The 55,144-nt window shown below is 69.9% G+C and carries 56 protein-coding genes and 5 pseudogenes (1 of these 61 cut by a window edge); 41 read left to right on the top strand and 20 right to left on the bottom strand.

Features of this window, described 5'->3' with window-relative positions; translation table 11 throughout:
* Positions 1-686, bottom strand: partial view of a xanthine dehydrogenase family protein molybdopterin-binding subunit gene (locus tag FPZ47_RS05780; protein WP_144956031.1) — the 5' portion only. It extends 1,654 nt beyond the left edge of the window; only the first 686 of its 2,340 coding nucleotides appear in the window; it begins with the start codon at positions 684-686; its stop codon lies off the left edge, out of view.
* A 59-nt stretch (positions 687-745) separates the two neighbouring features.
* Here FPZ47_RS05780 and FPZ47_RS05775 point away from each other — a divergent pair, with 59 nt between their 5' ends.
* The 5 genes and pseudogenes from FPZ47_RS05775 to FPZ47_RS05755 form a co-directional block, all read left to right on the top strand.
* The gene (locus FPZ47_RS05775) at positions 746-1,315 is read left to right on the top strand and encodes a nucleotidyltransferase family protein (protein WP_144956028.1); all 570 of its coding nucleotides are present in this window, start codon (positions 746-748) and stop codon (positions 1,313-1,315) included.
* 204 nt (positions 1,316-1,519) lie between these two features.
* Complete coding sequence (locus FPZ47_RS05770) at positions 1,520-1,756, top strand: FeoA family protein (RefSeq protein ID WP_144956025.1); 237 nt, start codon at positions 1,520-1,522, stop codon at positions 1,754-1,756.
* Complete coding sequence (gene feoB, locus FPZ47_RS05765; RefSeq protein ID WP_144956022.1) at positions 1,753-3,666, top strand: ferrous iron transporter B; 1,914 nt, start codon at positions 1,753-1,755, stop codon at positions 3,664-3,666. Before FPZ47_RS05770 ends, feoB begins: the two co-directional genes overlap by 4 nt.
* Entirely contained in the window at positions 3,663-4,232 is a 570-nt protein-coding gene (locus FPZ47_RS05760) for a NifU family protein (protein WP_144956021.1), read from the top strand. The genes feoB and FPZ47_RS05760 overlap by 4 nt, the downstream gene beginning before the upstream one ends.
* A 213-nt stretch (positions 4,233-4,445) precedes the next feature.
* A pseudogene (locus FPZ47_RS05755) lies at positions 4,446-4,697 on the top strand (nitroreductase family protein); the annotation flags it as partial.
* Between the two features lie 264 nt (positions 4,698-4,961).
* Here the strand turns inward: FPZ47_RS05755 and FPZ47_RS05750 are convergent.
* The gene (locus FPZ47_RS05750) at positions 4,962-6,587 is read right to left on the bottom strand and encodes a PE family protein (protein WP_145039345.1); all 1,626 of its coding nucleotides are present in this window, start codon (positions 6,585-6,587) and stop codon (positions 4,962-4,964) included.
* A gap of 218 nt (positions 6,588-6,805) precedes the next feature.
* Here FPZ47_RS05750 and FPZ47_RS05745 point away from each other — a divergent pair, with 218 nt between their 5' ends.
* The 6 genes from FPZ47_RS05745 to FPZ47_RS05720 all read left to right on the top strand — a co-directional run bounded on the left by FPZ47_RS05745 (position 6,806) and on the right by FPZ47_RS05720 (position 9,184).
* Positions 6,806-7,105, top strand: coding sequence for a transposase (locus FPZ47_RS05745; RefSeq protein ID WP_144950380.1), 300 nt, complete (start codon positions 6,806-6,808; stop codon positions 7,103-7,105).
* 2 nt (positions 7,106-7,107) lie between these two features.
* Positions 7,108-7,416, top strand: a complete 309-nt coding sequence (locus FPZ47_RS05740) for a plasmid mobilization protein (protein ID WP_144950382.1) — start codon at positions 7,108-7,110, stop codon at positions 7,414-7,416.
* A gap of 328 nt (positions 7,417-7,744) precedes the next feature.
* Positions 7,745-7,999, top strand: coding sequence for a hypothetical protein (locus FPZ47_RS05735; RefSeq protein WP_144950384.1), 255 nt, complete (start codon positions 7,745-7,747; stop codon positions 7,997-7,999).
* Position 8,000: 1 nt separating this feature from the next.
* The gene (locus FPZ47_RS05730) at positions 8,001-8,261 is read left to right on the top strand and encodes a ribbon-helix-helix domain-containing protein (RefSeq protein WP_144950386.1); all 261 of its coding nucleotides are present in this window, start codon (positions 8,001-8,003) and stop codon (positions 8,259-8,261) included.
* A 433-nt stretch (positions 8,262-8,694) separates the two neighbouring features.
* The gene (locus tag FPZ47_RS05725; RefSeq protein WP_144950388.1) at positions 8,695-8,931 is read left to right on the top strand and encodes a hypothetical protein; all 237 of its coding nucleotides are present in this window, start codon (positions 8,695-8,697) and stop codon (positions 8,929-8,931) included.
* A 10-nt stretch (positions 8,932-8,941) separates the two neighbouring features.
* The gene (locus FPZ47_RS05720) at positions 8,942-9,184 is read left to right on the top strand and encodes a hypothetical protein (RefSeq protein WP_144950390.1); all 243 of its coding nucleotides are present in this window, start codon (positions 8,942-8,944) and stop codon (positions 9,182-9,184) included.
* Positions 9,185-9,703: 519 nt separating this feature from the next.
* Here FPZ47_RS05720 and FPZ47_RS05715 read toward each other — a convergent pair.
* Positions 9,704-10,522: a hypothetical protein gene (locus FPZ47_RS05715; protein ID WP_144950392.1), complete on the bottom strand. Its 819-nt coding sequence runs from the start codon at positions 10,520-10,522 to the stop codon at positions 9,704-9,706.
* A gap of 316 nt (positions 10,523-10,838) precedes the next feature.
* On the opposite strand from FPZ47_RS05715, the pseudogene FPZ47_RS05705 reads away from it, so the two are divergent.
* Positions 10,839-11,315 (top strand): annotated as a pseudogene (locus FPZ47_RS05705) (helix-turn-helix transcriptional regulator); the annotation flags it as partial.
* The gene (locus FPZ47_RS05700; RefSeq protein ID WP_144950396.1) at positions 11,311-11,646 is read left to right on the top strand and encodes a PIN domain nuclease; all 336 of its coding nucleotides are present in this window, start codon (positions 11,311-11,313) and stop codon (positions 11,644-11,646) included. The pseudogene FPZ47_RS05705 and the gene FPZ47_RS05700, both read left to right, overlap by 5 nt.
* Here the strand turns inward: FPZ47_RS05700 and FPZ47_RS05695 are convergent.
* Complete coding sequence (locus FPZ47_RS05695; RefSeq protein WP_144950398.1) at positions 11,643-12,959, bottom strand: cytochrome P450; 1,317 nt, start codon at positions 12,957-12,959, stop codon at positions 11,643-11,645. The two genes, FPZ47_RS05700 and FPZ47_RS05695, sit on opposite strands and share 4 nt — an antisense overlap.
* A 277-nt stretch (positions 12,960-13,236) precedes the next feature.
* On the opposite strand from FPZ47_RS05695, the gene dnaK reads away from it, so the two are divergent.
* Genes dnaK through FPZ47_RS05675 form a run of 4 tightly spaced genes read left to right on the top strand, consistent with a single transcriptional unit; the run spans position 13,237 to position 17,354 of the window.
* Positions 13,237-15,096: a molecular chaperone DnaK gene (gene dnaK, locus FPZ47_RS05690; protein ID WP_144950400.1), complete on the top strand. Its 1,860-nt coding sequence runs from the start codon at positions 13,237-13,239 to the stop codon at positions 15,094-15,096.
* Positions 15,093-15,731, top strand: a complete 639-nt coding sequence (gene grpE / locus FPZ47_RS05685) for a nucleotide exchange factor GrpE (protein ID WP_144950402.1) — start codon at positions 15,093-15,095, stop codon at positions 15,729-15,731. Before dnaK ends, grpE begins: the two co-directional genes overlap by 4 nt.
* 46 nt (positions 15,732-15,777) lie before the next feature.
* Positions 15,778-16,956 carry a molecular chaperone DnaJ gene (gene dnaJ / locus FPZ47_RS05680; RefSeq protein WP_144950403.1) on the top strand — a complete coding sequence of 393 codons (1,179 nt, stop codon included), beginning with the start codon at positions 15,778-15,780 and terminating at the stop codon, positions 16,954-16,956.
* A complete protein-coding gene (locus tag FPZ47_RS05675) occupies positions 16,956-17,354 on the top strand; it encodes a heat shock protein transcriptional repressor HspR (protein WP_168209371.1) in 399 nt (132 codons plus the stop codon). Before dnaJ ends, FPZ47_RS05675 begins: the two co-directional genes overlap by 1 nt.
* On the opposite strand, the gene FPZ47_RS05670 is transcribed toward FPZ47_RS05675, so the two are convergent.
* Together FPZ47_RS05670 and FPZ47_RS05665 are read right to left on the bottom strand one after the other, a co-directional pair.
* The gene (locus FPZ47_RS05670; protein ID WP_144950405.1) at positions 17,351-18,241 is read right to left on the bottom strand and encodes an aldose 1-epimerase; all 891 of its coding nucleotides are present in this window, start codon (positions 18,239-18,241) and stop codon (positions 17,351-17,353) included. The two genes, FPZ47_RS05675 and FPZ47_RS05670, sit on opposite strands and share 4 nt — an antisense overlap.
* 21 nt (positions 18,242-18,262) lie before the next feature.
* Positions 18,263-19,429 carry an FAD-binding oxidoreductase gene (locus FPZ47_RS05665; protein ID WP_144950406.1) on the bottom strand — a complete coding sequence of 389 codons (1,167 nt, stop codon included), beginning with the start codon at positions 19,427-19,429 and terminating at the stop codon, positions 18,263-18,265.
* Positions 19,430-19,563: 134 nt separating this feature from the next.
* Here FPZ47_RS05665 and clpB point away from each other — a divergent pair, with 134 nt between their 5' ends.
* The 6 genes from clpB to FPZ47_RS05635 all read left to right on the top strand — a co-directional run bounded on the left by clpB (position 19,564) and on the right by FPZ47_RS05635 (position 26,002).
* Positions 19,564-22,110, top strand: a complete 2,547-nt coding sequence (clpB, locus tag FPZ47_RS05660; protein WP_144950408.1) for an ATP-dependent chaperone ClpB — start codon at positions 19,564-19,566, stop codon at positions 22,108-22,110.
* A 93-nt stretch (positions 22,111-22,203) separates the two neighbouring features.
* A complete protein-coding gene (gene ttfA, locus FPZ47_RS05655; RefSeq protein ID WP_144950410.1) occupies positions 22,204-23,073 on the top strand; it encodes a trehalose monomycolate transport factor TtfA in 870 nt (289 codons plus the stop codon).
* 52 nt (positions 23,074-23,125) lie between these two features.
* The gene (locus tag FPZ47_RS05650) at positions 23,126-23,899 is read left to right on the top strand and encodes an SDR family NAD(P)-dependent oxidoreductase (RefSeq protein ID WP_144950412.1); all 774 of its coding nucleotides are present in this window, start codon (positions 23,126-23,128) and stop codon (positions 23,897-23,899) included.
* Entirely contained in the window at positions 23,886-24,437 is a 552-nt protein-coding gene (pyrE, locus tag FPZ47_RS05645) for an orotate phosphoribosyltransferase (protein WP_144950421.1), read from the top strand. The genes FPZ47_RS05650 and pyrE overlap by 14 nt, the downstream gene beginning before the upstream one ends.
* A gap of 3 nt (positions 24,438-24,440) precedes the next feature.
* On the top strand, positions 24,441-25,361 hold the full coding sequence (locus tag FPZ47_RS05640; protein ID WP_144950423.1) for a hypothetical protein: 921 nt from the start codon (positions 24,441-24,443) through the stop codon (positions 25,359-25,361).
* Positions 25,358-26,002 carry a TrmH family RNA methyltransferase gene (locus FPZ47_RS05635; RefSeq protein ID WP_144950425.1) on the top strand — a complete coding sequence of 215 codons (645 nt, stop codon included), beginning with the start codon at positions 25,358-25,360 and terminating at the stop codon, positions 26,000-26,002. Before FPZ47_RS05640 ends, FPZ47_RS05635 begins: the two co-directional genes overlap by 4 nt.
* A 16-nt stretch (positions 26,003-26,018) precedes the next feature.
* Here the strand turns inward: FPZ47_RS05635 and FPZ47_RS05630 are convergent, their stop codons facing one another.
* Entirely contained in the window at positions 26,019-26,978 is a 960-nt protein-coding gene (locus FPZ47_RS05630; protein WP_144950427.1) for a LysR family transcriptional regulator, read from the bottom strand.
* A gap of 24 nt (positions 26,979-27,002) precedes the next feature.
* On the opposite strand from FPZ47_RS05630, the gene FPZ47_RS05625 reads away from it, so the two are divergent.
* The 8 genes and pseudogenes from FPZ47_RS05625 (at position 27,003) to FPZ47_RS30410 (ending at position 35,713) form a co-directional block, all read left to right on the top strand.
* Positions 27,003-28,169 carry an XdhC family protein gene (locus tag FPZ47_RS05625; RefSeq protein WP_168209370.1) on the top strand — a complete coding sequence of 389 codons (1,167 nt, stop codon included), beginning with the start codon at positions 27,003-27,005 and terminating at the stop codon, positions 28,167-28,169.
* Positions 28,170-28,201: 32 nt separating this feature from the next.
* A complete protein-coding gene (locus FPZ47_RS05620; protein ID WP_144950429.1) occupies positions 28,202-29,083 on the top strand; it encodes an FAD binding domain-containing protein in 882 nt (293 codons plus the stop codon).
* 2 nt (positions 29,084-29,085) lie between these two features.
* Positions 29,086-29,583 carry a (2Fe-2S)-binding protein gene (locus tag FPZ47_RS05615; protein ID WP_144950431.1) on the top strand — a complete coding sequence of 166 codons (498 nt, stop codon included), beginning with the start codon at positions 29,086-29,088 and terminating at the stop codon, positions 29,581-29,583.
* On the top strand, positions 29,580-31,979 hold the full coding sequence (locus FPZ47_RS05610; protein ID WP_144950434.1) for an aerobic carbon-monoxide dehydrogenase large subunit: 2,400 nt from the start codon (positions 29,580-29,582) through the stop codon (positions 31,977-31,979). Before FPZ47_RS05615 ends, FPZ47_RS05610 begins: the two co-directional genes overlap by 4 nt.
* A 34-nt stretch (positions 31,980-32,013) precedes the next feature.
* Positions 32,014-32,757, top strand: a pseudogene (locus FPZ47_RS05605) (XdhC family protein); the annotation flags it as partial.
* A 173-nt stretch (positions 32,758-32,930) separates the two neighbouring features.
* On the top strand, positions 32,931-33,827 hold the full coding sequence (locus FPZ47_RS05600; RefSeq protein ID WP_144950438.1) for an AAA family ATPase: 897 nt from the start codon (positions 32,931-32,933) through the stop codon (positions 33,825-33,827).
* Positions 33,828-33,840: 13 nt separating this feature from the next.
* The gene (locus FPZ47_RS05595; protein WP_144950439.1) at positions 33,841-34,488 is read left to right on the top strand and encodes an SRPBCC family protein; all 648 of its coding nucleotides are present in this window, start codon (positions 33,841-33,843) and stop codon (positions 34,486-34,488) included.
* A 7-nt stretch (positions 34,489-34,495) separates the two neighbouring features.
* Entirely contained in the window at positions 34,496-35,713 is a 1,218-nt protein-coding gene (locus tag FPZ47_RS30410) for a vWA domain-containing protein (RefSeq protein ID WP_342781065.1), read from the top strand.
* Here FPZ47_RS30410 and eutC read toward each other — a convergent pair.
* Positions 35,697-36,419 (bottom strand): annotated as a pseudogene (gene eutC, locus FPZ47_RS05585) (ethanolamine ammonia-lyase subunit EutC); the annotation flags it as partial. The gene FPZ47_RS30410 and the pseudogene eutC sit on opposite strands and share 17 nt — an antisense overlap.
* Positions 36,416-37,825: an ethanolamine ammonia-lyase subunit EutB gene (locus FPZ47_RS05580; protein ID WP_144950443.1), complete on the bottom strand. Its 1,410-nt coding sequence runs from the start codon at positions 37,823-37,825 to the stop codon at positions 36,416-36,418. The pseudogene eutC and the gene FPZ47_RS05580, both read right to left, overlap by 4 nt.
* 48 nt (positions 37,826-37,873) lie before the next feature.
* Between FPZ47_RS05580 and FPZ47_RS05575 the strand changes: the two genes are divergently transcribed.
* On the top strand, positions 37,874-39,013 hold the full coding sequence (locus FPZ47_RS05575; protein ID WP_144950445.1) for a glycoside hydrolase family 76 protein: 1,140 nt from the start codon (positions 37,874-37,876) through the stop codon (positions 39,011-39,013).
* Positions 39,014-39,023: 10 nt separating this feature from the next.
* On the opposite strand, the gene FPZ47_RS05570 is transcribed toward FPZ47_RS05575, so the two are convergent.
* Positions 39,024-39,710: a VTT domain-containing protein gene (locus tag FPZ47_RS05570; RefSeq protein WP_144950447.1), complete on the bottom strand. Its 687-nt coding sequence runs from the start codon at positions 39,708-39,710 to the stop codon at positions 39,024-39,026.
* Between the two features lie 78 nt (positions 39,711-39,788).
* Positions 39,789-40,586: an Rv0361 family membrane protein gene (locus tag FPZ47_RS05565; protein WP_144950449.1), complete on the bottom strand. Its 798-nt coding sequence runs from the start codon at positions 40,584-40,586 to the stop codon at positions 39,789-39,791.
* A 108-nt stretch (positions 40,587-40,694) separates the two neighbouring features.
* On the opposite strand from FPZ47_RS05565, the gene FPZ47_RS05560 reads away from it, so the two are divergent.
* Entirely contained in the window at positions 40,695-41,108 is a 414-nt protein-coding gene (locus tag FPZ47_RS05560) for a DUF3151 domain-containing protein (protein WP_144950451.1), read from the top strand.
* A gap of 17 nt (positions 41,109-41,125) precedes the next feature.
* On the opposite strand, the gene FPZ47_RS05555 is transcribed toward FPZ47_RS05560, so the two are convergent.
* Complete coding sequence (locus FPZ47_RS05555) at positions 41,126-41,908, bottom strand: site-2 protease family protein (RefSeq protein WP_144950453.1); 783 nt, start codon at positions 41,906-41,908, stop codon at positions 41,126-41,128.
* Positions 41,909-41,917: 9 nt separating this feature from the next.
* Positions 41,918-42,562, bottom strand: coding sequence for a peptidase M50 (locus tag FPZ47_RS05550; RefSeq protein WP_425461759.1), 645 nt, complete (start codon positions 42,560-42,562; stop codon positions 41,918-41,920).
* Between the two features lie 158 nt (positions 42,563-42,720).
* Here FPZ47_RS05550 and ubiE point away from each other — a divergent pair, with 158 nt between their 5' ends.
* The 5 genes from ubiE (at position 42,721) to FPZ47_RS05525 (ending at position 47,357) form a co-directional block, all read left to right on the top strand.
* Positions 42,721-43,449 (top strand): bifunctional demethylmenaquinone methyltransferase/2-methoxy-6-polyprenyl-1,4-benzoquinol methylase UbiE, encoded by a 729-nt coding sequence (ubiE, locus tag FPZ47_RS05545; protein ID WP_210419838.1) that lies wholly within the window; start codon positions 42,721-42,723, stop codon positions 43,447-43,449.
* A 236-nt stretch (positions 43,450-43,685) separates the two neighbouring features.
* A complete protein-coding gene (locus tag FPZ47_RS05540; protein ID WP_144950460.1) occupies positions 43,686-44,984 on the top strand; it encodes an adenylosuccinate synthase in 1,299 nt (432 codons plus the stop codon).
* Complete coding sequence (locus FPZ47_RS05535; RefSeq protein WP_144950462.1) at positions 44,981-45,625, top strand: PaaI family thioesterase; 645 nt, start codon at positions 44,981-44,983, stop codon at positions 45,623-45,625. Before FPZ47_RS05540 ends, FPZ47_RS05535 begins: the two co-directional genes overlap by 4 nt.
* Positions 45,626-45,669: 44 nt before the next feature.
* Complete coding sequence (purT, locus tag FPZ47_RS05530; RefSeq protein WP_246133344.1) at positions 45,670-46,965, top strand: formate-dependent phosphoribosylglycinamide formyltransferase; 1,296 nt, start codon at positions 45,670-45,672, stop codon at positions 46,963-46,965.
* Positions 46,962-47,357 (top strand): rhodanese-like domain-containing protein, encoded by a 396-nt coding sequence (locus tag FPZ47_RS05525; RefSeq protein WP_144950464.1) that lies wholly within the window; start codon positions 46,962-46,964, stop codon positions 47,355-47,357. The genes purT and FPZ47_RS05525 overlap by 4 nt, the downstream gene beginning before the upstream one ends.
* Before the next feature lie 4 nt (positions 47,358-47,361).
* Here FPZ47_RS05525 and FPZ47_RS05520 read toward each other — a convergent pair whose 3' ends face one another.
* The 3 genes from FPZ47_RS05520 to FPZ47_RS05510 all read right to left on the bottom strand — a co-directional run bounded on the left by FPZ47_RS05520 (position 47,362) and on the right by FPZ47_RS05510 (position 49,466).
* Positions 47,362-48,747, bottom strand: coding sequence for an NAD(P)/FAD-dependent oxidoreductase (locus tag FPZ47_RS05520; protein WP_144950466.1), 1,386 nt, complete (start codon positions 48,745-48,747; stop codon positions 47,362-47,364).
* A gap of 150 nt (positions 48,748-48,897) precedes the next feature.
* Positions 48,898-49,284 carry a HicB family toxin-antitoxin system gene (locus FPZ47_RS05515; RefSeq protein WP_144950468.1) on the bottom strand — a complete coding sequence of 129 codons (387 nt, stop codon included), beginning with the start codon at positions 49,282-49,284 and terminating at the stop codon, positions 48,898-48,900.
* Complete coding sequence (locus FPZ47_RS05510; RefSeq protein WP_246133345.1) at positions 49,281-49,466, bottom strand: type II toxin-antitoxin system HicA family toxin; 186 nt, start codon at positions 49,464-49,466, stop codon at positions 49,281-49,283. The genes FPZ47_RS05515 and FPZ47_RS05510 overlap by 4 nt, the downstream gene beginning before the upstream one ends.
* A 360-nt stretch (positions 49,467-49,826) precedes the next feature.
* Here FPZ47_RS05510 and FPZ47_RS05505 point away from each other — a divergent pair.
* From FPZ47_RS05505 to FPZ47_RS05495, 3 genes and pseudogenes are all read left to right on the top strand, one after another.
* Positions 49,827-50,573 (top strand): annotated as a pseudogene (locus FPZ47_RS05505) (IS256 family transposase); the annotation flags it as partial.
* A gap of 77 nt (positions 50,574-50,650) precedes the next feature.
* Entirely contained in the window at positions 50,651-50,881 is a 231-nt protein-coding gene (locus tag FPZ47_RS05500; RefSeq protein ID WP_144950470.1) for a FitA-like ribbon-helix-helix domain-containing protein, read from the top strand.
* 10 nt (positions 50,882-50,891) lie between these two features.
* Positions 50,892-51,299, top strand: coding sequence for a type II toxin-antitoxin system VapC family toxin (locus FPZ47_RS05495; protein ID WP_144950472.1), 408 nt, complete (start codon positions 50,892-50,894; stop codon positions 51,297-51,299).
* Between the two features lie 131 nt (positions 51,300-51,430).
* Here the strand turns inward: FPZ47_RS05495 and FPZ47_RS05490 are convergent, their stop codons facing one another.
* Genes FPZ47_RS05490 through FPZ47_RS05475 form a run of 4 tightly spaced genes read right to left on the bottom strand, consistent with a single transcriptional unit; the run spans position 51,431 to position 55,030 of the window.
* Positions 51,431-52,024, bottom strand: coding sequence for a hypothetical protein (locus FPZ47_RS05490; protein ID WP_144950474.1), 594 nt, complete (start codon positions 52,022-52,024; stop codon positions 51,431-51,433).
* Complete coding sequence (locus tag FPZ47_RS05485; protein ID WP_144950476.1) at positions 52,024-52,671, bottom strand: TetR/AcrR family transcriptional regulator; 648 nt, start codon at positions 52,669-52,671, stop codon at positions 52,024-52,026. Before FPZ47_RS05485 ends, FPZ47_RS05490 begins: the two co-directional genes overlap by 1 nt.
* Complete coding sequence (locus tag FPZ47_RS05480) at positions 52,671-53,816, bottom strand: acyl-CoA dehydrogenase family protein (protein WP_144950478.1); 1,146 nt, start codon at positions 53,814-53,816, stop codon at positions 52,671-52,673. Before FPZ47_RS05480 ends, FPZ47_RS05485 begins: the two co-directional genes overlap by 1 nt.
* Before the next feature lie 14 nt (positions 53,817-53,830).
* A complete protein-coding gene (locus tag FPZ47_RS05475; RefSeq protein WP_144950480.1) occupies positions 53,831-55,030 on the bottom strand; it encodes an acyl-CoA dehydrogenase in 1,200 nt (399 codons plus the stop codon).
* Positions 55,031-55,144: the final 114 nt, after the last annotated feature.

Genomic DNA, 55,144 nt, shown 5'->3' with positions numbered 1-55,144 from the left:
TGCGGGGTCTGCGTGGAGGCCCACAGCGTCAGCTCCCGGGAAGCGGCCGACCACTCGGCGACCAGGCCGCGCGTCTCGATCGGCACCGGGGCATAGATCTGCTGATAGATGTTCTCCGCGGCGACGCAGGCCGCCGACGCGAAAAGCTCCTCGTCCGGCGGCGCCCCGCTCATCCCGCCCGCGACGTTGTCCGGGTAGGCGTCGTGCACGAGCACCTCGGAGGTCTGGGCCCGGGTCAGGTCGGTGATCGCGGGCAGTGGCTCGTAGTCGACGTCGACGAGTTCGAGCGCGTCCTCGGCGAGGTAGCGGTCCTCGGCGACGATCAGCGCGACCGGGTCGCCGACGAACTTCACCTCGCCGTGGGCCAGCGGCGGCCGCGGCGTGTCGGGAACGTCCTTGCCGGCCACGGCGTGCCACGCCTCGTGCACGTCCGGGTTGAGGTCGTCGGCGGTGAACACCGCGCGCACCCCGGGCAGCCGCAGCGCCGCCGAGGCGTCGATGCCGTTGATCCGGGCGCGGGCGAAGGGGCTGCGCACGAAGCAGGCGTGCAGCATGCCGGGCCGGGAAATATCGTCGACGAAGCTGCCGCGGCCGGTCAGCAGCCGCAGGTCCTCCACCCGCTGGACGCGGGTGCCCGCGTAGCGGGGCGCCGGACTGGTCGGGGCTGCCTGCACGTCTTGGGTCATGACGCTCCATCCGCGGCTTGCGCACGGTTATCGCTTGATGAGAAGTCCAATGTCATCATATGAGAGTGGGGTTACCGCAGTCGACACCTCCGCCGCGGCACGTGGGGATCGTGCTGGCCGCCGGCGCGGGCCGGCGGTACGGCAAGCCGAAGGTCCTGGTCGAAGGCTGGCTGCAGACCGCGATCGGCGCGCTGCGCGACGGGGGCTGCGCCGGCGTCGTGCTGGTGCTCGGCGCCGCCGAGGTACCGGCCCCGCCCGGGGTCACCGCGATCACGGCGCCGCGCTGGCGCGAGGGGCTGAGCGCGTCGGTGCGCGCGGGCCTGGCCGAGGCCGAGCGCATGGGGGCCGACTACGCGGTGTTGCACGTCGTGGACACCCCCGACGTCGGCCCCGACGTGGTGGCGCGGGTGCTGGGCCGCGCGTCCGCCGCGGAGGGCGGCCTGGCGCGCGCCGTCTTCGGCGGCCGGCCGGGCCATCCGGTGGTGCTCGCGCGCCGGCACTGGCCCGGGGTGCTGGCGCGGCTGGCCGGGGACCGGGGCGCGGGGGCGTACCTGCGCGACCGGGCCGACGTCGAGAACGTCGAGTGCGGCGACCTCGCCGGCGGCGAGGACATCGACGATCCGGCGTAGGCATGGGCGTGCGGCGGCGATCGGGTCCGAGGACGCCGAGGGCGTCCGGGACCCGGTGCGGGTGATCGTCGCCGGCTCCGCCGCCCACCGCGATGCTCTGACCAGGCTCAGGTGTAACTTTCTAAGGCAAGGCTTAACTAGGGTCAGGATGTGTCAGTGCGAAGTCGGACGCGTAGCGGGGCGCGCCAATCCGGTTCGGCGAGCGTGCTCGCCGATCTGGCGCCGGGGCAGAGAGCAACCGTAGTCGGCATGGCACCCGGTGCGGAACCCGCAGTGGCGCAAAGGCTGGTGCTGCTGGGTTTTCGACCGGCGGCGCGCGTGGACGCGATTCGTCGGGCTCCGCTGGGGGACCCGACGATCTACCGGGTGCAAGACACCGAGCTGTGCCTGCGCAGCCGCGAGGCGCGGCTCATCGAAGTCGTTCCGGAAGCCGCTCGATGACGTCGTGCCACGAGGACGCCGGCGCCGCGGTCAGCGTCGTCGGTGTCCCGCGGGTGGCCCTGGTGGGCAGTCCCAACGCCGGCAAGACCAGTGTGTTCAACCACCTGACCGGATTGCGTGCCAAGACCGCCAACTATCCGGGCGTGACCGTGGGGCGCAGCGTCGGCACCACCACGGTGGACGGCGTCACGATCGCCGTGGAGGATCTGCCCGGCACCTACAGCCTCGAACCGATCAGCCCCGACGAGCAAGTGGTGACCGACATCCTGGCCGGCGAATTCGCCGACACGGGCCGACCCGATGCGATCGTGCTGGTTGCCGACGTCACCACCCTGCGCCGCTCGATCATGCTGGTGGCGCAGGTGCTGCGGCTCGACCTGCCGTGTCTGCTGGTGTTGACCATGAGCGACGAATTGACCGACCGGGACGGCCGGATCGATGTCGACGCCTTCTCGACGGCGTTGGGCATCCCGGTGGTCGCGGTCGTCGGGCACCGCGGCTCGGGCATCGATGCGCTGCGCGCCCGGCTCGTGTCCTTCGACCGGTGGCAGCGGCCGGCGGTGTTGCCCCCGGCCGGCCACGATGCCGTCGACGCCTGGGGTAATTCGGTGCTGGACGCCGCGGATTACCTTGCACCGCAACCGGATCGACGCACCTCGAGGATCGACGCAGTCGTGCTGCACCCGCTGTGGGGTGTCGTCATCTTCTTCGCGGTGATGTTCGGCTTCTTCCAGGTCGTCTTCACCGCCGGTGCGCCACTGCAGGATTGGGTCAGCCAGGGCTTCGTCTGGCTGGGCGAGCGGGTCACCGGCCGCACCGGGAACAACGTGGTGGGCCGGCTGGTGAGCCAGGGACTGATCGGCGGCGTGGGCACCGTGCTGCAGTTCATCCCGCAGATCATGTTGTTGTTCCTGTTGATTGCGGTGCTGGAGAATGTCGGGTACATGTCGCGTGCCGCCTTCCTGATGGACAAGGTGATGGCCAAGACCGGCCTGGAGGGCCGCGCGTTCGTGGCGATGCTGTCGTCGTTCGCGTGCGCGATCCCCGGGATCATGTCCACCCGCACCCTGCCTTCGTCGCGAGACCGGATCGCCACGATCATCAGCGCACCGCTGATGACCTGCTCGGCCCGACTGCCGGTGTTCACCTTGCTGGTCGGCATGCTGATCGCGCCGCGCACACGCTGGTGGGGCCTGAGCGCGCAGGGCGCCACCATGTTCGTGCTGTATCTGGCCGGCGGCACCTCGGCGTTGCTGGCGGCGTGGCTGTTCAAGTCGACCATTCTGCGCAGCGATCTGCTGCCGTTCACGATGGAGCTGCCGCCCTACCGCTTCCCCTCGGCGAGGACGGCCCTCGTCGCAATGTGGAGCGCGGCAAAGCTGTTCCTGCGCAAGGCCGGAACCATCATCCTTGGCACGTCTTTGCTGCTGTGGGTCCTGCTCAATCTGCCGGCGCGGGAGAGCGAGACCGCGCAGATGGCGCCGCCGCAGGCCACCGCCTACGTGATCGACCACAGCTATGCCGCCGATCTGGGCAAGGCGGTGGCGCCGGTGTTCACGCCGCTCGGCTTCGACTGGCGCACCAATATCGCCTTGCTCGGGTCGCTGTCGGCGCGCGAGGTGTTCGTCTCCACGCTCGGGCAGGTGGCGGCGGCGACCAAGCCCGACGAACCCCGTGAGGCGCTTGCCGCCATGACCGACGCTGCCGGGCGCCGGGTGTTCAGCGCCCCGACCGTGATCGCGCTGATGGCGTACTTCGTCTACGCGCTGCAGTGCATGTCCACCGTCGCGGTCATGCGCCGCGAGACCAACTCGTGGCGGTGGCCGGCGGTTGCGTTCTCCTACATGTTCGTCCTGGCCTGGACGGCGGCGTTCACCGCACACGCGATCGCGGTGGGTCTGGGCGCATGATCCCGATGCACGCCACGGCCACCGCGAACCCCCAACAGCTGTGCTGGGTGGTCCCGCCCGACCGGCTGCCGCCTCGGGGCGCGGTGCGACAGGCTCCGGGCCGGCTCGGTGGGCTGCTCGAAGGCGGGGTGATCGAGGACCTGACGGTGCGTCCGGCCGGCATTGTGATCACGCTGGCCGGGGCCCACAGCTGGCGTGAGCGGGGCGACGGCGTCCGCACCGCGCTCGGCGAGGCGCTGGCCGACCCGGCCGGCTGGCGCGTCGAACGCTCGTCGGATTCCACCGCCGAGCTCGCCGGGCTGGTCCGGGAGCTCCTCGCCGGGCCCATCGGTGCGCTCGCGCGTTCGCACGGCGGGACGATCGAGCTGGTGTCGGTGAACGGACTGGACGTGACCGTGCGCATGTCGGGCGCCTGCCGCGGGTGCGCGGCCGCGGGGGTCACGCTGCACGACAAGCTCGAGGCCGAGCTGCGCCGACGGGTCGACGCCCGGGTCACGGTGTCCGGCCACAAGCAGCCCGCCCCGTCGACGCTCGGGAAAAAGCTGCTTGCGTTGTGGGTCCGGTAGAAGCAGCGCGAACTCGCAGTGTCACCACGCTCCTGAAACGGGCGGGCCAGTGCGTCGCCGGAGCGGCTCGGCGCGCGGTTGCGTGAACTCCTTTCGCGCCCTTCTCATTGATCGACGTTCTGATCGGCTCGGAGCCGACATCGGGTAGACGGTCGCGGCGAGGCGCACGGCGGAGGGCATTGTCGTGCTGTGGGACGCGGTCATCCCGGCATGCCGCCGCAATGGGCGGACGCAGGCATCTACCTTCAGACCGTGATGCTCTTGCTGCGGTCAGAAGGGCTACACAGCTGTCCGCAGATCGCGTGGGCGGAATATCATCGCACCGTTGCCGAAGTCATCACACCACCACCACAGCGTATTTTGTTCTGCGGCATGTCGATTGGATTTGCCGATCCGTCGTTGCCGCGGCCGCGGCCGCGGACACCTCGCGCTCCGCTGTCGGCGACTGCCACCTTTTTACAGTAAGCGCCTGACAGCGGGTTCCTTGTCGATGGGTAGTTGGTAGGGGGTGGCGGGGAGCTTGCTCCTGACACCGGTACCAGCCGACAATGCCGGTCTTCATCAATCGAATGTCAAACTCTCCCAATGCATCCGCGACTGCCGAAGCCTCCTCTCTCAGTTGCGCTCGGGCAGAGAGCAGTTGAACGAAGCCGATTGCGGGCACCCGCTCCGACAGTCGAAGAGGAATTGGCCGCTTTCCGTGAAGCCAACCGCGGGGGCCGACAGCCGTTACGACGTTCCGTCTGTCCCAGGGGTGCCGCCAAAGAAGCCGGCGGTGCCGCCGGTTCCGCCGGTTCCGCCGTTGACGCCGTTGCCGCCGTTGCCGCCGTTGCCGTAGAGCGCGGGCCCGGACATGCCATCCAAGGTGGCCCCGGCGTTGCCGCCGTTGCCGCCGTTGGCGGCCAAAGCGCCGCTACCGGCGTCGCCCCCGTTGCCACCGAAGCCGAAAAAGCCCGCGCCGTCGCCGCCAACGCCGCCATTGCCGCCGGTGCCGAGGTTGGTGGCGCTGGTGTTGCCGCCGTGCCCGCCGTCACCGCCGACGCCGCCCAAAAAGCCGGCGCCCAGTCCGCCGACGCCGCCATTGCCGCCGACGCCGTTGCTGCCGGTGGCGGTGCCGCCGGCACCGCCGTCACCGCCGATGCCGATGCCCGTCAACGCGGAGCCCACACCGCCGTCGCCGCCGGTGCCGCCGACACCGTCGGTGCCGCTGGCGCTACCGCCGGCACCGCCGGCACCGCCGTGGGTGATGCCGCCCCCGATCAGGGCGACGTTGGTTACCTGGCTCCCGGTGCCACCGGCGCCGCCATGCAGAACGCCGGTGCCGCCGGCACCGCCGGCACCGCCCTGGGTGAAGTCGAACCCGGCAAAGCCTAAGCCGACGCCGCCGCCGCCGGCACCACCCGCGCCGCCGGCGCCGCCCACATTGGTGGCGGCACCGCCGACACCGCCGGCGCCGCCGTGCACGAAGTCGAGTCCGACGAGGGCGGCGCCGATGCCGCTGCCGCCGGCGCCGCCGTGCCCGCCGACACCAGACGCCCCGCTCGCCACGCCGCCGGCGCCGCCGGTGCCGCCTACTGCACCGTCGATCCCGATCAGGCTGCGGGCAAAGCCATCGCCGCCGACACCGCCGACGCCGCCGACACCAGAGGCCCCGGTTGCCGCGCCGCCGGCGCCGCCGTGCCCACCGAAACCAAGAAACAGTCCATCCTCGCTGCCGCCCGCGCCGCCGACGCCGCCGGTACCCGCGGTCCCCGTGGCGGCGCCACCGGCCCCGCCGGTGCCGCCCCACGACAGGAGCAGACCGCCGGTGCCGCCGGCTCCGCCCGTACCGCCGATACCGGTGGTCGCGGCGCCGCCGACCCCGCCGGTGGCTCCCGGGTTGGTGCTGGTGCCGCCGGTGCCGCCGTTGCCGAACAGCCACCCCCCGGCCCCGCCGGCGGTGCCGACACCGTTGACGGTGGTGCCGTTGGCGCCGTTGCCGAACAGCGGGCGCCCGGTGAAGTGCAGGAAGGGCGCGTTGATCGCCCCCGACACGTCGCGCTCGACGGTGTGCAGGGCCTGTAGCGGGTTGGCGTTGGCGGCCTCGGCCGCCTCGTAAGCCTCCGCACCGGAACTCAGCGCCTGCACGAACCGGTGGTGAAACGCCGCGGCGGCGGCACCGGCCGCCTGGTAGTCGCGCGCGTACTGAGAGAACACCGTTGATATCGCGGTGGAGACCTCATCGGCGCCGGCTGCCGCGATGGTCGTGGTGGCCGCTGAGGCCGCCGCGTGGGCGGTGTTGACCACCGAACCGATAGTGGCCACATCCGACGCTGCCGCCGCCAGCGCTTCTGGCGCCACGGTCACCAACGACATCGAAACACCCCCGACGAGCCCTAAGACACACCCGAAGGTCGTGTATCTGTGCCGTTTCGATGAGAAGCTAACGGAAAAATAGCTGGTGAGAGCATCGGCGAAAGCATGGGGTGTTGTTTTCAAAACGCGAGTTACCTCATGCGTCTGTGTCGGAAATGAACCAACTAGGCCGAGACGCACAGCAGATCGCGTAGTGATTCGTAGTATATTGTAGGTGTGTGCAGGTTGACTGGAGCAAGCGGGCCGACTACGTCGGGGAGCGGCACGGCATCTCTGCGGAGTGGGCGGATGAAGCGGCCAACGACCGTCACGCCGTGTGGCAAGTGCCAGACCCGGCCAGTCGGTCGGGCCTATCGGTTCGGGTGATCGGCTATTCGCCGTCGGCGCGGGCGGTGCTGACCGTGATTTTGGTGTCCGCCGATGCTGATCCCGATCAGCGCCCGGACGGCGATTGGTGGGGTAGCAACGCCTGGATCGCGAATCAACAGGATCAGGACCTCTACAGTGAGGAGCAGTAAGAATGAGCAGGATTGACGATCTACTCGCCGACGAAGGCGCACGCGCGGAGGCATACTCGGGAGGCCCGGCGCCTGAGCATGTCACGACGAGTCGGCCGAATCTCGGCCGCCAGACTGTGGTCTCGGTGCGCTTGGCTGCCGATGAGCATGACCGCCTGAGCCAGGCCGCCCGCAAAGCGGGAATGTCGCTATCGACCCTTATCCGGGTGTGGGCCGTCGATCGGCTGCACGCCGAAGATCACGGCGAGTCAGGAACCGTCACCGAGCGGCTGGCACGGCTCGAACGCGAAGTATTCAGACGACCCGCCTGAACTGCCCAAACTCCATAGAGTGCAGGTGGGAACCCGCAGCTGTACGCCGGGTTGTAGGGCCGCTCTTCGTGGGAAACGCGAACGGCCGGCTGGTTTTTTGCGGTCGGGTACCGCCGACCCAAGGGGGTAGGTTAATGACTTGCAACAAAGCTCGAGACGGTTTGTCGTACCAGGAAATTCGCTGGTCATGCTGGGTGAACTGCGGCAGAGAAGTCCGAGGGTTCCGACGCATTGCTAATCTACCCGCTGGCCAAACGCGCCGTCCCTGCCAGGGTGCCGGCGCAGGGTGAGGCGTCCCCGATAAGCATTTACGTGTTACGATACTCGTGTGGAGATTGGCCCCACCGCGCTTAAGCGAAAGTGGACGCGCGACGACATCCTTCACGCACTGGAACACCGGCACATCGACTATGGCATCGAGGATGACGATCCGCCGCGCACCTGGGTTTTCGGCTTCGCCCGCGACCTGACGCTGCTGGAGTTGCTCATCCTTCATGACACCCCCGGCGGGCGCGTCATCCACTGCATGAAGGCCCGTCCGAAAGAACTGGAGAAAGCTCTCCGAGCACGAGGCAGGCGATGATATGACCCACACGCAGAAGCAGACTCACCCACCGCTGGACAACGCAGGAGTGGACCGGCTCGTCGCCGAGGCCGAAGCAGGCATCCCTGAGGAGAAGCTACGCCGCCGGGGCCGACCGTCGATGGGGGATGAAGCCGCGAGCACCTACTCGGTGCGCCTGCCCGACGATCTGGTGACGTTGGTGGACACCCGAGCAGAACTCGAAGGTGTGAGTCGGGGCGAGACAATCCGGCGCGCGCTAGTGGAGTACCTGACCACTTGATCGGCGGCTACGCCGTCAACGCGTAGCTGATTTCCGAACGGGCGTCCGCCTGAAACCCGAACGTGTGGACTGGCCGTTCTACTGTCGTTAATGGGGGTAGATTTCGGACTTGCCACTAAGGACAAGCGTCTGTGCCGTTTTGATAACCAGTCATCAGCATAGGTGCTGGTAAAAGCAGTGACGACGACCTGGGGTGTCGTTTGAGGCATTTGAGTCACCTCAAATGTCTGTGTCGGTGGATAGCCGATTGTGCGCTGCTGCACGCCAATCACGTTGTCCAAACCTGGAACCCAGTGACGCCGCGACCCGGGACAGCCGGACCACCCAACGTCGGGCCGTCGATGCCCAGCGGTCACGATCGTCTCGTGGGCGCGGGGACACCAGCAACGCAAGAAGCCTTGACAACTGCGGGGATGCAAGGACACTTGACAGTGTGAAGGTGCGGCGCAGCGCGTGCAAGCACGGCGTCACCGAGCAGGACATAGCCCACGCCTTCCGCAACGCAGTAAAATTCATACCGTACGAGTACGACGGCGAGGAACGATTACTGGTCATCGGACCGGCACGCAACGGAGCGATGCTGGAGCTGACGGCCGTTCCCGCCGACGATCCCGACCGCATCATCCATGCCGACGATCTCAGGCCGTCGTTCTATCACTACTTGAAATGAGGTGAGCACCATGCCCGTCACCCACGACCACACCGGACTTGACCGCGTGGACCCCGCAACCCACCCGGCACGGGACGCGACGGCGTTTCGCCGCATTGTCGCCGCAACCGAAGCCGTGCACGACGCCGAAACCGAGTTGATCGACGCTGTGACCGAGGCTCGGCGGCGCGGCGACTCGTGGACCGCTATCGCCGTGGCACTCGGTACGACACGTCAGGCCGCCCAGCAGCGGTTCGGAAAGCTGACGGGCTGACCGGTTCCCTGCCCCGGCTATCGATGAAATCACTTCTACCCGCGAACCCACGAAGAGATGGGGGTAGGTTAACGACTTGTCAGCAAGGTGAGATGTCTCTGTTGCACAATGGAATTCGCTGGTCAGGCTGTGCGAAACATGGCAGAGAAGTCCGAGGGTGCTGAGGCACGGCTAATCTACCCACTGGACAAACGCTCGCTTGCGGACCTGTTGAGGGAATGATGAGCGCGGTCATTTCGGGCGCCCGAATACCACACATTGCCTATCTCGTCGTGCCGCACACGGTTTCGACATCTGGGCTGAGCGGGCCTCGTGCCAGATATTCGCTGAATGGGGTATGGCGGACTCGGGTCGCGAAGCGCCGAACTCTCCAAGCAAGGGGCGTTTGTCGAGACCATCACCGACCAGGGCAGGTTCTGCCGCCTTCCGACAAGCCAACATTGAGGTAGGGAACCGGTTTGCGCTGGGTCACTTCGAATCATGATGGGGCGCCCCGTCGCTCCTCGGGCGCGCGCGGATTTAGGTGTTGGGGACGTTTCGCCAGCCCTCGGCGCTCCAGAGAAGGACACGCGGAGAATACGCGGGCGTCAGCCAAAGATAATCGAGGTAGTTCGGAACGGGCGGCGGCGCGGATGGCAGCGCCTTTCCGAACGTCAGTCCCGCACTGAGGGCGGCCGGCAGCGCGGTGTCGTGCAGCGGGATGAACAGGTGGCGTTCATCGACGTTGGGTTCGTCGCGGAGCTTCTCGAAGTGTTCCGTGATGTGTGCGGCCTGGAACGCCGCGCGGAGTTCGTCGGCGAACCCGGTCAGAGAGTCGTCAACCCAGCCTCCGGGAGACGCCGGCACCACCATGGCATCGCGGCCCTGCGAAGAAAGGTCCGAATGGCCGATCATGCTGCAGCCTGACGCCTCGACAAGCCACCGAAGATCGGGGTCTGCCGATGGTCCCCAAGCGAGCTGGCTGGTCTCGGGATGCTCGACGTTCACGGCCTCACAGATCTGGATGATGTTTTGATAGCACTTCCTGAGCCGCTGCATCGCGGCGAATGAGCCCACCTCGATACTCCATACCCACTGGCCTGGCAGCGGCCACTTGTGGTTTTGGCGCGCAAGCAGACTGGCCGTTTTGAACGCATCCGGGTCGCCGAGGTTCGTCACCTCAAACGCGGCCCTACGACCGTCTGTCAGAGTCAGCAGGACATCGACGACACCCCGGCGCCCGTCGACGTCCCACGCCTCAGCGACGGCGACGTCGAGTGTTCGTACGGCGATCGCGCAAGCCTCGCGTTCTTGTCGGCTCAAACCCTCCATCCGGATCAGGGTCGGGCCGCTATTCACGGCAATAACCCTAGGACGGACCCGTGGCCACGTCGAACCGTTTTCCGCCTATCTCTCCTCGGGGCGGCTCGATCGCCAGCGCATGGGGCAGCTGCGGCGCAGACATATCTTCTCTAAAACCCTTTACTTTGTCGCGTGTTATGCAATACTATTGACACATCGCAATGGATAAGAGGAGCATGGGTAGCGACAACGACATCAGCGCCATCATCAAGTGGGCCGATAGATGTCCTGGTGGCAGTCAAGAAGGCCGGATTGCCTTGGCCCGCGCCGAGCAAGAAGGAACAACGGTCACAGCGACGGAAGGAGGGTCCTAGTGAATGAAGACTGGGTGGTCACGTTGACGTTCGACGTTGATCCGTCGATGGAGCGCATTGATGCGTGGGAGGACGAGCTCGAGGGCATGGACGGCTCCGTGGCGCGTATCCCGGAGCGCGGAGTAGACGTAACCGTTTATGCACCTGGCGATTTCAACATGTTCGAGGCTGTCAGGAAGATGTCGGCCGAAATCGCAAACGTGGTACAGGCTGAGCCGGTCGCCATGGAGGCTGTCCGGGAATCCGAGTGGCGCCGGCGAGCGGAGGCGCCGACGATGCCCGAGCTGATGTCAGCTGCCGAGATCGCTGAGATGTTGGGCCTTTCGCGGCAGCGCGTTCACCAGCTGCGAGCCATCCGAGCGTTCCCGGAGCCGTTGGCAGAGCTGCGCGGTGGCGCGGTCTGGGACGCGGCGGCGGTGCGGAAGTTCGGCCAGGAGTGGACACGTAAGCCCGGACGGCCGCGAGCCGAAGATGCCACAGGCGACAATTGATCAGGACGTGATGAACCGTGCGTTCGAGGTGCGAGGGGCGCTCGCCGTGGAAGGTCTACACCGCAAGGTGAAGCTCAGTGATCTGCTCGTCGCCGCCGCTGCCGAACGTGCTCGGCTCGCGGTGCTGCACTACGGCCGGGACTTCGATCGGATCGCGACGATCACCGGCCAGCCCACAGAATGGGTGGCACCATCAGTAACCGTCGACTGGGGAAGGGCCGCCTGGCGGTGGGTGCGGCATCAGGGGGTAGATTCCCGACTTGCGACAAACCTTCCGCTTCTCGGGCGGACGCCCTCGATCCTTCGCGAAAGCTAGGGAACGACGGCGTTCGCGGCTTGAAGTGTCACCGGTAGATGTTTGAGTCCGTGTAGCAAGATGCTGTCGTTGAAGGTCGGTTCACCGGCGAGAGTCAGTTGGGCGAAGTGCTCGAACAATGACTGCAGGCCGATATGGAGTTCCATGCGAGCCAATGTCGCACCCAGGCAGGCGTGCACACCGGAACCGAAGCTGAGGTGCTCGCGGGCGTTGGTGCGGGTGGTGTCGAAGACAGCGGGGTGTTCGAAGACTGCCGGGTCGCGGTTGGCCCCGCCTAGTAGAAGAAATATCGCTTCGCCTGCCCGTACCGGGTATCCCTGGATGGCAACGTCTTCGGTGGCGACCCGCGCCGCCATTTGACCGGTCGTGTCATAGCGAAGGATCTCTTCGATCGCGTTGGGCCATCCCTCGGGGTTCGCGCGAAGTGCGGCCAGTTGATCCGGGTGGCAGACGAGGGCCACCACAGCCTTGCCGAAGACATGCGTCGTGGTGATGAACCCCGCGCCCAGGAGCAGCCCCGCGAGCATCCTGGTCTCGACGTCGCTCAGATCGCCGTCGCGTACCACGTCAGACAGGATGCTGTCGGCGGCGTCGTCGTGTCGTAGCCGTTCGATATGCGCCGTAATGTACGGGTCGAACTCGCGCAGAGCTTTCATCGCCACCCGAAAGTCGCGCCAGGATGCGGCGGTGGTGGCAATCAAGCGCGTTGTCGACTCGCCGATCGCATGAAGATCGCGGGTCTCATCGCGGGGGATGGCCAGCATCTCCGCGATGACCGCGATGGGGATCCGGGAGGTGTACTCGGTGATCAAATCGCACTCGGCGCGGCCCTGCAGGCGGCCAAGCAGCTCGTCGGCGATGTCGTGAATACGGGTACGAAGTCCATCGAGCGCCCGTGGCGTGAACGCCCGCGAGACCACCCGACGCAACCGCGTGTGCTCAGGCGGATCGGTGACCAACATCGAGGGCGGTTCGACGCCAGTGAGCACACCGGGGTCGGTTTTGGCCACGATCCACGAAACGATACGAAAGGGTGACCGGTCCTGCTGTTTGGTGGTCCTGAACCGACCGTCGCGCAGTACCTCACGGACAATCTGCGCGTCAGCGCTGACCCAGCCGTCCCGTCCCACCACCCGGGACATCCGCCCGCGTCCCCGAACTTGCTCGATGAGCGGATAGATGTTGTCGCCCTGATTGGTGTCAATCAGAAGACGCGCCAACGGATCACCCCGCCGGGCCAGCAGTCTCAGCGTCGCGCGTGGAAGTCCATACCCCGCCGCCCAGTGCGTCCACTCCCGAAAGGGCATCTGCATGTGCTCACCCTCTCCGGCAATCGGTTGCACGTGAGCCTAATGGCGGGCGCCGCTCAGGCCCAGGCCACGGCGCAGGTCGTACCCGTCGCCTTTGCGCACCGTTGGGAGTGGGCAACCCCGGGAACAAAGCGGCCGCGCCCACCGTTAGGATGATCGACAACTTGAGTGCACCAAACTCAACCCTAGGTTGACACCACCGCTTCGCGAGGAGCAGGCTTGAGCGAGGGTCACTCAGCATCGTGCAGTAAAACGCTCGACTATCTCAGGAGGAATCACCATGGCTCGTGCGGTCGGCATCGACCTCGGGACCACCAACTCCGTCGTCTCGGTTCTCGAAGGTGGCGACCCCGTCGTCGTCGCCAATTCCGAGGGCTCGCGGACGACGCCGTCCGTCGTCGCGTTCGCGCGCAACGGCGAGGTGCTGGTGGGTCAGCCCGCCAAGAACCAGGCGGTGACCAACGTCGACCGCACCGTGCGCTCGGTCAAGCGGCACATGGGCACCGACTGGTCCATCGAGATCGACGACAAGAAGTACACCGCGCAGGAGATCAGCGCCCGCGTGCTGATGAAGCTCAAGCGGGACGCCGAGGCCTACCTCGGTGAGGACATCGCCGACGCGGTCATCACGGTGCCCGCCTACTTCAACGACGCCCAGCGTCAGGCCACCAAGGAGGCCGGCCAGATCGCCGGCCTGAACGTGCTGCGCATCGTCAACGAACCGACCGCGGCCGCGTTGGCCTACGGCCTGGACAAGGGCGAGAAGGAACAGACCATCCTGGTCTTCGACCTGGGCGGCGGCACCTTCGACGTCTCGCTGCTCGAGATCGGCGAGGGCGTGGTCGAGGTCCGTGCCACCAGCGGTGACAACCACCTTGGGGGCGACGACTGGGACCAGCGCGTCGTCGACTGGCTGGTCGAGAAGTTCAAGGCCAGCAGCGGCATCGACCTGACCAAGGACAAGATGGCGATGCAGCGGCTGCGCGAGGCCGCCGAGAAGGCAAAAATTGAGCTGAGCTCGAGTCAGTCGACCTCGATCAACCTGCCCTACATCACCGTCGACGCGGACAAGAACCCGCTGTTCCTCGACGAGCAGCTGACCCGCGCCGAGTTCCAGCGCATCACCCAGGACCTGCTGGACCGCACCCGTCAGCCGTTCCAGTCGGTGATCAAGGACGCCGGCATCTCGGTGTCCGAGATCGACCACGTCGTGCTGGTGGGTGGCTCCACCCGGATGCCCGCGGTGACCGACCTGGTCAAGGAGCTCACCGGCGGCAAGGAACCCAACAAGGGCGTCAACCCCGACGAGGTCGTGGCCGTGGGCGCCGCGCTGCAGGCCGGTGTCCTCAAGGGCGAGGTCAAAGACGTTCTGCTGCTTGACGTCACGCCGCTGAGCCTGGGCATCGAGACCAAGGGTGGCGTGATGACCAAGCTCATCGAGCGCAACACGACCATCCCCACCAAGCGGTCGGAGACGTTCACCACCGCCGACGACAACCAGCCGTCGGTGCAGATCCAGGTGTATCAGGGCGAGCGTGAGATCGCCGCGCACAACAAGCTGCTCGGCTCCTTCGAGCTGACCGGCATACCGCCGGCCCCGCGCGGGGTCCCGCAGATCGAGGTCACCTTCGACATCGACGCCAACGGCATCGTGCACGTCACCGCCAAGGACAAGGGCACCGGCAAGGAGAACACGATCAAGATCCAGGAGGGCTCCGGCCTGTCCAAGGAGGAGATCGAGCGGATGATCAAGGACGCCGAGGCGCACGCCGAGGAGGACCGCAAGCGCCGCGAGGAGGCCGACGTCCGCAACCAGGCCGAATCGTTGGTCTACCAGACGGAGAAGTTCGTCAAGGAGCAGCGCGAAGCCGAGGGCGGCTCGAAGGTTCCCGAGGAGACGCTGTCCAAGGTCGACGGCGCGATCGCCGAGGCCAAGACGGCCCTGGGCGGCACCGACATCACCGCGATCAAGGCGGCGATGGAGAAGCTGGGCCAGGAGTCCCAGGCGCTCGGCCAGGCCATCTACGAGGCCACCCAGGCCTCGGAAGCGCAGGCCGGCGGCGCTGAGGCGGGCGGAACCGGCTCGGCCGACGACGTCGTGGACGCGGAGGTCGTCGACGACGACCGGGAGTCCAAGTGAGCGGCGGAAACCAAAAAGCGGATGGCAACCAGGAACACCTGACGGTCACCGACAAGCGCCGCATCGATCCCGAGACCGGCGAAGTCCGGCACCCCTCTCCCGGCGCGTCAGCGCCGGGAGAGGGGCCGGCGGCCGGCGCGTCGGCCGGCCCCGGCGAGGCGGAGACCAGGGTCGCCGAGCTGACCGCCGACCTGCAACGGGTGCAGGCCGACTTCGCCAACTACCGCAAACGGGCGCTGCGCGACCAGCAGGCCGCGGCGGACCGGGCCAAGGCCGGCGTCGTCAACGAATTGCTGGGTGTGCTCGACGATCTCGAGCGGGCGCGCAAGCACGGCGACCTGGACTCCGGGCCGCTGAAGTCGGTGGCCGACAAGCTGGACAGCGCGCTGACCGGGCTCGGCCTGACGGCGTTCGGTGCCGAGGGCGAGGACTTCGACCCGGTGCTGCACGAGGCCGTGCAGCACGAGGGCGACGGTGCCGACGGCGCCAAACCGGTCATCGGCACGGTCATGCGCCAGGGCTACCGCCTGGGCGATCAGGTGCTGCGGCACGCCCTGGTCGCGGTCGTCGACACGGTCGAGGCCGGCGAAACCGGGCAGGACACGGACGATAACGGCCCCGGCTCCGGTGAGTAGCACGCACAATCAGGACACAACGATCGGTGAGAGGAGGTGACGCGGCATGGCCCAGCGTGAGTGGGTCGAAAAGGACTTCTACAAGGAGCTCGGCGTCTCCTCTGATGCCAGTCCCGAAGAGATCAAACGCGCCTACCGCAAGCTGGCGCGCGACCTGCACCCGGACGCGAATCCCGACAACCCCGCCGCCGGTGAACGTTTCAAGACGGTGTCGGAGGCCCACAACGTGTTGTCGGACCCTGCCAAGCGCAAGGAGTACGACGAGACGCGGCGGCTGTTCGCCGGCGGCGGGTTCGGCGGGCGCAGGTTCGATGCCGGCGACTTCGGCGGCTTCGGCGCGGGCGGTGACGGTGTCGAGTTCAACCTGAACGACCTGTTCGACGCCGCGGGCCGCAGCGGCGGCGCCACCATCGGCGACCTGTTCGGCGGCCTGTTCGGGCGGGGCGCCGGTGCCCGGCCCAGCCGGCCGCGGCGCGGCAACGACCTGGAGACCGAGACGGAGCTGGACTTCGTCGAGGCCGCCAAGGGCGTCGCGATGCCGCTGCGGCTGACCAGCCCGGCGCCGTGCACCAACTGCCACGGCAGCGGCGCGCGGCCGGGCACCAGCCCGAAGGTGTGCCCGTCCTGCAACGGGTCCGGCGTGATCAACCGCAACCAGGGCGCGTTCGGTTTCTCCGAACCCTGCACCGACTGCCGGGGCAGCGGCACGATCATCGAGCACCCCTGCGACGAGTGCAAGGGCACCGGGGTCACCACCCGCGCCCGCACCATCAACGTGCGGATCCCGCCCGGGGTCGAGGACGGCCAGCGGATCCGGTTGCCCGGGCAGGGCGAGGCCGGGCTGCGCGGTGCCCCCTCGGGGGACCTGTACGTCACGGTGCATGTGCGCCCGGACAAGGTCTTCGGCCGCGACGGCGACGACCTGACGGTGACCGTCCCGGTCAGCTTCGCCGAATTAGCTTTGGGCTCAACGATTTCGGTGCCCACACTGGACGGCAAGGTCGGTGTGCGGGTGCCCAAGGGCACGGCCGACGGTCGCATCCTGCGGGTGCGTGGCCGGGGCGTGCCCAAGCGCGGCGGCGGCACCGGGGACCTGCTCGTCACCGTGAAGGTGGCCGTGCCGCCGAACCTGGAGGGCGACGCCGCCGACGCGCTGGAGGCCTACGCGGCCGCCGAGCGCTCCAGCGGCTTCAACCCGCGGGCCGGATGGGCGGGGAACCGCTGATGGCCGCGAGTTCGAGGAACCCCGAGCGGGAGTCGCGGACGTTCCTGATCTCGGTGGCCGCCGAGCTGGCCGGCATGCACGCGCAGACCCTGCGCACCTACGACCGGCTCGGGCTGGTCCGCCCGCGCCGCACTTCCGGTGGGGGACGCCGTTATTCGGAGCACGACGTCGACCTGCTGCGCGAGGTGCAGCGGCTCTCCCAGGACGAGGGCGTCAACCTCGCCGGCATCAAGCGCATCATCGAGCTGACCAACCAGGTCGAGGCGCTGCAGGCGCGGGTGAGGGAGTTGACCGACGAGCTGATGGCGTCGCGTGCCAACCAGCGCCGCGATCTCGCGGTGCTGCCCAAGAGCACGGCGCTGGTGGTCTGGCGGCCCCGCAAAACCGGCAGCCGCTAGACGCGGATCGAGAACCGGGCGTGCCCGGGCTCGCCCGGTTGCGCGCACCGGTAACCGCCGCGGCGCAGCGCGTCGGTCGGTGCGGTCATCGGCTCGAAGCACACCACGTCTTCGCCGGGCGGCGCGAAGATCTGGGTCACCGGGTATCCCCGCTCGAAGTGGACTTCCAGCCGCCGTCCCCCGCCGGACACCGCGAAGACGGCGCCGTCCGGAACCTGGTCGTAGGCGTCGTCAAAAGCCTTGTCGCCCAACGGTTCGTGCATCGCAGGTTGCGTGCGGGACGCGCCGGTGGGCAGCCCCTGCCCGTCGAGGCCGAGGTGCCGCAGCGGCGGTGTCTCGATCATCCACTCGCTGCGCGCCACCCCGGGCAGATGCAGGTAGGGGTGGAAGCCGAAGCACAGCGGCACCGCCGTGTCGCCGGTCGCGGTGACCGTGGTGCTCACCGTCAGCGTGCGCTCGGCCAGCCGCGCCGACACCGTGAGCACGTGCGGATACGGGAACCCGGCCAGCAGCCGCGGGTCGGCGCCGAAGTCGACCTCGGCACTCAGCTCGTTGCCCGTTTCCGCCGTCACCCGCCAGCCCGGATAGGCGGCCATGGTGCCGTGGATGGGCAGCCCGTGGGGGTCGGCGCGCACACCGTTCTCGCCCGGCGTCAGCCGCACCGTCACGCCCGCCGCGGTGTAGGTGTCGCCGCCCAACCGGTTCGCCCACGGGTACAGGATGGGGATGCCCATCGTCTTGCCGGCCTCGACGTAGGCGTCCAGGCCGCGACGCTGGCCGAGCAGTTCCACCCCGTCGTCGGTCAGGGACATGCCGATCATCCCGGCCTCCGGCACGAACCGGGCGGCGACCGGCGAGGACGGGTCGCGCAGTGTGACGATGTGCATGCCCTACCTCGGTACCTCGGCTCACCCGGACAGCGGGTCGTGCTGGATGCGTTCCGGCGGAGCGCCTTTGGCGATCAGGGCGGCCCTGGTGGCCCGGACCATGTCGGGGCCGCCGCAGATCAGGATCTGCCGGTCGCCCCAACCACCGTATCTGGTCACCACGTCGGGCAGCCGGCCCGTCTGGTGCACGTGCAGCCCGCGCGGCGGGGTGCAGTCGGGATAGTCGGCGGCCCAGGACGGGTCGGCGCCGTACTCCGACACCGGCGACACCGACAGCCACGGATTGTGCGCCGCCACCTGCCACAGCGTGGGCAGGTCGTAGAGCTCGCAGCGGTAGCGGGCCCCGAAGAACAGGTGTACGCGCGGGTTCACCGCGTGGCGGGCGAGGTCCAGGATCAGCGCGCGCAGCGGCGCCAGGCCGGTGCTGCCGGCCACCATCAGCACGTCGCCGCCGTCCCGGTCGACGTGCAGCCCGCCGTGCGGGCTCGACAACCGCCACCGGTCGCCGGGTCGGGTTTCTGCGACGACGGCGGTGCTGACCAGGCCGCCGGGGACCACCCGGACGTGAAACTCGATCAGGCCGTCCGGGTCGGCCGGAATGGCCGGGCTCAGGTAGCGCCAGCGGCGTGGGCACTGCGGGACCTGGGCGGTGAGGTACTGGCCGGGGTGGTAGTCCATCGGGCGGTCCAGCCGCAGCCGCACCACCGCCAGATCGCGGGAGGCCCGGATGTGCTCGACGACCGTGCCGTCCCACCAGGCGGGTCCCTCCTCGGCGTCGGCGGCACCGCTCATCACCCCGGTGATCAGGTTGAGCGACGCGGTGGCGGCCGCGTCGACGGCGGCGGTCCAGGCCGCCGGGCCCGGCTGGCCCAGGTGGTCGCGCAGCGCGGCGTGCAACGCGCGGCGCAGGGTGCCGTAATGGGCCGGCAGCACGCCGTACTTGCGGTGGTCGCGGCCCAGTTGGGCGAGGAAGGCGACCGGCTCCGCGGCGCGTTGCTCGACCAGCTCGCCGTACACCCAGCGCAGCGCCTGGGCGAAAGCCGCCCGCTGGCCGGCCATCTCGGCCGGGAACAGGTCGCGCACCGAGGCGTCGAGGGCGAACCAGCGCGTGTAGAAGCGGTGAACGAGCGGGTCCTGCGCGACGGCGTCGCGCAAAACCCGCAACGCCGCGGCGTCCTCCAGGCTCACGGACCGAAATTCTAGGCGCGCGCACCGCCAGCGAAGTCGAGCGATTTATTCTTGAGCGGAACAGACTCAACCTTGACGGCGTTAGACAACGCGACAAGCATTTTCACCCATAACCCGACCCGAACGGAGGCGTCGTGGACTCTTTCAACCCGACGACCAAGACCCAGGCGGCACTGACCTCGGCGCTTCAGGCGGCCTCGTCCGCCGGTAACCCCGAGATCCGGCCCGCCCACCTGCTGATGGCCCTGCTGACGCAGAACGACGGGATCGCCGCGCCGCTGCTGGAGGCGGTCGGCGTCGAGCCGGCGACCATCCGCACCGAGGCCCAGCACCTGCTGGAGCGGCTACCGCAGGCCAGCGGCGCCAGCGCGCAGCCGCAGCTGTCGCGCGAATCGCTGACGGCCATCACCACCGCCCAGCACCTGGCCACCGAGATGGACGACGAGTACGTCTCCACCGAGCATCTGATGGTCGGCCTGGCCACCGGCGACTCCGACGTCGCCAAGCTGCTGACCGGACACGGTGCCTCACCGCAGGCGCTGCGGGAGGCGTTCGTCAAGGTGCGCGGCAGCGCGCGGGTCACCAGCCCCGAGCCCGAGGCCACCTATCAGGCGCTGGAGAAGTACTCCACCGACCTGACGGCCCGCGCCCGGGAGGGCAAGCTCGACCCGGTCATCGGGCGCGACAACGAGATCCGTCGCGTCGTGCAGGTGCTGAGCCGCCGCACCAAGAACAACCCGGTGCTGATCGGCGAGCCCGGCGTCGGCAAGACCGCGATCGTGGAGGGCCTCGCCCAGCGCATCGTGGCCGGCGACGTGCCGGAAAGCCTGCGCGACAAGACCGTCGTCTCCCTGGACATGGGCTCGATGGTGGCCGGCGCCAAGTACCGCGGCGAGTTCGAGGAGCGGCTCAAGGCGGTGCTCGACGACATCAAGAACTCCGCCGGTCAGATCATCACGTTCATCGACGAACTGCACACCATCGTCGGCGCCGGCGCGACCGGCGAGGGCGCGATGGACGCCGGCAACATGATCAAGCCGATGCTGGCCCGCGGCGAGCTGCGCCTGGTCGGGGCCACCACGCTCGACGAGTACCGCAAGTACATCGAGAAGGACGCCGCGCTGGAGCGCCGCTTCCAGCAGGTGCTGGTCGGGGAGCCGTCGGTGGAGGACACCGTCGGCATCCTGCGCGGCCTGAAGGACCGCTACGAGGTGCATCACGGCGTGCGCATCACCGACTCGGCCCTGGTGGCCGCGGCGACGCTGTCCGACCGCTACATCACGGCCCGCTTCCTGCCGGACAAGGCCATCGACCTCGTCGACGAGGCCGCGTCGCGCCTGAAGATGGAGATCGACTCGCGGCCCGTCGAGATCGACGAGGTCGAGCGGTTGGTGCGCCGGCTCGAGATCGAGGAGATGGCGCTGGCCAAGGAGGAGGACGAGGCGTCCAAGGAGCGGCTGGAGAAGCTGCGCTCCGAGCTGGCCGACCAGAAGGAGAAGCTCGCCGAGCTGACCACCCGCTGGCAGAACGAGAAGAGCGCGATCGACGTCGTCCGCGACCTCAAGGAGCAGCTGGAGACGCTGCGCGGGGAGTCCGAGCGCGCCGAGCGCGACGGCGACCTGGCCAAGGCCGCCGAGCTGCGGTACGGCCGCATCCCCGAGGTGGAGAAGAAGCTCGACGCCGCGCTGCCGCACGCCGAGGCCCGCGAGAACGTGATGCTCAAGGAGGAGGTCGGGCCCGACGACATCGCCGAGGTGGTGTCGGCGTGGACCGGCATCCCCGCCGGGCGCATGCTCGAGGGCGAGACCGCCAAGCTGCTGCGCATGGAGGACGAGCTGGGCAAGCGCGTCATCGGGCAGCGCAAAGCGGTTACCGCGGTGTCGGATGCCGTGCGGCGCAGCCGGGCCGGTGTCGCCGACCCGAACCGGCCGACCGGCTCGTTCATGTTCCTCGGCCCGACCGGTGTCGGCAAGACCGAGCTGGCCAAGGCGCTGGCGGAGTTCCTCTTCGACGACGAACGCGCGATGGTCCGCATCGACATGAGCGAGTACGGAGAGAAGCACTCGGTGGCCCGCCTGGTCGGCGCCCCTCCGGGCTACGTCGGCTACGACCAGGGCGGTCAGCTGACCGAGGCGGTGCGGCGGCGTCCGTACACGGTGATCCTGTTCGACGAGATCGAGAAGGCCCACCCGGACGTGTTCGACGTGCTGCTGCAGGTGCTCGACGAGGGCCGGCTCACCGACGGGCAGGGCCGCACCGTCGACTTCCGCAACACCATCCTGATCCTGACGTCCAACCTCGGGTCGGGCGGCAGCGAGGAGCAGGTGATGGCCGCGGTGCGCTCGGCGTTCAAGCCGGAGTTCATCAACCGCCTCGACGACGTCATCGTGTTCCACGGCCTCGAGCCCGGTGAGCTGGTGTCGATCGTCGACATCCAGTTGGCGCAGCTGCAGAAGCGGCTGGCGCAGCGCCGGCTGCAGCTGGAGGTGTCCGATGCCGCCAAGAAGTGGTTGGCCCAGCGCGGGTTCGACCCGGTCTACGGCGCCCGGCCGTTGCGTCGGCTGGTGCAGCAGGCCATCGGCGACCAGCTGGCCAAGCTGCTGCTGGCCGGCGACGTCCACGACGGGGACACCGTCCCCGTCAACGTCGGTCCCGACGGGGATTCGCTGATCCTCGGCTAGCACCGCGGCCAACCGCCCCGTCACGCGCCTGATGCTCGGTTGTGACCTGCTCGGTTTCTCCACTCCGGGCCAAGAACGGATACCCTACTGGGGATGGTCCCCCTCTGGTTCACGCTGTCCGCCCTGTGCTTCGTCGGCGCGGGCGTGTTGCTGTACGTCGACATCGATCGGCGTCGCGGCCGCAGCCGGCGCCGCAAGTCGTGGGCGCGGTCGCACGGGTTCGACTACGAGCCTGAATCGACCGAGATCCTCCAGCGCTGGAAGCGCGGGGTGATTTCGACGGTGGGGGATGTCGCCGCCCACAATGTCGTCCTGGGGCAGATCCGCGGCGAGGCCGTCTACATCTTCGACCTCGAAGAGGTGGCCACGGTGATCGCGCTGCACCGCAAGGTGGGGACCAACGTCGTGGTGGACCTGCGGCTCAAGGGGCTCAAAGAGCCGCGGGAGAACGACATCTGGCTGCTCGGCGCGATCGGTCCGCGGATGGTCTACTCGACGAACCTGGACGCGGCCCGGCGGGCTTGCGACCGGCGCATGGTCACCTTCGCGCACACCGCGCCCGACTGCGCCGAGATCATGTGGAACGAGCAGAACTGGACGCTGGTCGCCATGCCGATCGCCAGCACCCGCGTGGAGTGGGACGAGGGCCTGCGCACCGTGCGTCAGTTCAACGACTTGCTGCGGGTGTTGCCGCCGCTGCCGCAGGAGGCCTCCCAGGAGTCGGGGGGCCCGCGCAGCGCCTCGCCGAGCCGCCCGCTGATGCCGGCCGGCCGCGGGGAACTGCCGCCCCGGCGCGCGCAGCACGACGTGGCCGGCCTGATCGGCGAGGCGGGCCGGCGCGACGCGGAGCCCGTGCACCGCGAGCAGGGCCGCACCGAGGGCCGCACCGAGGGTCACGCCGACGGCGTGCGCCGCCCGCCGCCACCGGTCAACGGCCGCGAGGCCCCCAACTACCAGCGCTGACCGCGCCCGACGGGTGCCGGGCCGGTCCCGGCCCGTCACTATGATGGCGCTCATGCCCCGTCCCGTAGCCCTGATCACCGGGCCCACCTCCGGGATCGGCGCCGGGTACGCCCGCCGCTACGCCGCCGACGGCTACGACCTGGTCCTGGTCGCCCGCGACGTCGACCGGCTGACCGGGCTCGCGGAGGACCTGAGGGGCGCGGCGGGCAGCGTCGACATTCTGCCCGCCGACCTGGCCGAGGCGGCCGACCGCGACGAGGTCGTCGGCCGGCTTGCCGGGGGAGTGCGAGTGTTGGTGAACAACGCCGGATTTGGCACGTCCGGCGAGTTCTGGGCGACCGATCCCACGCTGCTGCAGGCACAGTTGGACGTCAACGTGACCGCGGTGATGCAGCTGACCCGGGCCGCGCTGCCGGCCATGCTCGCCGCCGGTGCGGGCACCGTCATCAACGTGGCCAGCGTGGCGGGGCTCCTGTCGGGGCGGGGGTCGACCTATTCGGCGTCCAAGGCGTGGGTGGTGTCGTTCAGCGAGGGCCTGGCCGGTGGCTTGCGGGGCACCGGCGTGGGCGTGCACGCCGTGTGCCCGGGGTTCGTGCACACCGAGTTCCACCAGCGGGCGGGAATCGACATGGCCAGGCTGCCGTCGTTCCTGTGGCTCGAGGTCGACGACGTGGTCGGCAAGAGCCTCGCCGACATCTCCGCCGGCAAGGTGGTCAGCGTTCCGGGCCTGCAGTACAAGGCGCTCGTGACGGCGGGGCGGATGATTCCGCGGAACCTGGCGCGCGCGGCGGCCGGTCGAGTCGGGGGCGCCCGTGGACGAAGCTAGCCGCGCGGAGCTGGCCGAGCTGGTCCGGCGGCTGTCGGTGGTGCACGGCCGGGTCACGCTGTCGTCGGGCAAGCAGGCCGACTACTACGTCGACCTGCGCCGCGCCACGTTGCACCACCGGGCCGCCGCGTTGATCGGCGTCCTGGTCCGGCAGCTCACCAGCGACTGGGACTACGCGGTGGTCGGCGGCCTGACCCTGGGCGCCGACCCGGTGGCGACGGCCGTCATGCATGCGCCCGGGCGTCCGATCGACGCGTTCGTGGTCCGAAAGTCGACGAAAACCCATGGGATGCAACGGCTTGTCGAAGGGTCGGAAGTCGCCGGCCGACGCGCTCTGGTGGTGGAGGACACCAGCACCACAGGAAACTCGGCGCTGACGGCGGTGCATGCCGTCCAGGAGGCCGGCGGCGTGGTGGTCGGCGTCGCGACCGTGGTGGACCGCGCCACCGGCGCCGCCGAGGCCATCCGGGCCGCGGGGCTGCCGTACCGCAGCGTGCTGGGCCTTGCCGATCTGGGGCTGGGCCAGGCAGCAACGTGACTGATGCGCGGTAGATTCGGGCCGCCGAAGCGCGCCGCGAGCGTTTTCCTCGTCATCGCCTCCTGCCTGGCCGGCTGCTCGGGTTCGAACCATCCCGTGAGCCCCTACGGCGCCCGGGGGGCGCGGCTCGGCGAGTCGCTGGCGCTGCTGGGCTGGAACATCGGGGTGTCGAATCTACGCTGGTCGCAGGACTACGTGCTGATCGACGTCGACGCCAGTGTCGCGTCGCCCACGGGCCCGCACGCCCAACCCGGGGACGTCCGCTTCGGGCTCTACGGGGCGCCGGCGCACCCGTTGGAAGCCACCGCGCTGGGCAGCTGCGACAGCGCGGTGAGCAGCGGGCGTCAGGTCCCCTCGCCGCTGTCGGCGCCCCCCGACCGGCTCACCGGCACGGTTTGTCTTGGGCCGCTGAAGGATCGGAGCCAGGTCCGCGGCGTGTACGCGTACTCGCCGCGCGACCGCATCCCCAAGACGTCGGCGGCCTACCCGGCCGCTTTCCCCGTGGGGCTGATGCCGACCAACGCCAACGACACCGGCCTGGTCGTCAAGACGATCAGCCTGTCGGCCTGGCGCGCCGACGGCACCCCGGTGACCCGGGCGCAGCTCGGTGAGCCGGCCGCGTTCACCGGCAACGGCTACATGCTGCTGGGGCTGCAGGCCGACGCCCTCGCGGACCGCTATCGCGACGACTCCGCCAGGCGCGGCGGCCCGATGATGCTGCTCGTCTCGCCGACCCTGCCCGCCCCGGGGCTGAATCCGGCCTGCTCGGCCTACGGTTCGTCGGTGCTGATCCTGCCCGACGCGTCGCTGGACGCGGTGCACGTCGACGCGTCGCTGTGCACGCAGGGCGAGATCAACGAGGCGCTGCTCTACGCGACCGTCGCGATCGACGGCACGCATGCCGGCGTGTGGACGCAGCGATGAACGACCCCGGGCCCACCGAGTGGGGGACACCGGCCGCCGGCGTCGGGCCCTGGCCGGGTGAGCTGCCCGACGACCTCCGCTACGATCCGATCCTGTTGCGCGACGGCGACACCCGCAACGTCGTCGACGCCTACCGGTACTGGACGCGGGAGGCGATCATCGCCGACATCGACCGGCGCCGCCACCCGTTGCACGTGGCGATCGAGAACTTCGGCCATGACGCCAATATCGGCTCGGTGGTGCGCACCGCCAACGCCTTCGCGGTGCACACCGTGCACATCGTGGGGCGGCGGCGCTGGAATCGCCGCGGCGCCATGGTGACCGACCGCTATCAACGGTTGTGCCATCACGACAGCACCGCCGGGCTGCTGGAGTTCGCGACGGGTGCCGGGCTGACCGTCGTCGCGGTGGACAACGTCCCGGGCTCGGTGCGCCTGGAAGAGGCCGCGCTGCCGCGGGAGTGCCTGCTGGCGTTCGGCCAGGAGGGCCCCGGCATCACCGACGACCTGCGCGCGGGTGCGGCCGTCACGGTGTCGATCGCCCAGTTCGGCTCGACGCGCAGCGTCAACGCCGGGGTGGCCGCCGGGATCGCGATGCACGCCTGGATCCGGCAGCACGCGGATCTGACCCGCGCCTGGTAGTCGAATCGATGCACACTCAACTCCACAGCGTCACATGCACCTTCGGCCGGAACCGGGTCACCCCGACGCCGCTGCCGCGGATCATGGCCTGTGTGCACCGGGGTGTGGTGATGAAGCGCACCAGCTCCGACACCGCGGGCTGGCGGGCCGCCGGTGCCAGCGTCGCCGCACACCACTGGCCCGAGCGGTCCAGCCCGGGACCTTTCACGTGCACCAGACGCCCGGCGGCCAGGTCCTTGGCCACCGCGAACCCGATCGCCAGGCTCACGCCGCCGACCCGCTGCACCTCCTCGAGCGCGGCGGCATCGCTCTGGAAGATCCGCTGTTGGGACTCCGGAATCTCCAACGCGCGCAACATCGCCGCGATCTCACCGTCCACCCCGCCCGCCGACGGCCCCAGCATCCACTGCTGTGCACGCAGCGAGGAGGGCGTTGGAAAGCCTACGGCCAGAGGACTTTTCGGCCCGACGACGGCGATGACCTGATATTTCAGGAAGGGCCGCACGAAGGTCGTCTCATCCGAAACGATCGAACTGGCCGGGCCGATCGCGATGTCCACCGCGCGCGAGCAGATCAGCTCGCGGAACCGGCTCATCGGGTGCACGCTCAACTCCACCGACAGGTCGTCGGCCCGCGACGAGAACAGCTCGATCAGGCCCGGTGCGGCGTGCTCGGCGAACGCCGACGACGCCGCGATCCGCAGCAGCCGGCGCCCGTGCGCGGCCTCGGTGACCTCGATGGCGGTCTGCTGCTGCAGACCCAGGATCTCGACCGCGCGGCTGGCCAGCCGCAGCCCGCCCGGCGTGAACGCCAGCCCGGAACCGGTTCTGGTGAACAACGGGTCGTCGAGTTCCTTGCGCAGCGCGGCCACATGCATCGAGATCCCGGCATCGGAAACGCCGAGCTCCGCGGCGGCCGCCCGCACCGATCCCAGCCGAACCACCGCCGAATAGGCCCGAAGTTGAGCCGGAGTCATGAGGATGAGCCTACGTTGGAACCCGTGCGGGAAGTGCTTGCTCAGCTGATGGCGATCTGGAGCGCCGGTGCGACCGCGGGCCTGGGCACCGTCGTGCGCACGCTGAGGTCGGCGCCGCGGCAGCCCGGCGCGTCGATGCTGGTGGCGCCCGACGGGTCGGCGACCGGGTCGGTGTCGGGCGGCTGTGTGGAGGGCGCGGTCTACGAGCTGGCCACCGAGGTCGCGCGGACCGGGACACCGCGACTGCAACGCTACGGGGTCAGCGACGACGACGCGTTCGAGGTCGGCCTGACCTGCGGCGGCATCATCGATGTCTTCATCGAGTCGGTCTCGCGGGCAACGTTTCCCGAACTGGGGTCGGTCGCCGACGACATCGGCGCGGGGCGGCCCGTGGCGGTCGCGACCGTCGTCGCCCACCCGGACGCGGCGTGGGTGGGCCGCCGGATGGTGGTGCGGCCCGACCCCGACGAACCGGTGTCGGGTTCCCTCGGTTCGCCGCGCGCCGACGCCGCCGTCGCCGACGACGCCCGCGGCCTGCTGGCGCTGGGCCGCAGCGAGGTCCTCGAGTACGGGCCCGACGGGCAACGCCTCGGCGACGGCATGGAGGTCTTCGTCTCCAGCAACGCCCCGCCGCCGCGGATGCTGGTGTTCGGCGCGATCGACTTCGCCGCCGCCCTGGCACGGCAGGGGGCGTTCCTGGGCTACCGGGTCACGGTGTGCGACGCGCGCCCGGTGTTCGCCACCCGGGCGCGGTTCGCCTCGGCCGACGAGGTCGTCGTCGACTGGCCGCACCGGTACCTGGCCGCGCAGGCGGCGGCCGGCGCCCTCGACCGCGACACGGTGATCTGCGTGCTCACCCACGACCCGAAGTTCGACGTCCCGGTTCTCGAGGTGGCGCTGCGCCTGGACGTCGGATATGTCGGCGCGATGGGGTCGCGCCGCACCCACGACGACCGGATGAACCGGCTGCGGGCCGTCGGGCTCACCGACACCGAGCTGAGCCGGCTGGCCAGCCCCATCGGGCTGGACCTCGGCGCGCGCACCCCGGAGGAGACCGCGGTCTCGATCGCCGCGGACATCATCGCCAGGCGCTGGGGCGGCGGGGGCCTGCCGCTGGGCCGGATCGCCGGGCGAATCCACCACGACACCCGGGTCGAGGGCCAGTTCAGGGATTCCTTAACTCGCTATTGACGCCCCCGCGGGGCGGGCCGACACTGTGGCGCATGCAAGTACCCGGCCCCTTCGAATACGAACGCGCGACGAGCGTCGACCACGCCATCGGACTGCTGGATCGGTTGGGGGAGGGCGCGCGGGTGGTCGCCGGCGGGCACAGCCTGCTGCCGATGATGAAACTGCGGATCGCCAACCCCGAATACCTGATCGACATCAACGACCTGGCCGTCGAGCTCGGCTACGTGGTCACCGACCCGACGCTGGTCCGCATCGGCGCCATGACCCGTCATCGCGAACTGCTGGAGTCCGACACCCTGGCCGCGGTGTGCCCGATCTTCGGTGACGCCGAACGGGTGATCGCCGACCCGGTGGTCCGCAACCGCGGCACCCTGGGCGGCTCGCTGTGCCAGGCCGATCCGGCCGAGGACCTCTCGACGGTGTGCCTGGTGCTGGACGCGGTGTGCCTGGCCCGCGGGCCGGCGGGCGAGCGCGAGATCCCGATCGACGAGTTCCTGGCCGGCCCGTACGAGACCACGCTGGCCCACAACGAGATACTGGTCGAGGTGCGAATTCCGCTGCGGCACAAGACGTCCAGCGCGTACTCGAAAGTGGAACGCCGAGTGGGCGACTGGGCGGTCGCGGCGGCGGGGGCGGCCGTCACCCTCGACGGCCCGACGATAGCGACCGCCCGCGTCGGCCTGACCGCGGTCAACCCCGACCACGACGCCCTGGCCGAACTCGGTGCGTCGCTGGCGGGCCGGCCGGCCACCGAGGAGACCTTCGCCGAGGCGGGCCGGCGCGCCGCGCAGGCCTGCGAACCGGTGACCGACATCCGCGGCACCGTCGAGTACAAGCGGCACCTGGCCTCCGAGTTGACCATCCGCACGTTGCGCCTCGCCGCGCAGCGGGTCGGCGAACAAGGGAGTGACTGACCATGCAGGTGAACATGACCGTCAACGGCGAACAGGTGAACGCCGACGTCGAGCCGCGGATGCTGCTCGTGCACTTCCTGCGGGATCACCTGCGGCTCACCGGCACTCACTGGGGCTGCGACACCAGCAACTGCGGAACCTGCGTGGTCGACGTCGACGGCGTGCCGGTGAAGTCGTGCACGATGCTGGCCGTCATGGCCTCGGGGCACGCCGTGCGCACCGTCGAGGGACTGGCGGGCCCCGGCGTCAACGGCCCGCTCGATCCCGTGCAGGAGGGGTTCATGCGCTGCCACGGGTTGCAGTGCGGCTTCTGCACACCGGGCATGATGATCACCGCCCGCGCCCTGCTCGACCGCGACCCGGACCCCGACGAGGCGACCATCCGCGAGGCCATCTCCGGCCAGATCTGCCGGTGCACCGGTTACACCACGATCGTGCGCTCCATCCAGTGGGCCGCCAAGCACGGCGCGGCATCCCAGACTGCGCAGGCCACCTCATGACCACGATCGAATCCCGTCCTCCCGCACCGGAAGATCAAGCCGACAACGACCAGAAGCCGTGCGGCTACGGGCGGATGCTGCGCAAGGAGGATCCCCGCTTCATCCGCGGCCGCGGCACCTACGTCGACGACGTCGCGCTGCCGAGCATGCTGCACCTGGCGATCCTGCGCTCGCCGTACGCCCACGCGCGCATCGCCGGCGTCGACGTGTCCGCGGCGCTGGCCCACCCGAAGGTCAAGGCGGTCGTCACGGGTGCGGACCTCGCCGAGAAGGGCCTGGCGTGGATGCCGACGCTGGCAGGCGACGTGCAGGCGGTGCTGGCCACCGACAAGGTGCGGTTCCAGGGCCAGGAGGTGGCGTTCGTCGTTGCCGAGGACCGCTATTCGGCCCGCGACGCCCTGGAACTCATCGACGTCGACTATGACCCGCTGGACCCCGTCGTCGACGTCCGCACCGCGCTCGAGGAGTCCGCGCCGGTGATCCGCACCGACCTCGAGGGTAAGGCCGACAACCACATCTTCGACTGGGAGACCGGTGACGCCGCGGCCACCGAGGCGGTGTTCGCGGGCGCCGACGTCGTCGTCACCCAGGAGATGGTCTACCCCCGCGTGCATCCCGCACCGATGGAAACCTGCGGCGCGGTGGCCGATATGGACCCGGTCACCGGCAAGCTGACGTTGTGGACCACCTCGCAGGCGCCGCACGCGCACCGCACCCTCTACGCGCTGGTCGCCGGCCTGCCCGAACACAAGATCCGGGTGATCTCCCCCGACGTCGGCGGCGGCTTCGGCAACAAGGTGCCGATCTATCCCGGCTACGTGTGCGCGATCGTGGCCTCGCTGGTGCTGGGCAAGCCGGTCAAGTGGATGGAGGACCGCAGCGAGAACCTGACCTCGACCAGTTTCGCGCGCGACTACATCATGGTCGGCGAGATCGCGGCCACCAGGGACGGCAAAATCCTTGCGGTGCGGTCGAATGTGCTGGCCGACCACGGCGCGTTCAACGGCCAGGCGGCCCCGACGAAGTACCCGGCCGGTTTCTACGGGGTGTTCACCGGCAGCTACGACCTGGAGGCCGCGTACTCCCGGGTGACCGGGGTGTACACCAACAAGGCGCCCGGCGGGGTGGCCTACGCGTGCTCCTTCCGGATCACCGAGGCGGTGTACCTGGTGGAGCGGCTGGTGGACTGCCTGGCCTACGAGCTCAAGATGGACCCCGCCGAGCTGCGGCTGCGAAATCTGTTGCGCCCCGACCAGTTCCCCTACACCACCAAGACCGGCTGGGTGTACGACTCGGGCGACTACGAGACCACGCTGCGCAAGGCCATGGACATGGTCGGATACGACGCGCTGCGCGCCGAGCAGAAGGACAAGCGGGCCCGCGGCGAGCTCATGGGCATCGGGATGTCGTTCTTCACCGAGGCCGTCGGCGCCGGCCCGCGCAAGGACATGGACATCCTGGGCCTGGGCATGGCCGACGGCTGCGAGCTGCGCGTGCACCCGACGGGCAAGGCCGTGGTGCGGCTGTCGGTCCAGACCCAGGGGCAGGGGCACGAGACGACGTTCGCCCAGATCGTCGCCGAGGAACTGGGCATCCCGCCCGACGACATCGATGTGGTGCACGGCGACACCGACCAGACCCCGTTCGGCCTGGGCACCTACGGCAGCCGCTCGACGCCGGTCTCGGGTGCGGCCGCGGCGATGGTGGCCCGCAAGGTCCGCGACAAGGCGAAGATCATCGCCTCGGGCATGCTCGAGGTCTCGGTCGCCGACCTGGAGTGGGAGAAGGGTAAATTCCACGTCAAGGGCGACCCCTCGGCCGCGGTGACCATCGCCGACATCGCCATGCGTGCGCACGGGGCCGGCGACCTGCCCGAGGGTATCGAGGGCGGCCTGGACGCCGAAGTGTGTTATAACCCTTCGAATCTGACCTATCCCTACGGCGCGTACTTCTGCGTGGTGGACGTCGATCCGGGCACCGCCGTGGTCAAGGTGCGGCGCTTCCTGGCGGTCGACGACTGCGGCACCCGGATCAACCCGATGATCATCGAGGGGCAGGTGCACGGCGGTGTCGTCGACGGCATCGGGATGGCGCTGATGGAGTGGATCGCCTTCGACGACGACGGCAACTGCATGGGCGGCTCGCTGATGGACTACCTGATCCCGACCGCCATGGAGGTGCCGCACCTGGAGACCGGGCACACCGTGACGCCGTCGCCGCACCACCCGATCGGCGCGAAGGGGATCGGCGAGTCGGCCACCGTCGGGTCGCCGCCCGCCGTGGTGAACGCGGTGGTGGATGCGTTGGCGCCGTTCGGGGTTCGCCACGCCGACATGCCGTTGACGCCGTCGCGGGTGTGGGAGGCCATGCAGGGCAGAGCGAGGCCGCCGATCTAGCTGCGCGGCGACGATGCAGAGCGAGGAACGAGCGATGTGCAGGAGTGGCGCCATCAAGCAGAGCGCGATCAGCGAACGAGTTCAGCAGCTGCTCGCGACGCGGACGCCGTTCGTGCGCGCGACGGTGGTCCGGGCGCAGCCGCCCGCGTCCGCATACCCCGGTGACGAGGCGATCCTGCTGGCGGACGGCACGATCGAGGGTTTCGTCGGCGGCCAGTGCGCGCAGAACTCGGTGCGCAAGGCGGCGCTGGGCGCGCTGCAGACGAACGAAAGCGTGCTGCTGCGGGTGCTTCCCGACGGCGATGTGCACTTCCCCGAGGCGCCCGGGGCGTGCGTGGTCGTCAACCCCTGCCTGTCCGGCGGGTCGCTGGAGATCTTCCTGGCGCCCCAGCTGCCGGCCCCGCTGGTCCGCGTCCACGGCGCCACGCCGATCGCCGACGCGCTGGTGCGGGTGTGCACGGTGCTGGGGTACGACGCGCGCGCCGACGCCGACGTCGACCCGGCCGACGGCACCGCCGTGCCGACCGCGGTGGTGATCGCCAGCCACGGCGGCCCGGAGGCCGAGATCATCCGCGCCGCCCTCGATCGCGGCGTCGGCTACATCGGGCTGGTGGCCAGCAGGGTGCGCGGCGCCGCGATCCTGGACTCGCTCGACCTGTCCCGGGACGAGCGGGCGCGGGTGCACACCCCGGTCGGTCTGCCGATCGGCGCCAAGACGCCCGCGGAGATCGCGGTGTCGATCGCGGCCGAGCTGATCGCCGGCATCCGCGGCGCCGGCGTCCCGGTTCTGCAGCCGGCGGCGGTCCGCACCGCGCCGGAGGCCATCGACCCGGTCTGCGGCATGACGGTGTTGGCCGGACCCGCCGCCGAGCACCTGCGCGTCGCGGATGCGGACTACTGGTTCTGCGGCCCGGGATGCCGCGCCGCGTTCGCCGCGGGTCACGCCGGCGCATGACGGCGATCTTCGAAAGCCCCGGTGACGTCGTCGGCCGGTTCGACGCGCGGGACTACCTGCTCGACACCGGGACCGCGTCGGCGATCTATCTGGCGGTCACGCTGGGCCGGCCGCTGCTGCTGGAGGGGGAGCCCGGCGTCGGCAAGACCACCGCCGCGAAAACCCTTGCCGCGGTGCTGGACACCCCGCTGGTCCGGCTGCAGTGTTATGAGGGCCTGACGGCGAACGAGGCCCTCTACGACTGGAACTACCAGCGCCAGCTGCTGTCCATCCGGCTTTCCGAGGCGAGCGGCAAGGGGATCGACGAAGGGGATCTCTATACCGAGACCTATCTGGTGGACCGGCCCATCCTGCGCTGCGTGCGGCACCGCGGGCCGCGGCCACCGGTGCTGTTGATCGACGAAATAGACCGCGCCGACGACGAATTCGAGGCGCTGCTGCTGGAGTTCCTCGGCGAGGCCTCGGTGACGGTGCCCGAGCTGGGCACCTTCGCCGCCGAGCGCCCACCCATCGCGGTGCTCACGTCCAACCGCAGCCGCGACCTGCACGACGCGCTGCGCCGCCGCTGCCTGTACCACTGGATCGACTATCCGGAGCCGGCCCGCGCCGCCGCGATCGTGCGGCGCACGGTGCCCGGGGCCACCGCCGCACTGATCGAACGTGCCGCCCAGTTTGTCGGCACCGCACGGGAACTCGATCTGGACAAGCCACCCGGAGTGGCCGAGACCATCGACTGGGTCGCCGCGCTGGTCGCCCTGGGCGTGGCGGACCTGGCCGCGCCCGACACCGTCGAGTCGGGCCTGACCAGCCTGGGGGCGCTGGCCAAGACGCCGGACGACCGTACCCTGATTCGGGACGCGTACCGAACTTTCACCGAGTGCAGCCTTACCTGAGAGGACCCGCAGCATGAAGATCGCCAACCGGTTCACCGTCAGCGCGCCCATCGACAAGGCGTGGGACGTGCTGTGCGACCTGGAGCAGGTGATCCCGCTGATGCCGGGGGCCGCGCTCACCGGCCACGAGGGCGAGGAGTACTCCGGCAAGGTCAAGGTCAAGGTCGGCCCGGTGACCAGCGAGTTCAACGGCAAGGTGCGCTTCGTGGAGCAGGACCGCGGCCAGTACCGCGCGGTCATCGACGCCAGGGCCAAGGAGATGCGGGGCACCGGCAACGCGGCCGCCACGGTCACCGCCCAGCTGCACCAGGAGGGCGACCGCACCGGCGTCACCGTGGACACCGACCTGAAGATCGTCGGCAAGCTGGCCCAGTTCGGCAGCGGGATGCTGCAGCAGGTGTCGGAGAAGCTGCTGGGCCAGTTCGTGGAGTCGCTGGAGGCCAAGCTGGCCGCCGAGAACGCGCCCGCGCCGGCGGCGCCGCCGGGCAACGGTGCGACCGCGCCGGTCGCCGGCCCCCGCCCCGCCGCTCCCGCCGCCGAGCCCGAGCCCATCGACCTGCTGGACCTGGCCGGCGGCGACCAGCTCAAGAAGTACGGTGCGGTGGGCCTGGCGGTGCTGGCCGTGCTGGTGCTGATCTGGGTGCTGCGCCGGAGGCGTTAGCGCCGCCATGGGCACGGTTCCCCCGGCGCTGTTGCGGGGCGTCGACCTGGCGGCCTTCGCGGCCGCCGTGGTGGCGCGGCTGCGCGGCTCCGGGGTGCACGTATCGGCCGACGGCCAGGCGAGTTTCGTGCAGGCGCTGCGGCTGCTGGGCACCCGCACCGGGTCCTCGCTGTATTGGTCGGCCCGGCTGACGCTGGTCAACCGGGCCGAGGACCTGGGCGCCTTCGACGCGGTCTTCGCGGCGGTGTTCGGCGCTGGCGACGCCGAACCCGACACGAGTTCTCTTGCCGCACAGCCGATTGCTATGCGCACCGACGGCACCGCGCGGGCCGCCGACGCCCGGCCCGGCGCCGCGGCGGGCCTGCCCTGGGTGACGCGCACCGCAACGCGCGGCGCCGACGACGACCCCGGCGGCGCGCACGTCCTGGTGCCCGAGGTCCTGCCCAGCCGCATCGCCGCGCGCGCCGACGAACCGTTCGACCGCTTCGACGCGCACGACCTGCGGTTGCTGGGCGCCTGGATCGAGGAGACGGCCGTGCGCTGGCCGCGGCGGCGCAGCATGCGGTTCGAACCCCGCGCCGCCGGCAAGCGCATCGACCTGCGCGCCACGATGAACGCGTCACGCAAGACCGGCTTCGAGGCGGTCACCCTGGCGCGCACCCGGCCGCGGCGCAGGCCCCGCCGGGTCGTCCTGATCTGCGACGTGAGCCGCTCGATGCAGCCCTACGCGGCGATGTATCTGCACCTGATGCGGGCCCTGGCGAAGGGGCGGGGCGTGGGCCGGGCCGGGATCCGCCCGGAGGTGTTCGCGTTCTCGACGTCGCTGACCCGGCTCACCGCGGTGTTGTCGCACCGCTCGGCCGAGGTGGCGCTGCAGCGGGCCAACGCGACGGTCACCGACCGCTACGGCGGCACGTTCGTCGGCCGCAGCGTCGCCGCCCTGCTGGCGCCCGGCCTTTCGGGGCACGGCAACGCGCTGCGCGGGGCGGTGGTGATCGTCGCCTCCGACGGTTGGGACGCCGATCCCCCCGACGTCCTCGCGCACGCCATGGCCCGGCTGCGTCGCCGCGCCGCCGTGGTGGCCTGGCTCAATCCGCGCGCGGCGCAGGCCGGCTTCGAGCCGCTGGCGGGTTCGATGGCGGCGGCGCTGCCATACTGCGACCTGTTCCTGCCGGCGCACTCACTGACCGGGCTGCGCCGGTTGCTGCTCGCGTTGTGTCTTTGAGGGCGACGCCCGAGTGGCCGAGTTCGCGGGCCCCGGCGACGAGCGCGGCCGCGATCGCCGCGGCGCTCGCGTAGTCGCGGCCGTCGGGCGGATGGACGTTGGAGATGCAGTTGCGGTCCGCGTCGGTACGGCCGGGCGCCGGTCGGTGCGTCAGGTAGATGCCCAGGCTGTCGGCGACCGAGAGGCCCGGGCGCTCACCGATGAGCACGAGAACCGTTGCGACGCCCAGCGCTTGACCGATGTGGTCGCCGAGCGCGACGCGGGCCTGCGTCGCGACGACCGGCGGGGCGATGCGGTAGCGGCCGCCGAACTCGCGCAGCAGCGCCTCGATGACGCCCGCGGCGTGCGCGGTCAGGGCGCGCGGCGAGAGCCCGTCGGCGAGGACGAAACCGAGGTCCGCCTTGGTGTTCGGCAGACCCGACAGGTCGCCCGGGCTGCGGCCGAGGTCGGGCCGGCGCAGGTATTCGTCGCGCGAGGCCGCCCTGCTGCGCACCCGCAGCGGCTCGCCGACGCCCCAGTTGACGGCGATGCCGTGCAGCTGCCGGACGAGGCCGTCGACGTCGAGCGGGTCGTGCACGGCGTCGCGCGCCGCGGCGTGCGCGGCCCGGAACTCCAGGACTCGCCGGGTGGGCAGCGAGTTGCCCGCCCGCCCGAGCCCGATCCGCGCCCGCGTGGCGGCCCGCAGCGGCGCCCACGGGTCGTTCATCGGCCGGCCGCCAGTTCCCGCAGCGGCGACGTCGCGAGGTCGACGGGCAGGATGTGGCCCTCGGCGTCGGCCATGCCCAGGCCGGCCAGCCAGGCCTCGAATTCGGGGGCGGGGCGCAACCCCAACGCCTGTCGCACGTACAGCGCGTCGTGGAACGACAGGCTCTGATAGCCGAGCATGACGTCGTCGGCGCCGGGCACGGCGATGACGAACGCGGTGCCCGCCACGCCCAGCAGGGTCAGCAGCGTGTCCATGTCGTCCTGGTCGGCCTCGGCGTGGTTGGTGTAGCAGACGTCGACGCCCATCGGCAGGCCGAGCAGTTTCCCGCAGAAGTTGTCCTCGAGCCCGGCGCGGATGATCTGCTTGCCGTCGTAGAGGTACTCCGGCCCGATGAACCCCACCACGCTGTCGACCAGCAGCGGCCGCAGCGCCCGGGCCACCGCGTAGGCGCGTGCCTCCAGCGTCTGCTGGTCGACCGGTTTGCCGCCCACCCCGAGGTGGGCCCCGGCCGACAGGGCCGAACCCTGCCCCGTCTCCAGATACATCACGTTGTCGCCGACCGTGCCGCGGTGCAGCGAGCGGGCCGCCTCGTCGGCCTCCGCCAGCATCGCCAGGGAGGTGCCGAAAGCGGCGTTGGCGCCCTCGGTGCCCGCGATGGACTGGAAGACGAGGTCGACCGGAGCTCCGCGGTCGATCAGACCCATCGTGGTCGTCACGTGGCACAGCACGCACGACTGCACCGGAATCGCGAACCGCTCGCGGATGTCGTCCAGCAGATGCAGCAGGTCCGAGGCCGCGGCCGGCGAGTCGGTCGCGGGGTTGACGCCGATCACCGCGTCACCGCAGCCCAGCAGCAGGCCGTCGAGCAGCGCGGCGGCGATCCCGCGGGGGTCGTCGGTGGGGTGGTTGGGTTGCAGCCGGGTGGCCAGCCGGCGCGGCAGTCCGATGGTGGTCCGGAAGGCCGCGGTCGCGGTCGCGGCGGCGGCGACCAGGATCAGGTCCTGGTTGCGCATGATCTTGGACACCGCGGCCACCATCTCGGGGGTGAGCCCGGGGCCGACGGCGGCGAGCCGCACTGCGGCGTCACCGCGGGAAGCGTTGTCCAGCAACCAGTCCCGGAAGTCGCCGACCGTCAGGTGGGCGATCGGGCGAAACGCCTCGCGATCGTGGCCGTCGACGATGAGCCGGGTGACCTCGTCGGTCTCGTACGGCACGACCAGGTCGGACAAAAACGCTGCCAGCGGGATGTCGGCGAGCACCCACGCGGCCGCGGCGCGTTCGGCGTCGGAGCCGGCGGCGCACCCGGCGAGCTGGTCGCCGGAACGCAGGGGCGTCGCCTTCGCCAGCACGTCGACGAGCCCGTCGAAGGTGTAGGTGGTCCCCGAAACGGTTTGCCGGTAGCCCATCTGCAGAACAGTAGGTCACGCCTGCGCGATGAGGCAGGATCGGCAGGTATGGATCAGCTATGGGTCAACCGGGCGGCCACCTCCGAAGCCGCTGTGGTGCAACGGCACCTGAGGCGGTTGTGGGCGCTGCCGGGCACCCAGCTGGGGGTGGTGGGCTGGCCGCCGACGCGGCGCGACCGGCTGTTCGGCAGCTGGCACTACTGGTGGCAGGCCCATCTGCTGGACTGCCTCCTCGACGCGCAGCTGCGCGACCCGCAGCCGCAACGGCGCACCCGGATCAACCGGCAGGTCCGAAGCCACCGGCTGCGCAACAACTTTTCGTGGACCAACAGCTACTACGACGACATGGCGTGGCTGGCGCTGGCCCTGGAGCGCGCCGCGCGGATCGCCGGCGTGCAGCGCCGGCGCGCACTGCCCACCCTCGCCGACCAGTTCGTCAAGGCCTGGGTGCCCGAGGACGGCGGGGGCATCCCGTGGCGCAAGCAGGACCAGTTCTTCAACGCCCCGGCCAACGGCCCGGCCGGGCTCTTCCTGGCCCGCTACCCGGACAGCCACGGGCACCGGCTGCGGCGGGCCCAGCAGATGGCCGACTGGATCGAGGACACCCTGATCGACCCGGAGACCCACCTGGTGTTCGACGGCGTCAAGGCCGGCTCGCTGGTCCGCGCGCAGTACACCTACTGCCAGGGCGTCGTGCTCGGGCTGGAAACCGAGCTCGCCGCGCGCACCCACGACGACCGGCACGCGCCGCGGGTGCATCGCCTGGTCGCCGCGGTCGGCGAGCAGATGGCACCGTCGGGGGTGCTGCGGGGCTCCGGCGGCGGGGACGGCGGCCTGTTCGCCGGCATCACCGCCCGCTACCTCGCGCTGGTGGCCGCCGCGCTGCCGGGCGACTCGGCCGACGACGCCGCGGCCCGCGACACCGCCCGCCGGATCGTGCTGTCCTCGGCCAGGTCGGCGTGGGACTACCGCCAAACGGTCGACGGGCTGCCGCTGTTCGGCGCGTCCTGGGACCGCGACGCGGAAATCCCCACTCCGGGGCCCGGGGCCGGCGCCCGGGCGGGGTTGGTCGACGGCGCCGTGAGCGGTTCGGGGGTCGCCGAACGGGACCTGTCGGTGCAGCTGTCGGGGTGGATGCTGATGGAGGCCGCCTGCAGTGTCACCGCCGTGCCCGCGGCCGGCGGGTGAGGGGGCCGGACTACCGGTCGCGGACCGTGATCTGCTTGCGGCTCTCCTGCGCACCGCGCCGCCGTCCCCGGTAGCCGCGCCAGGCGGCGATGAACGCCGGCATCAGCGAGACGACCAGGATGGCCAGGATGATCTTCTCGAGGTTCTGGTGGACGAACGGCACGTTGCCCAGGAAGTAGCCCGCCAGCGTCGCACCCCCGCCCCAGGCGATGCCGCCGACGATGTCGAAGCCCAAAAACACCGGGTAGCGCATGTAGGACACCCCGGCGATCACCGGGACGAACGTCCGCACGAACGGCGCGAACCGGGCCAGGATGACCGCCCAGGCGCCGTACTTCTCGAAGAACGCGTGCGACTCGGTCACGTAGTGCCGTTTGAAGAACCGCGAATCTTCCTTCTTGAACAGCGCCGGACCGATGCGGCGCCCGATGAAGTACCCGGTCTGGTCGCCGAGCACGGCGACCAGCGCGACGCACGGCGCCAGCACCCAGATGTCCACCGGCGGGTGGGGATGCGCGGCCAGCAACCCGCCGGTGAACAGCAGCGACTCGCCGGGCAGCAGCGGGAACAGCAGCCCGGTCTCGATGAAGACGATGACCAGGATCCCGGGCAGCACGGCCGAGCCGAAAACGCCGCCGGCGCCCAGCCAATACATCGGGTCGAGGATGTCGGGCAGGGCCGTCACCGCTGTGCTCACGATGTCTCAACATACCGGCGCCGCCCGCCACGGGCCGCCAAGCCGGGCGCCAAGTCCGGGAAGTGCCGGGTCACCGGGCTAGCCGCTGGCGGACTGGCAGACCTTCCACTGGTCGTCGCGGTACTGCAGGTCCAGGCTGCGTGTCGAGCGGAGGTGGGGGTCATAAGCCATGAAGGTGGTGACGTTGGCCTCGGCGTGCGGGCCGTTGACGACGACCTGGTCGATGCTGGCGATGACGGGATACTGCCGGGCGGCCGAGACGCGGCGGTAGGTCTCGGCCCACTCGTGCTCGTCGAAGTCGACGTAGCCGTCGCGCGTCGTCCCGCACGTGAGCGTGCGCAGCGCCGTCAGGTCGCCCCGCTGCACCGCGGCGTCGAAGGTCTCGATGGTGTGCCGAACCTGGTCTTCCTGCGAGGCTTTCGAGTGCTTTCCGCGGGTCAGCAGCACGGTGCCCAGGATCGCGATCGCCGCCAGGGCCAGCACGAGCACCACCAGCGCCAGCACCCAGCCCCAGTTGACGTTCGGGGACGTCCGCAACTTCGCACCGAGGCGCGGCGGGATCGATTGTGGCACAGCCCCTTTCGGGGACTGTCTCGACTGTCCCGTCGGGTCCCCGCGCTGTGAGGCGAAAACCTCCGTGGCGGGTTCGGGGGTGGCGGGCATGACGGTGGTGGCTTTGGCGTCGAATCCGGGCGCGGTGAAGCGGCGTTCGCGCTGCTGGGCATCGGGGTCGGCCTCGGGGGGATCGGCCCGCTCGGCCTTGTTCATCACGACGGTCTCGGTCTCGGTGTCGTCGGGCACCACCGGGTAGCTCTCGGTTGCTTCGTCGCCGGGTTCCACCGGGTGCTCGCGGTCGGGCTCGGGCGGATTGACCATGAGCGCTGCTGTCCTCCTACGAGTGGATAGTTGGGAGCTTAGCGACCCGGCATCCCGGTTGGCGTCACGGCCGAGGCGCGCGTAAACGGGAAACGGCACAATGGGCCCATGACGTCGATGGGTGATCTTCTGGGGCCTGATCCGATCCTGCTGCCGGGGGACAGTGCAGCCGAAGCCGAACTGCTCGCCGGGGAGAACCCGAGCATCGTCGCCGCCGCCCATCCGACGGCGTCGGTGGCCTGGGCGACGCTGGCCGAGGAGGCGCTGGCCGAGGACAAGGCCGTCACGGCCTACGCCTACGCCCGCACCGGCTACCACCGGGGCCTGGACCAGTTGCGCCGCAACGGCTGGAAGGGTTTCGGCCCGGTGCCCTACTCCCACGAGCCCAATCGCGGCTTCCTGCGGTGCGTGGCGGCGCTGGCGCGCGCCGCCGACGCCATCGGCGAGACCGGCGAGTACGCCCGCTGCCTGGATCTGCTCGACGACTGCGACCCCGCGGCCCGCGGGGCGGTCGGGCTCTAGCCCCTGGAACCAGGCGCTTAGAACCAGGCGCTCCAGAACCGGGTCAGCGAGTCGCCCCACGCCACCAGCACGTGCGGCACGCCGGACAAGTCGAACAACCAGAGCACCATCCCGAAGAACCAGCGGTTCAGGCCCGGCGCAAACAGCAGGAACAGCAGGACGAAATAGCCGTACTGCTTGGCCGGTGCCACCGCGCGCTGCGTCTCGGGGCTCAGATGCGGTTCCAGGGCGTCGTACCCGTCCAGGCCCGGGATCGGCAGCAGGTTCAGCACCAGCGCGGTCAGCTGCAGGAACGCCAGGAAGGCCACGCCGGCCCACAGCACCGCGTGGGCCGGGTCGAAGAACAGCCGGACCACGGTCAGCAGCAGCACCGCCAGCAGCAGGTTGGCCGCCGGTCCCGCCAGGCTGACCAGGGTGCGGCGGGCCGGCGTCATGAACCACGTCCGCAGGTACACCGCGGCGCCCGGCAGGCCGATGCCGCCCAGCAGGATGATCACCATCGGCAGGACCAGCGACAGCGCGGGATGGCTGTAGCGCCGCGGATCCAGCGTGAGGTAGCCGCGCACGGCGGCGTCGTGGTCGCCGAACCGCCAGGCGGTCAGCGCGTGCCCGAACTCGTGCAGGCACAACGACACCAGCCACCCGGCGACCACGAAGACGAACACCCCGACGTAGGACAGCGGTCGCACGCCGGACCCGGCCAGCCAGGCCAGCGCGCCGCCGGCCGCCGTCACCGCGAGCAGGGCCAGGAAGATGGGGCTGGGGCGCACCGACTCGTGCGGCCGTGCGGGAAAGCTCACCGGTCGAAACTATCGGACGGCGAGCCAGCCCTCGACGTTGCGGTAGAACGTCGATCGCCGGGCCGGGCGGGGCGCGGGCACGCCGTCGCGCACCACGGTGACGCCGGTGCAGCCCAGCTGGGCCGCGCGCCCGGTGACCCACCGGCGGCCCCGGACCCGGGCGCGCAGGCCGGGCAACGCCCCCGTCGGCTCGATGCGGCAGCCGGCCACCCCGCCGTCGAACAGCCCGGTGTCGTCGACCACCGCCTCCCCGTGCAGCGCCTTTCCGTCGGCCGGCAGCCAGTGCGCCCGGCCGACGATGGCCCACCCGGCGTCGTCGCGGATCAGGGGCACCCTGGCCGCGGATGCGCGCCGGGCGCGCCGCGCCGCGCGGCGCCCGGACGGCAGCCGGTAGGCGCGGGTCGCCGCGGTGCGCCGGCGCGGCACGTAGGCCACCTCGACGTCGAGCCGGTCCGCGCGCAGCAGCCCGGTCAGCAGTGCGGCCAGGTCGGCGTCGGCGCCGACCACCACCAGCCGGCGGTACGGTCCGACGGCCGCGTCCAGGTCGGCCCGGCCCCCGGGGCGCAGCAGGGGCAGGCCGCGCAGCGGTCGCGGGACCCGGCGCCCGCCGAACAGCAACACCGCCGCCGCGGGCGTCTCGCTGTTCCCTCTCACCGGCCCCGTCATGACTTTCTCGGCTGCCCGCCCGGAAGAACCGGCCCGCGGATTCTCCCCGGAAACTACCAAACGTCCCAGCCGGGGCCGGACCGCCGCCCGCGGCGCCGCCGTGGTAGATTTCGCGAGCGTTTCTGGTATTCATGCGGAGGCTGGCGATGGTCACACGGCGATGGAACGAGTCGGACCAGGCCAAGAGCAGCTACGTCAAGGAACTGTTTGCGGCGCTGGCGAAGCGCTACGACGTGATGACCGACGCGTGGACGCTCGGGTTGCACCGCGTGTGGAAGCGGCAGGCCATGAAACTCTGCGCCGTCCGGCCCGGCGAACGCGTGCTGGACGTCGCGACCGGGACGGGTGATCTGGCGTTCGCGGCGGCGGCGGCGGTGGGGCCGCAAGGCCGGGTCGTGGGCGTCGACTCCTGCGCGGCGATGCTCGACGTCGCCCGGGGCCGGCGGCGCGGGACCGTCGACTTCCAGGAGGCCGACGCCATGGACCTGCCGTTCCCTGATGAGTCGTTCGACGTGGTCACCATCGGTTTCGGGCTGCGCAACGTCGCCGACCGCGGCCGGGCGCTGCGCGAGTTCCGGCGCGTGCTGCGGCCGGGCGGCCGGTTGATGGTGCTCGATTTCAGCACGCCGACCTCGAAGAGTCTCAAAGCCCTGCACGACGCGCTCTACTTCGGCGTGATGCCCGCGGTGGGCTGGCTCTTTGCCTGGCACCGCGACGCCCACCATTACACGTCCGACTCGATCCGTACCTGGATGTCGCGGGAGGAGCTGCGCGAGGCGATGCGGGACGCGGGTTTCGGCGACGCCCGCTACATTTCGCTGAGCACCGGGTTCGCAACGGTGCATCTCGGCTCCCGCGAGGCCGGCGGACGGTAGCCGCGCCGAAGCCGGTTCCCCTCACACAACCGTCGACGTTTTAGGATCACCTGCGTGAGTGCAGTAAGCATCGCGAAGGGCCTGCGCGCGGGTTGTGCGGCGGCAAACCCGGGGCGTTGCGGCGCGGTCACTGCACGAACGGCGGCACCGAAACGAAAACCGGTGCGGCGCTTGTAGGTACACTGCCTTTCCCGGCAGTGACACAAACAGCAGGCGAGACCAGGTGGGAGCATGTCATGCCGGCAATCGTCCTCATCGGAGCCCAGTGGGGCGACGAGGGCAAAGGGAAGGCCACTGACCTGCTCGGTGGACGCGTGCAGTGGGTGGTGCGCTATCAGGGGGGCAACAACGCCGGTCACACGGTCGTGTTGCCGACCGGCGAGAACTTCGCGCTGCACCTGATCCCGTCGGGCGTGCTGACGCCCGGCGTCACCAACGTCATCGGCAACGGTGTGGTGGTCGATCCCGGCGTCCTGCTCGACGAGCTCGAGGGCCTGCAGGACCGCGGCGTCGACACCTCCAGGCTGCTGATCTCGGCCGATGCGCATCTGCTGCTGCCCTACCACGTCGCGATCGACAAGGTGACCGAGCGCTACATGGGCAGCAAGAAGATCGGCACCACCGGCCGCGGCATCGGGCCGTGCTACCAGGACAAGATCGCACGCATGGGCATCCGGGTGGCCGACGTGCTCGACCCGGAGCTGTTGACCCACAAGGTCGAGGCCGCCCTGGAGCTGAAAAACCAGATCCTGGTCAAGATCTACAACCGCAAGGCGCTCGACGCGCATCAGGTGGTCGATGCGCTGCTGGAGCAGGCCGACGGCTTCCGGCACCGCATCGCCGACACCCGGCTGCTGCTCAACAACGCGCTGGAGGCCGGCGAGACGGTGTTGCTGGAGGGCTCGCAGGGCACCCTGCTCGACGTCGACCACGGCACCTATCCCTATGTGACGTCGTCGAATCCGACCGCCGGCGGCGCGGCCGTGGGCTCGGGCATCGGACCGACGCGGATCACCACCGTGCTGGGGATCCTCAAGGCCTACACCACCCGGGTGGGGTCGGGCCCGTTCCCCACCGAGTTGTTCGACGCGAACGGCGAATACCTGACCAAGACCGGCGGCGAGTTCGGTGTCACCACCGGACGCCGCCGCCGCTGCGGCTGGTTCGACGCCGTCATCGCCCGCTACGCCACCCGCGTCAACGGCATCACCGACTACTTCCTGACCAAGCTCGACGTGCTCTCCAGCCTGGACACGGTGCCGGTGTGCGTCGGCTATCGGCTCGACGGCAAGCGCACCCACGACATGCCGATGACCCAGAGCGACCTGGCCCGCGCCGAACCGATCTACGAGGAGCTGCCCGGCTGGTGGGAGGACATCTCGTCGGCACGCGAGTTCGACGAGTTGCCGGTCAGGGCGCGTGACTACGTGTCGCGGCTGGAAGAGCTTGCCGGAGCCTATGTTTCGTGCATCGGTGTCGGGCCGGGCCGGGAGCAGACGATCGTGCGCCGGGACATCCTGGCGGCCCGCGCGTGACGGCCACCGAACCGGATCCCAAGGACCTCGATCCCGAATACGAGCACCACGGCGGCTTTCCGGAGTACGGCCCGGCCAGCCCGGGCCCCGGGTTCGGCCGGTTCGTGGCGGACATGCGCCGGTTGCAGGATCTCGCGTTGTCGGCGGACCCCGGTGACGACGTCTGGAACGAGGCGGCCGGCCGCGTCGCGGCGCTGGTGGAACTGCTGGCCCCGTTCGAGGCCGGCGAGGGCAAGGCGCCGGCGGGGCGGACACCGGACCTGCCGGGCATGGGCAGCCTGCTGCTGCCGCCGTGGACGCTGACGCGCTACGGCCCCGACGGGGTCGAAATGACCGGGTATTTCAGCAGGTTTCACGTCGGCGGCAACCGCGCGGTGCACGGCGGTGTGCTGCCGCTGCTGTTCGACCACATGTTCGGCATGGTCTCGCACGCCGCGGCCCGGCCGATCAGCCGCACCGCCTTCCTGCACGTCGACTACCGCAAGGTCACCCCGATCGATGTCCCGCTGGCCGTGCGCGGCCGCCTGACCGCCACGGAGGGGCGCAAGGGGTTCGTGTCCGCGGAGCTGGTCGACGGCGAGGACACGGTGCTGGCCGAGGCGAACGGCCTGATGGTGCGGCTGCTGCCCGGCCAGCCCTGAATCGGGTCCGCCGCGCTCGCGCGGCGCGCACCTATCCTTGAGCGGTGACCGACGGCGTGACTGATGAAGGACAGCAAGAACCCGACGACCCCGACGGCAAGACGACCGCCATCGAGTTGACCCCCCCGGTCGCGGGGGCGGATCCCGGCGCCCGAGCCGGCGAAGCCGCCGAACCCGAGAGGCCCCGCGTGCTGCTGCTGGGTTCCGGTGCGCCCGGCCAGGAGTTGACGATCGCGTTGCGGCGCCTCGGCGCGGAGGTGGTCGTCGGCGACGAGGACCACGGCGGGCCCGCGCACGCCGTCGCCGACCAGTCGCTGGTCCTCACGCTGGGCGACCCCGCCGCGCTGTCGGAGGCCGTCGGACGGTTGCGGCCGGACTTCGTGGTGACCGCGACCGGCGCCGTCGCCGGTCAGGCCCTCGAGTCCCTGGAGGGCACCGAGCTGGTGCCCGGCGCCCGCGCCGTCGGGCTCACCGGTGCCCCGGAGCGGCTGCGTCGGCTCGCCGCCGACGAGCTGGGCCTGCCCACCGCGCCGTTCTGGTTCGTCGGGTCGGTCGGCGAACTCGAGGCGGTGGCCGCCCATGCCGGCCTGCCGTTGCTGGTCAAGCCGGTGGCCGGAGCGCCCGGGCGCGGGCAGTCCGTCGTCACCAAGCGCCATGACCTGGAGGCCGTATGGCAGGGCATCGTCGGGAAGCCAGTAGGGACGCCGGCGGGGGAGGGGCAGTACCGGGTGCTGGCCGAAACGCTGGTCGACGTCGACTGTTTCGTCACCCTGCTCGCGGTGAGCAGCCGGGGGCCGATCGGTGAGCAGATCGAGTTCTGCTCACCGATCGGTCACAGCCGCGCCGAGGCCGACGTGCTGGAGTGCTGGCAGCCGCAGCAGCTGACCCCGGCCGCGCTGGACGCCGCCAGGTCGATCGCCGCGCGGATCGTCAAGGCGCTGGGCGGGTGCGGGGTGTTCGGCGTCGAGCTGATGGTCCACGGCGACGAGGTGTACTTCGCCGACGTCACCGCGTGCCCGCGCGAGAGCGCCTGGGTGACGCTGCGCAGCCAGCGGCTCTCGGCGTTCGAGCTGCAGGCGCGCGCGATCCTGGGCCTGCCGGTGGACACGATGATGACGTCGCCGGGCGCCGCGCGGGTGATGAGCCCCGGTGCCGGGCTGCCGGGTGCGGGCGCGCTGGCGCACGCGCTCGGCGTGCCCGAAAGCGACGCACGCCTGGTCGGCCCGGGATCGCGGGCCGGGTCGTGGGTGGCGCTGGCCACGGCACCGGACGTCGCGGCCGCGCGCGAGCGCGCCCGCGAGGTCGCCGGCCGGGCGCATGTGCCAGACTCGGGCCGATGAGCTACGCCGGAGACATCACGCCGCAGCAGGCGTGGAAGATACTCAGCGACAACCCCGATGCGGTGCTGGTCGACGTGCGCACCGACGCCGAATGGCGCGTCGTCGGGGTGCCCGACCTGTCGAGCCTGGGCCGCGACGTGATCTGCCTCGAGTGGCACGCGTCCGACGGCCGGGTCAACGAGAACTTCGTCACCGAACTGCGGGACCGGATCGCGGCCGCCGGGCGTGAGCGGCCCGTGGTGTTCCTGTGCCGCTCCGGCGGCCGCTCCGTCGCCGCGGCCCACGTCGCGACCGAGTCGGGCATCACCCCGGCCTACAACGTGCTGGACGGCTTCGAAGGCCACGTCAACGCGGGCTGGCGGGCAACGGGTTTGCCCTGCAAGGAATTCTGAGGCGTCAGCCGGCCCGGCGTTCGGCCGCGTCGGCGCTTTCGGCCGCCGCCAGTGTTCCGGCCTGCTGTCCCACCCAGTTCACCAGCGGCCGCGCGTAGATCATCTGGCTCGTGATGGCCATCTGGCCGCGGGTCCGGCCCAGGAACGAGATCCCCCAGGCGAACAACGCGGCCATGCGATTGCGATACCCCACAAGGTAATACAGGTGCAACAGCAGCCACGCCAGCCAGGCGATGAAGCCGCCGAACTCGAGCTTGCCGACTTTCGCGACGGCGCTGTAGCGCGAGACGAGCGCCATGGAGCCCTTGTCGCGATAGCCGAACGGCTGCCGCGTGGCCGGGTCGTCGGTGCCCTTGACCGCATGCCTGATGATCGTGGCCGCGTACTGCGCCCCCTGGATTGCGGCCTGGGCCATGCCGGGCACGCCGGGCACCGACATCAGGTCGCCCACGACGAACACGTGCGGGTGGCCCTTGACGGTGAGGTCGGGCTCGACGAGCACCCTTCCGGCGCGGTCGGTTTCGGTGCCGTCGGACTGGTCGGCGATCATCTTGCCCAGCGGGCTGGCCTGCACGCCGGCCGCCCACACCTTGCAGGCGCATTCGATGCGCCGCTCGCCGCCGTCCTTCTCCTTGATCGTGATGCCCATGTAGTCGACCGCGGTCACCATCGCGTTGAGCTGGATCTCGACGTCCATCTTCTCCAGCCGGCGCTGCGCGATGAGACCCAGCTTCTCGCCCATCGGGGGCAACACCGCGGGGGCGGCGTCGAGCAGGATGACCCGGCAGTCGCTGGGCTTGATGGTGCGAAACGCCCCGGCCAGGGTGCGTTCGGCGAGCTGGACGATCTCGCCGGCCAGCTCGACGCCGGTGGGTCCGGCGCCGACCACCACGAAGGTCAGGCGCCGCTGCCGCTCGGCGGGGTCGGTGGCGACCTCGGCCGCCTCGAACGCGCCCAGGATGCGGCCCCTGAGCTCGAGGGCGTCGTCGATGGTTTTCATGCCGGGCGCGAACGCGGCGTACTCGTCGTGGCCGAAATAGGACTGCTGGGCACCGGCGGCCACGATCAGGCTGTCGTAGGGCGTCACCGTCTGGATGCCCATCAGATGTGACGTCACCGTCTTGGCCGTGAGGTCGATCGCGCTGACCTCGCCCCACAACACCCGGACGTTCTGCTGCTTGCGCAGGACCAGGCGGGTCGTCGGCGCGATGTCGCCCTCCGACAGGATGCCGGTGGCGACCTGATACAGCAGCGGCTGGAACAGGTGGGTCGTCGTCTTGGAGACCAGGGTGATCTCGACCTGGCTTCCCCTGGGCACGCGTTTGAGCGACCTGGCCGCCGTCAGCCCGCCGAAGCCGCTCCCGATGATGACGACGCGGTGGCGCGACATACTCGTCCCCTCTGGTTGCCGGTGCTGGTGCTGGCCGTTTGCGGCGCACTACTACCGTACGACGCCGGCGGCGGCGGGTTGTCGTGCCCGGGTGAGATACGCGAACCCATGTTCGGTGGGCGGCTGCGCGCGGTCAGGCCGGTAACGCCTTTACGTGTTGGCTAGTTGGCTGATTCGTTGTGGTGATAGGTGGAGGAGTTCACCGGCGTCGCGCACCGGAATTCCCGCGGCGGTCAGTTCACGCACGAAGCCTGCGGCCATGTTTTGGGCCTTCTTGACGGCCTGGGCGGCTTCATCGCGCATGAAGATGAGTTCTTCGGCGCTGCGTTGAACGTTACCCATGTCAGGCACGGTGATGCTCGTGACGTGCACGGCAACATCGGCGATAGGCGTGCCGGTGCTGACTGCAATCCATTCGCGGGCCATCAATTCGGCTTCGGAGAGACGCCGCGCTTGGGTGAGGCCTTCGAGTTCGGGGATGTGAACCATCCACCAGCGGCCGTCCCGCTCGATTTCGATCATGTATTCGCGTTTCATTTCCGCTCCCTGGTTAGTTCTTCGGCTTCGGCGATGGCTTTGTCGACTTGGCGGACAACGCCCGGGGAGATGGTGCGGTGACCGTCCGGGATGCTGACCCATGGGCCTAGCGGGTGAATCCACTTGGCGTGGCTGCCTTCTGCGTCGGTGCGGGCGAAGCCTGCTTTGCGAAGCCGTCTGATGATGGGCGCGGGTTGGTTCTTCGCTGACCACGAGAATAGTCTAGCTGGCTAGACAGAAGCTAGTCAAGCGGACTAGACAGAAAACATCGCTGGTCAGGAGCCCGGGCCGTAGGGGTCGCACGAGTACCGCGGTGCGCATGGCTGGTGTTCGACGAGCGCTCGGCAGGCTCGGTGGACGCGGCCGTTCGGGCAGTGCCGGGGCGGGTGATCAACCGTCTTCGGCGCAGAGGATAGGGTGACCGACGCCAGGCATGGCTTTCACCGGATTCAAGCGGAGGTCTGGAGCCCACCGCCAACCGTAGTAATTCACCGTGCCGCAACCAATTACATTGATTGGTTATATGGATAGTCGGCAATCCTGATTCCGTTGAGCGGCAGCGGTTCTCGTCGGCGGTCCGGCCGGCGTGGGCACGCAAGTCCCCACAGATGGCCGAGGTACTGCCGTTGCTGTACCTGCACGGTCTGTCGACCAGCGATTTCGGTCCTGCGCTGGAGCGGTTACTGGGCTCCGGTGCCGGGTTGTCGGCCACGACGATCACCCGACCGACCTCGCAGTGGCAGGACGAGGCCAGGACATTCCACGACCGTGATCTGTCGAGCACCGACTACGTCTAGCTGTGGGTCGACGGCATCCACCTCAAGGTTCGCCCCGAGCAGGAGAAGCTGTGCTTGCTGGTGATGATCGGGGTCCGGTCCGACGGCCGCAAGGAGCTCGTCGCGCTCACCGACGGCTACCGGGAGTCGACCGAGTCGTGGGCTGATCTACTCCGAGGATGCCGCCGCCGCGGGATTACCGCCCCGGTGCTGGCCGTCGGCGACGGAGCGCCGGGGTTCTGGAAAGCGATGCGCGAGGTGTTCCCCGACACCCGCGAGCAGCGGTGCTGGTTCCACAAGCAGGCCAATGTCCGTGCCGCGCTTCCGAAGTCAGAACATTCGGGTGCTTTGGCGGCGACGCGGGAGATCTGCAACGCCGAGGACATCGACAAGGCCCGGGTCGCGATCAAGGCCTTCGAGGTCGACTACGGCGCCAAGTACCCCAAAGCGGTCACCAAGATAGTCGACGACGCCGACGTGCTTCTGGAGTTCTACAAATATCCCGCCGAGCATTGTGCGTGAACGTGGTAGGAGTCGACCGCGGGCATGGAGAACATGTGCATGTCATGCGCATGTGATAGCGTGTCGCTATGGCAGTCGCGATCCAGATCAAGGATGTCCCTGAAGAAGTTCGCGACGCACTGGCCGCCCGCGCCGAGGCGCGCGGCCAATCCACCCAGGCGTATCTGCGATCACTGTTGGAACGGGAGTACCAGGCTCAACGCAACCGGCAGCTCCTGGAGGCATTGGCGAGTCGTCGCAGCCTCACCATGACAGCCGAGGAAGTGGCGGCCGTCATCCGCGCCGACCGCGACGGGTGAGTTTTCGCCCGTGATCGTGGTGGACGCAGGCGTGCTGGTGTTGGCGCTCACCAGCGGCACTCCCCAGGGCGACGCGGCACGCGCAGCCCTGAACGGCGACGACGGCTGGCTCGCACCGGCCCACATGCCGGGCGAGGTGCTACGCACCCTGCACAAAGCCGTGTTGCGCGAGCAATTGAAGCGCGAGGACGCCGAGGCCGCCGCCGATACCGCCGCCGCACTCGCCATCGAATACGTGCTCCCTGACGCACTGCTCCTGCGCACCGCCTGGGCCTGGCGGCACAACATGGCGATCTACGACGGCCTGTATGTCGCTGTGGCCGTGGAACGTTCGGCCGCGATGATCACCGTCGACAGGCGCTTGGCCAGCGCCACCGATCAGCTCGGTATCCCCGTCGCCATCACCGTGCTCTACTAACTCAGCCGCAGGTCGTGGACATCGGCCCCAGGCGCGGCACCGCCACGGTGACGCGTGGGCAAAGCGGGCCCTACGACGCCCCCGACGCCTGGCGGCACCCCCCGGCCCTTCCGGCTCACGGCCCTTCTTGCTCACGGCCACCCGCGGGCGTTGTTCTTCAGCTTGTCGTTGAGGTCGACACAGAAGTCCGCGGAGGTGCCGGCGAGCAGGATGTGGTAGGTCTCGACCTTGCGCAGGTCGCCGTTGGTCGGGGTCTCCCAACTGCCGTTGCACATCGCGTGTTCTCCACCCGCGCTGGCCCGGCGCCAGTTGGTCATGACGCACTGCTTGAGGCTGTCGACGCTCTTGGCGGCGACCAGCATCGCTCCGCCCCACTGGCCGTCCTTGCGGCGGTAGGCGCGCGCCCCGAACCCGGCATTGTCCTTCTGGCAGGACAACCCCCGCCGCAGCAGGGCGAACGGAGCCGCGAGCTGCTCGTTGGTGACCGAGGCGGCGGCGTTGATGAAGTTGGCGGCATCGGTGCCGTCGCCCTGTTGGATGTCGGGGTCGGCGAGGTCGATCAGCTGCTGGGCGACCCCGGCGTTGGTGCCGCCGCCGATGATCGACCCGCCGCCGGAGGTCAGCGGCGGCAGGGCGGCGGCGGGATCGGCGGCCGCCGCGGGCGGCCCGGCGACGGCCGCCAGGACCAGGGACGCGGCCACAAGTGAAACGGTCGAAGGGCTCATCACGCCCACGATTGTGCCCCCTCGGCGAGCAGGGCGTTGAGCACGTGGCGGGTTTGCCGCCGGATGTATTCGTCGACGGTGTAGATCGGCCCGAAGTGCCAATGTTTGAGCGCCCAGCCGTGGGCGATCAGCACGATGTCGAACACGGTGAGGTCGACGTCGACGTCGCGGAACACCCCCCGGGCGATCCCGTCCTCGATGGCCGCGCGCAGCGGTGCGGCACTGGCGATCTCGAGCTCCTTGATCTGCGCGCGCCCGGCGGGCCCCAGCGTGCGGCTCTCCCGGTAGGTCAGCACCACCCCGTCGAGGTTCTCGTCGACGATCTCGACGTAGCGGCGGATCCCCGCGGTCAGCCGGGCGACGACGTCGTCGCCGGCCGCGGCCATCACCGGTGCCAGCTGGTCGCGGAACGCATCGAGGATCCGCACGATCGTGGCCAGCAGCAGGTCTTCCTTGCCGCCGAAGTACGTGTAGATCAGGCCGACGCTGACCTTGGCCTCGCGGGCCAGATCCTGCATGGACATCCGGTGAAAGCCGTTGCGGCCCATGACGGTGACCGCGGCATCGAGCACCTGGCGGCGCCGGGAGCTGGCGCGGACCGCGCGCACCGCCTCCTCGACGGGTAGCTCGCCGTGGCCGATCACCACTAGATCCCCAGATCCTTGGCGATGATCGTCTTCATGATCTCGTTGGTGCCGCCGTAGATCGTCTGGATGCGGGCGTCGACGAATGCGCGCGACACCGCGTACTCGCGCATGTAGCCGTATCCGCCGTGCAACTGCAGGCAGCGGTCGGCGGTGCGCACCTGCAGGTCGGTGGTCCACCATTTCAGCTTCGCGGCCCGCGCGGCGGTCAGCCTGCCCTCCAGGTGCTCGGCCAGGCAGTCGTCGAGAAACGTTCGGGCGATGTCGATTTCGGTCGCCAGCTCGGCGAGCACGAACTGGCTGTGCTGGAAGCTGGAGATCGGTGCGCCGAACGCCGTGCGGCCGCGCACGTAGTCCAGCGTCTCGGCCAGGACGGCTTCGGCGGCGGCCACCGCACCCACCCCCAGCGCGAGCCGCTCCTGCGGCAGGTTCCCCACCAACTGGTAGAAGCCCCTGCCCTCTTCCCCGAGCAGGTTGTCCACCGGCACCCGCATGTCGGTGAAGGTCAGCTCGCTGGTGTCCTGGGCGTGCAGGCCGATCTTCTCCAGGTTGCGGCCACGGCAGAAGCCGGGGGTGTCCGCGTCCACCACCAGCAGCGACAGACCCTGGTGCCGATCCGGTGAGGTGCGCACCGCGATGACGAACAGGTCGCCGCACTGCCCGTTGGAGATGAACGTCTTGGCGCCGTTGACGACGTAGCAGTCTCCGTCGCGGGTCGCCGACGTCCGAATCCCTGCCAGGTCGCTGCCGACGCCGGGTTCGGTCATCGCGATCCCGAGCACGGTCTGCCCGGTCACCACCCCGGGCAGCCAGCGTTGCTGCTGCTCGGGTGTGGTCAGGTCGGTCAGGTAGGGCAGCACGATGTCGTTCTGCAGCGTGACGGCGATCGACTCGGCCGCCGCCCCGGCCCGCTGCAACTCGTCGATGACGATCGCGTTGTAGCGGAAGTCGTCGACGCCCGGGCCCCCGAACCGTTCGGGCACCGAAAAGCCCAGCAGCCCAAGCTTTCCGGCTTCGACGAACAGCGACCGGTCCCATTGGCCGGCGCGCTCCCAGCGCTCGTGGTTGGGCACGACGGTCTGACGCACGAAATCGCGGACCAGCTCGCGGAACTGGTGGTGCTCGGGGGTGTATTCCAGGCGTGACATGCCGGTGCTCGACGTCAGCGGAAGGCGTCGCTGCCGGTGAAGGCCTGGCCCAGGACGAGCTGATGCATCTCGGCGGTGCCCTCGTAGGTCAGCACCGATTCGAGGTTGACCATGTGCCGGATCACCGGGTACTCCAGCGAGATTCCGTTGCCTCCCAGGATGGTCCGCGCGGTCCGGCAGATCTTGATCGCCTCGCGGGTGTTGTTGAGCTTGCCGAAACTGACCTGCTCGGGGCGCAGCCCGACGGCGTCCTTCAGGCGGCCCAGGTGCAGCGAGAGCAGCTGCCCCTTGTGCAGCTCGAGCGCCATGTCGGCGAGTTTGGCCTGGGTCAGCTGGAATCCGGCGATCGGTCGGCCGAACTGGGTGCGCTGCGTGGCGTAGTCGAGGGCGGACTGCCACGCCGAGCGCGCCGCACCCATCGATCCCCAGATGATCCCGTAGCGCGCCTCGGACAGGCACGACAGCGGGCCGCGCAGTCCCTTGACCTCGGGCAGCATCGCGTCGGCGGGCAACCGGACGTCGTCGAGCACCAGCTCGCTGGTGATCGATGCCCGCAGCGACAGCTTGTGGTGGATGGTGTTGGCGACGAACCCTGGGGTGTCGGTGGGGACCACAAAGCCCCGAATCCCGGGGGATTCGCCGTCGTCGGTGGCGGCCCACACGATCGCGACGTCGGCGATCGAGCCGTTGGTGATCCACATCTTGCGCCCGTTGAGCACCCAATCCGAGCCGTCCCGGCGCGCACGGGTTTTCATGGCGGCCGGATCGGACCCGGCGTCGGGCTCGGTCAGCCCGAAGCAGCCGAGCAGCTCGCCGGCGGCCATGCCGGGCAGCCACTGTTGCTTGTGCTCCTGCGAGCCGAACTTCCAGATCGCGAACATTGCCAGCGAGCCCTGCACGGACACCATCGACCGGACGCCGGAGTCGGCGGCCTCCAGTTCGGTGCAGGCCAGGCCGTAGTGCACGGCCGAGGCCCCGCCGCACCCGTAGCCGTCCAGGTGCATCCCGAGCAGGCCGAGTGCGCCGAACTGCTTGGCCAGCTCCCGCGCGACGGGCAGGTCGCCGGCCTCGAACCAGTCGGCGACATAGGGGGTGACGTGCTCGGCGCAGAACTTCCTTACGGTGTCGCGCAGCGCGATCTCGTCGCTGGACAGCGAGGCGTCCAGGGACAGCGGGTCGGCGCGGTCGAAGGGGGGCGGTGTGCTCGTGCTCACTGGACTACCTTCCTGAGGTCATCGCTTCTGGATGAAGGTTGATGCACCCGAGGTGCCACCAGGTCACTGCCCTGCTCGCTTGACGCGGTTGATGTCCAGCATGAGATCTGCAGG

The organism is Mycobacterium helveticum (genome assembly GCF_007714205.1).
GTDB classification, from domain to species: Bacteria; Actinomycetota; Actinomycetes; order Mycobacteriales; family Mycobacteriaceae; genus Mycobacterium; species Mycobacterium helveticum.
This window is presented reverse-complemented; position numbering and strand designations above follow the sequence as displayed.

Excerpts from the sequence above, each read along its gene's own strand:
- FPZ47_RS05565 (WP_144950449.1), bottom strand. The coding sequence starts at position 40,586 with ATGGTCAATCCGCCCGAGCCCGACCGCGAGCACCCGGTGGAACCCGGC.
- FPZ47_RS05490 (WP_144950474.1), bottom strand. The coding sequence starts at position 52,024 with ATGAGCCCTTCGACCGTTTCACTTGTGGCCGCGTCCCTGGTCCTGGCG.
- ubiE (WP_210419838.1), top strand. The coding sequence starts at position 42,721 with ATGGTCACACGGCGATGGAACGAGTCGGACCAGGCCAAGAGCAGCTAC.
- FPZ47_RS05695 (WP_144950398.1), bottom strand. The coding sequence starts at position 12,959 with ATGCAGATGCCCTTTCGGGAGTGGACGCACTGGGCGGCGGGGTATGGA.
- FPZ47_RS05750 (WP_145039345.1), bottom strand. The coding sequence starts at position 6,587 with ATGTCGTTGGTGACCGTGGCGCCAGAAGCGCTGGCGGCGGCAGCGTCG.
- feoB (WP_144956022.1), top strand. The coding sequence starts at position 1,753 with ATGACGTCGTGCCACGAGGACGCCGGCGCCGCGGTCAGCGTCGTCGGT.
- dnaJ (WP_144950403.1), top strand. The coding sequence starts at position 15,778 with ATGGCCCAGCGTGAGTGGGTCGAAAAGGACTTCTACAAGGAGCTCGGC.
- FPZ47_RS05540 (WP_144950460.1), top strand. The coding sequence starts at position 43,686 with ATGCCGGCAATCGTCCTCATCGGAGCCCAGTGGGGCGACGAGGGCAAA.
- FPZ47_RS05760 (WP_144956021.1), top strand. The coding sequence starts at position 3,663 with ATGATCCCGATGCACGCCACGGCCACCGCGAACCCCCAACAGCTGTGC.
- FPZ47_RS05700 (WP_144950396.1), top strand. The coding sequence starts at position 11,311 with ATGCCACAGGCGACAATTGATCAGGACGTGATGAACCGTGCGTTCGAG.
- FPZ47_RS05520 (WP_144950466.1), bottom strand. The coding sequence starts at position 48,747 with ATGTCGCGCCACCGCGTCGTCATCATCGGGAGCGGCTTCGGCGGGCTG.
- FPZ47_RS05720 (WP_144950390.1), top strand. The coding sequence starts at position 8,942 with ATGCCCGTCACCCACGACCACACCGGACTTGACCGCGTGGACCCCGCA.
- FPZ47_RS05610 (WP_144950434.1), top strand. The coding sequence starts at position 29,580 with ATGACCACGATCGAATCCCGTCCTCCCGCACCGGAAGATCAAGCCGAC.
- FPZ47_RS05580 (WP_144950443.1), bottom strand. The coding sequence starts at position 37,825 with ATGGGCTACCGGCAAACCGTTTCGGGGACCACCTACACCTTCGACGGG.
- FPZ47_RS05650 (WP_144950412.1), top strand. The coding sequence starts at position 23,126 with ATGCCCCGTCCCGTAGCCCTGATCACCGGGCCCACCTCCGGGATCGGC.
- FPZ47_RS30410 (WP_342781065.1), top strand. The coding sequence starts at position 34,496 with ATGGGCACGGTTCCCCCGGCGCTGTTGCGGGGCGTCGACCTGGCGGCC.
- FPZ47_RS05480 (WP_144950478.1), bottom strand. The coding sequence starts at position 53,816 with ATGTCACGCCTGGAATACACCCCCGAGCACCACCAGTTCCGCGAGCTG.
- FPZ47_RS05640 (WP_144950423.1), top strand. The coding sequence starts at position 24,441 with ATGCGCGGTAGATTCGGGCCGCCGAAGCGCGCCGCGAGCGTTTTCCTC.
- FPZ47_RS05670 (WP_144950405.1), bottom strand. The coding sequence starts at position 18,241 with ATGCACATCGTCACACTGCGCGACCCGTCCTCGCCGGTCGCCGCCCGG.
- FPZ47_RS05575 (WP_144950445.1), top strand. The coding sequence starts at position 37,874 with ATGGATCAGCTATGGGTCAACCGGGCGGCCACCTCCGAAGCCGCTGTG.
- FPZ47_RS05775 (WP_144956028.1), top strand. The coding sequence starts at position 746 with ATGAGAGTGGGGTTACCGCAGTCGACACCTCCGCCGCGGCACGTGGGG.
- FPZ47_RS05595 (WP_144950439.1), top strand. The coding sequence starts at position 33,841 with ATGAAGATCGCCAACCGGTTCACCGTCAGCGCGCCCATCGACAAGGCG.
- FPZ47_RS05515 (WP_144950468.1), bottom strand. The coding sequence starts at position 49,284 with ATGAAACGCGAATACATGATCGAAATCGAGCGGGACGGCCGCTGGTGG.
- FPZ47_RS05600 (WP_144950438.1), top strand. The coding sequence starts at position 32,931 with ATGACGGCGATCTTCGAAAGCCCCGGTGACGTCGTCGGCCGGTTCGAC.
- FPZ47_RS05620 (WP_144950429.1), top strand. The coding sequence starts at position 28,202 with ATGCAAGTACCCGGCCCCTTCGAATACGAACGCGCGACGAGCGTCGAC.
- FPZ47_RS05560 (WP_144950451.1), top strand. The coding sequence starts at position 40,695 with ATGACGTCGATGGGTGATCTTCTGGGGCCTGATCCGATCCTGCTGCCG.
- FPZ47_RS05500 (WP_144950470.1), top strand. The coding sequence starts at position 50,651 with ATGGCAGTCGCGATCCAGATCAAGGATGTCCCTGAAGAAGTTCGCGAC.
- FPZ47_RS05615 (WP_144950431.1), top strand. The coding sequence starts at position 29,086 with ATGCAGGTGAACATGACCGTCAACGGCGAACAGGTGAACGCCGACGTC.
- FPZ47_RS05730 (WP_144950386.1), top strand. The coding sequence starts at position 8,001 with ATGACCCACACGCAGAAGCAGACTCACCCACCGCTGGACAACGCAGGA.
- FPZ47_RS05635 (WP_144950425.1), top strand. The coding sequence starts at position 25,358 with ATGAACGACCCCGGGCCCACCGAGTGGGGGACACCGGCCGCCGGCGTC.
- dnaK (WP_144950400.1), top strand. The coding sequence starts at position 13,237 with ATGGCTCGTGCGGTCGGCATCGACCTCGGGACCACCAACTCCGTCGTC.
- FPZ47_RS05675 (WP_168209371.1), top strand. The coding sequence starts at position 16,956 with ATGGCCGCGAGTTCGAGGAACCCCGAGCGGGAGTCGCGGACGTTCCTG.
- FPZ47_RS05630 (WP_144950427.1), bottom strand. The coding sequence starts at position 26,978 with ATGACTCCGGCTCAACTTCGGGCCTATTCGGCGGTGGTTCGGCTGGGA.
- FPZ47_RS05525 (WP_144950464.1), top strand. The coding sequence starts at position 46,962 with ATGAGCTACGCCGGAGACATCACGCCGCAGCAGGCGTGGAAGATACTC.
- FPZ47_RS05740 (WP_144950382.1), top strand. The coding sequence starts at position 7,108 with ATGAGCAGGATTGACGATCTACTCGCCGACGAAGGCGCACGCGCGGAG.
- ttfA (WP_144950410.1), top strand. The coding sequence starts at position 22,204 with ATGGTCCCCCTCTGGTTCACGCTGTCCGCCCTGTGCTTCGTCGGCGCG.